Source organism: Variovorax sp. V35, assembly GCF_041154465.1.
In the GTDB taxonomy this organism is placed as follows: domain Bacteria; phylum Pseudomonadota; class Gammaproteobacteria; order Burkholderiales; family Burkholderiaceae_C; genus Variovorax; species Variovorax boronicumulans.
The window spans coordinates 110,232-165,470 of the sequence record NZ_AP028666.1; the positions used below are offsets into that span (position 1 = coordinate 110,232).

Annotated in this window: 55 protein-coding genes and 1 tRNA gene (2 of these 56 running past the window's edge); 22 read left to right on the top strand and 34 right to left on the bottom strand. The window is 69.2% G+C overall.

The genetic code is table 11. The features are described from left to right. The 5 genes in view from ACAM42_RS00530 to ACAM42_RS00550 are tightly spaced (at most 30 nt apart) and all read right to left on the bottom strand, a layout consistent with a single transcriptional unit that may run on beyond the window. Positions 1–177 carry the 5' portion of an ABC transporter substrate-binding protein gene (locus ACAM42_RS00530; protein ID WP_139703460.1) on the bottom strand. The gene continues 999 nt to the left of window position 1, outside the view, so 177 of the gene's 1,176 nt are visible here — the first part of the coding sequence; it begins with the start codon at positions 175–177; the stop codon falls past the left edge of the window. Then, positions 174–998, bottom strand: coding sequence for an alpha/beta fold hydrolase (locus ACAM42_RS00535; protein WP_369630803.1), 825 nt, complete (start codon positions 996–998; stop codon positions 174–176). The genes ACAM42_RS00530 and ACAM42_RS00535 overlap by 4 nt, the downstream gene beginning before the upstream one ends. Then, positions 995–2,548: a benzoate-CoA ligase family protein gene (locus ACAM42_RS00540; RefSeq protein WP_369630804.1), complete on the bottom strand. Its 1,554-nt coding sequence runs from the start codon at positions 2,546–2,548 to the stop codon at positions 995–997. The genes ACAM42_RS00535 and ACAM42_RS00540 overlap by 4 nt, the downstream gene beginning before the upstream one ends. 30 nt (positions 2,549–2,578) lie before the next feature. Beyond that, a complete protein-coding gene (locus ACAM42_RS00545) occupies positions 2,579–4,129 on the bottom strand; it encodes a 3,4-dehydroadipyl-CoA semialdehyde dehydrogenase (protein ID WP_369630805.1) in 1,551 nt (516 codons plus the stop codon). Further along, positions 4,126–4,620 carry a DUF4863 family protein gene (locus tag ACAM42_RS00550; protein WP_369630806.1) on the bottom strand — a complete coding sequence of 165 codons (495 nt, stop codon included), beginning with the start codon at positions 4,618–4,620 and terminating at the stop codon, positions 4,126–4,128. Before ACAM42_RS00550 ends, ACAM42_RS00545 begins: the two co-directional genes overlap by 4 nt. A gap of 168 nt (positions 4,621–4,788) precedes the next feature. Between ACAM42_RS00550 and ACAM42_RS00555 the strand changes: the two genes are divergently transcribed. From ACAM42_RS00555 to ACAM42_RS00575, 5 genes are all read left to right on the top strand, one after another. Continuing rightward, positions 4,789–5,736 carry a helix-turn-helix transcriptional regulator gene (locus ACAM42_RS00555; RefSeq protein WP_070061393.1) on the top strand — a complete coding sequence of 316 codons (948 nt, stop codon included), beginning with the start codon at positions 4,789–4,791 and terminating at the stop codon, positions 5,734–5,736. Positions 5,737–6,172: 436 nt separating this feature from the next. After that, the gene (gene boxC / locus ACAM42_RS00560) at positions 6,173–7,846 is read left to right on the top strand and encodes a 2,3-epoxybenzoyl-CoA dihydrolase (protein ID WP_369630807.1); all 1,674 of its coding nucleotides are present in this window, start codon (positions 6,173–6,175) and stop codon (positions 7,844–7,846) included. A 34-nt stretch (positions 7,847–7,880) separates the two neighbouring features. Continuing rightward, positions 7,881–9,308 (top strand): benzoyl-CoA 2,3-epoxidase subunit BoxB, encoded by a 1,428-nt coding sequence (gene boxB / locus ACAM42_RS00565; protein WP_062470322.1) that lies wholly within the window; start codon positions 7,881–7,883, stop codon positions 9,306–9,308. Positions 9,309–9,358: 50 nt separating this feature from the next. Beyond that, complete coding sequence (gene boxA, locus ACAM42_RS00570; RefSeq protein WP_070061454.1) at positions 9,359–10,639, top strand: benzoyl-CoA 2,3-epoxidase subunit BoxA; 1,281 nt, start codon at positions 9,359–9,361, stop codon at positions 10,637–10,639. 10 nt (positions 10,640–10,649) lie between these two features. Further along, entirely contained in the window at positions 10,650–11,096 is a 447-nt protein-coding gene (locus ACAM42_RS00575; protein ID WP_062470325.1) for a MaoC family dehydratase, read from the top strand. A 105-nt stretch (positions 11,097–11,201) separates the two neighbouring features. Here ACAM42_RS00575 and ACAM42_RS00580 read toward each other — a convergent pair whose 3' ends face one another. Further along, positions 11,202–11,678, bottom strand: a complete 477-nt coding sequence (locus ACAM42_RS00580) for an adhesin (protein ID WP_369630808.1) — start codon at positions 11,676–11,678, stop codon at positions 11,202–11,204. Between the two features lie 249 nt (positions 11,679–11,927). On the opposite strand from ACAM42_RS00580, the gene ACAM42_RS00585 reads away from it, so the two are divergent. From ACAM42_RS00585 to ACAM42_RS00595, 3 genes are all read left to right on the top strand, one after another. Further along, entirely contained in the window at positions 11,928–12,389 is a 462-nt protein-coding gene (locus ACAM42_RS00585) for an Rrf2 family transcriptional regulator (protein WP_369630809.1), read from the top strand. Then, positions 12,379–13,281 carry an NAD(P)/FAD-dependent oxidoreductase gene (locus ACAM42_RS00590; RefSeq protein WP_369630810.1) on the top strand — a complete coding sequence of 301 codons (903 nt, stop codon included), beginning with the start codon at positions 12,379–12,381 and terminating at the stop codon, positions 13,279–13,281. The genes ACAM42_RS00585 and ACAM42_RS00590 overlap by 11 nt, the downstream gene beginning before the upstream one ends. 63 nt (positions 13,282–13,344) lie before the next feature. After that, positions 13,345–13,420 (top strand) — tRNA-Gly (locus ACAM42_RS00595). 55 nt (positions 13,421–13,475) lie between these two features. Here ACAM42_RS00595 and fahA read toward each other — a convergent pair. Genes fahA through ACAM42_RS00630 form a run of 7 tightly spaced genes read right to left on the bottom strand, consistent with a single transcriptional unit; the run spans position 13,476 to position 19,704 of the window. After that, complete coding sequence (gene fahA / locus ACAM42_RS00600; RefSeq protein WP_369630811.1) at positions 13,476–14,798, bottom strand: fumarylacetoacetase; 1,323 nt, start codon at positions 14,796–14,798, stop codon at positions 13,476–13,478. A gap of 2 nt (positions 14,799–14,800) precedes the next feature. Next, entirely contained in the window at positions 14,801–15,607 is an 807-nt protein-coding gene (locus ACAM42_RS00605; RefSeq protein ID WP_159274290.1) for a cyclase family protein, read from the bottom strand. 40 nt (positions 15,608–15,647) lie between these two features. Continuing rightward, positions 15,648–16,439 carry an ABC transporter permease gene (locus tag ACAM42_RS00610; protein ID WP_369630812.1) on the bottom strand — a complete coding sequence of 264 codons (792 nt, stop codon included), beginning with the start codon at positions 16,437–16,439 and terminating at the stop codon, positions 15,648–15,650. Continuing rightward, the gene (locus tag ACAM42_RS00615; RefSeq protein WP_070061386.1) at positions 16,436–17,206 is read right to left on the bottom strand and encodes an ABC transporter permease; all 771 of its coding nucleotides are present in this window, start codon (positions 17,204–17,206) and stop codon (positions 16,436–16,438) included. The genes ACAM42_RS00610 and ACAM42_RS00615 overlap by 4 nt, the downstream gene beginning before the upstream one ends. Next, on the bottom strand, positions 17,199–17,984 hold the full coding sequence (locus ACAM42_RS00620; protein WP_139703481.1) for an ABC transporter ATP-binding protein: 786 nt from the start codon (positions 17,982–17,984) through the stop codon (positions 17,199–17,201). Before ACAM42_RS00620 ends, ACAM42_RS00615 begins: the two co-directional genes overlap by 8 nt. Then, a complete protein-coding gene (locus ACAM42_RS00625; RefSeq protein ID WP_062470352.1) occupies positions 17,981–18,928 on the bottom strand; it encodes an ABC transporter substrate-binding protein in 948 nt (315 codons plus the stop codon). The genes ACAM42_RS00620 and ACAM42_RS00625 overlap by 4 nt, the downstream gene beginning before the upstream one ends. Continuing rightward, complete coding sequence (locus tag ACAM42_RS00630) at positions 18,925–19,704, bottom strand: TetR/AcrR family transcriptional regulator (RefSeq protein WP_307582607.1); 780 nt, start codon at positions 19,702–19,704, stop codon at positions 18,925–18,927. Before ACAM42_RS00630 ends, ACAM42_RS00625 begins: the two co-directional genes overlap by 4 nt. Positions 19,705–19,804: 100 nt before the next feature. On the opposite strand from ACAM42_RS00630, the gene ACAM42_RS00635 reads away from it, so the two are divergent. Further along, positions 19,805–21,799 carry an acetoacetate--CoA ligase gene (locus tag ACAM42_RS00635; RefSeq protein ID WP_369630813.1) on the top strand — a complete coding sequence of 665 codons (1,995 nt, stop codon included), beginning with the start codon at positions 19,805–19,807 and terminating at the stop codon, positions 21,797–21,799. A 31-nt stretch (positions 21,800–21,830) separates the two neighbouring features. Next, the gene (locus ACAM42_RS00640; protein ID WP_082817958.1) at positions 21,831–22,274 is read left to right on the top strand and encodes a YbaY family lipoprotein; all 444 of its coding nucleotides are present in this window, start codon (positions 21,831–21,833) and stop codon (positions 22,272–22,274) included. Positions 22,275–22,307: 33 nt separating this feature from the next. Here the strand turns inward: ACAM42_RS00640 and ACAM42_RS00645 are convergent, their stop codons facing one another. Both ACAM42_RS00645 and ACAM42_RS00650 read right to left on the bottom strand, forming a co-directional pair. After that, a complete protein-coding gene (locus ACAM42_RS00645; protein ID WP_369630814.1) occupies positions 22,308–24,272 on the bottom strand; it encodes an adenylate/guanylate cyclase domain-containing protein in 1,965 nt (654 codons plus the stop codon). A 226-nt stretch (positions 24,273–24,498) separates the two neighbouring features. Further along, on the bottom strand, positions 24,499–25,212 hold the full coding sequence (locus ACAM42_RS00650) for a 2OG-Fe(II) oxygenase (RefSeq protein ID WP_369630815.1): 714 nt from the start codon (positions 25,210–25,212) through the stop codon (positions 24,499–24,501). Positions 25,213–25,332: 120 nt separating this feature from the next. Between ACAM42_RS00650 and ACAM42_RS00655 the strand changes: the two genes are divergently transcribed. Then, entirely contained in the window at positions 25,333–25,839 is a 507-nt protein-coding gene (locus ACAM42_RS00655; protein WP_369630816.1) for a GFA family protein, read from the top strand. Positions 25,840–25,874: 35 nt separating this feature from the next. Here the strand turns inward: ACAM42_RS00655 and ACAM42_RS00660 are convergent, their stop codons facing one another. Next, positions 25,875–26,804: a GyrI-like domain-containing protein gene (locus ACAM42_RS00660; RefSeq protein ID WP_369630817.1), complete on the bottom strand. Its 930-nt coding sequence runs from the start codon at positions 26,802–26,804 to the stop codon at positions 25,875–25,877. Positions 26,805–26,815: 11 nt separating this feature from the next. Next, on the bottom strand, positions 26,816–27,718 hold the full coding sequence (locus tag ACAM42_RS00665) for a LysR substrate-binding domain-containing protein (RefSeq protein WP_369630818.1): 903 nt from the start codon (positions 27,716–27,718) through the stop codon (positions 26,816–26,818). A 184-nt stretch (positions 27,719–27,902) separates the two neighbouring features. Between ACAM42_RS00665 and ACAM42_RS00670 the strand changes: the two genes are divergently transcribed. Genes ACAM42_RS00670 through ACAM42_RS00680 form a run of 3 tightly spaced genes read left to right on the top strand, consistent with a single transcriptional unit; the run spans position 27,903 to position 30,821 of the window. Beyond that, complete coding sequence (locus ACAM42_RS00670) at positions 27,903–29,102, top strand: acyl-CoA dehydrogenase (protein ID WP_062470370.1); 1,200 nt, start codon at positions 27,903–27,905, stop codon at positions 29,100–29,102. An 8-nt stretch (positions 29,103–29,110) separates the two neighbouring features. Then, positions 29,111–30,349: a CaiB/BaiF CoA transferase family protein gene (locus tag ACAM42_RS00675; RefSeq protein WP_369630819.1), complete on the top strand. Its 1,239-nt coding sequence runs from the start codon at positions 29,111–29,113 to the stop codon at positions 30,347–30,349. A gap of 49 nt (positions 30,350–30,398) precedes the next feature. After that, positions 30,399–30,821 carry a VOC family protein gene (locus tag ACAM42_RS00680; RefSeq protein WP_369632834.1) on the top strand — a complete coding sequence of 141 codons (423 nt, stop codon included), beginning with the start codon at positions 30,399–30,401 and terminating at the stop codon, positions 30,819–30,821. Here ACAM42_RS00680 and ACAM42_RS00685 read toward each other — a convergent pair. Both ACAM42_RS00685 and ACAM42_RS00690 read right to left on the bottom strand, forming a co-directional pair. Beyond that, the gene (locus tag ACAM42_RS00685) at positions 30,818–31,276 is read right to left on the bottom strand and encodes a CopD family protein (RefSeq protein ID WP_369630820.1); all 459 of its coding nucleotides are present in this window, start codon (positions 31,274–31,276) and stop codon (positions 30,818–30,820) included. The two genes, ACAM42_RS00680 and ACAM42_RS00685, sit on opposite strands and share 4 nt — an antisense overlap. Before the next feature lie 56 nt (positions 31,277–31,332). Next, a complete protein-coding gene (locus tag ACAM42_RS00690) occupies positions 31,333–32,310 on the bottom strand; it encodes a LysR family transcriptional regulator (RefSeq protein ID WP_369630821.1) in 978 nt (325 codons plus the stop codon). Positions 32,311–32,433: 123 nt separating this feature from the next. On the opposite strand from ACAM42_RS00690, the gene ACAM42_RS00695 reads away from it, so the two are divergent. The 6 genes from ACAM42_RS00695 (at position 32,434) to ACAM42_RS00720 (ending at position 39,044) form a co-directional block, all read left to right on the top strand. Beyond that, positions 32,434–33,783: a DUF3100 domain-containing protein gene (locus tag ACAM42_RS00695; protein WP_369630822.1), complete on the top strand. Its 1,350-nt coding sequence runs from the start codon at positions 32,434–32,436 to the stop codon at positions 33,781–33,783. A 25-nt stretch (positions 33,784–33,808) separates the two neighbouring features. Continuing rightward, entirely contained in the window at positions 33,809–34,978 is a 1,170-nt protein-coding gene (locus ACAM42_RS00700; RefSeq protein ID WP_139703503.1) for a M20 aminoacylase family protein, read from the top strand. 4 nt (positions 34,979–34,982) lie between these two features. After that, on the top strand, positions 34,983–36,368 hold the full coding sequence (locus ACAM42_RS00705; protein ID WP_369632835.1) for an L-serine ammonia-lyase: 1,386 nt from the start codon (positions 34,983–34,985) through the stop codon (positions 36,366–36,368). A gap of 115 nt (positions 36,369–36,483) precedes the next feature. Next, on the top strand, positions 36,484–37,593 hold the full coding sequence (locus tag ACAM42_RS00710) for a serine hydrolase domain-containing protein (RefSeq protein ID WP_369630823.1): 1,110 nt from the start codon (positions 36,484–36,486) through the stop codon (positions 37,591–37,593). Positions 37,594–37,618: 25 nt separating this feature from the next. Further along, a complete protein-coding gene (locus ACAM42_RS00715) occupies positions 37,619–38,449 on the top strand; it encodes an oxaloacetate decarboxylase (RefSeq protein WP_369630824.1) in 831 nt (276 codons plus the stop codon). A 10-nt stretch (positions 38,450–38,459) separates the two neighbouring features. Then, complete coding sequence (locus tag ACAM42_RS00720) at positions 38,460–39,044, top strand: uracil-DNA glycosylase family protein (protein WP_369630825.1); 585 nt, start codon at positions 38,460–38,462, stop codon at positions 39,042–39,044. Here ACAM42_RS00720 and ACAM42_RS00725 read toward each other — a convergent pair. Together ACAM42_RS00725 and ACAM42_RS00730 are read right to left on the bottom strand one after the other, a co-directional pair. After that, positions 39,025–40,689: a hypothetical protein gene (locus ACAM42_RS00725; RefSeq protein WP_369630826.1), complete on the bottom strand. Its 1,665-nt coding sequence runs from the start codon at positions 40,687–40,689 to the stop codon at positions 39,025–39,027. The genes ACAM42_RS00720 and ACAM42_RS00725 overlap by 20 nt on opposite strands. Positions 40,690–40,753: 64 nt before the next feature. Next, a complete protein-coding gene (locus ACAM42_RS00730; RefSeq protein WP_070061368.1) occupies positions 40,754–40,948 on the bottom strand; it encodes a DUF1127 domain-containing protein in 195 nt (64 codons plus the stop codon). Positions 40,949–41,038: 90 nt separating this feature from the next. Between ACAM42_RS00730 and ACAM42_RS00735 the strand changes: the two genes are divergently transcribed. After that, positions 41,039–41,929, top strand: a complete 891-nt coding sequence (locus tag ACAM42_RS00735; RefSeq protein WP_095948497.1) for a LysR family transcriptional regulator — start codon at positions 41,039–41,041, stop codon at positions 41,927–41,929. Between the two features lie 6 nt (positions 41,930–41,935). Here ACAM42_RS00735 and ACAM42_RS00740 read toward each other — a convergent pair whose 3' ends face one another. From ACAM42_RS00740 to ACAM42_RS00800, 13 genes are all read right to left on the bottom strand, one after another. Then, on the bottom strand, positions 41,936–42,589 hold the full coding sequence (locus tag ACAM42_RS00740) for an ANTAR domain-containing response regulator (protein WP_095743105.1): 654 nt from the start codon (positions 42,587–42,589) through the stop codon (positions 41,936–41,938). A gap of 69 nt (positions 42,590–42,658) precedes the next feature. Beyond that, positions 42,659–43,813, bottom strand: a complete 1,155-nt coding sequence (locus tag ACAM42_RS00745; protein WP_062470403.1) for a transporter substrate-binding domain-containing protein — start codon at positions 43,811–43,813, stop codon at positions 42,659–42,661. A gap of 66 nt (positions 43,814–43,879) precedes the next feature. Further along, positions 43,880–45,517, bottom strand: coding sequence for a nitric oxide reductase activation protein NorD (locus tag ACAM42_RS00750; RefSeq protein WP_369630827.1), 1,638 nt, complete (start codon positions 45,515–45,517; stop codon positions 43,880–43,882). Next, the gene (locus tag ACAM42_RS00755) at positions 45,514–46,332 is read right to left on the bottom strand and encodes a CbbQ/NirQ/NorQ/GpvN family protein (RefSeq protein WP_369630828.1); all 819 of its coding nucleotides are present in this window, start codon (positions 46,330–46,332) and stop codon (positions 45,514–45,516) included. The genes ACAM42_RS00750 and ACAM42_RS00755 overlap by 4 nt, the downstream gene beginning before the upstream one ends. After that, positions 46,329–47,339: an alpha/beta fold hydrolase gene (locus tag ACAM42_RS00760; RefSeq protein ID WP_369630829.1), complete on the bottom strand. Its 1,011-nt coding sequence runs from the start codon at positions 47,337–47,339 to the stop codon at positions 46,329–46,331. The genes ACAM42_RS00755 and ACAM42_RS00760 overlap by 4 nt, the downstream gene beginning before the upstream one ends. A gap of 11 nt (positions 47,340–47,350) precedes the next feature. Further along, positions 47,351–48,388: an aliphatic amidase gene (locus tag ACAM42_RS00765; RefSeq protein WP_307582648.1), complete on the bottom strand. Its 1,038-nt coding sequence runs from the start codon at positions 48,386–48,388 to the stop codon at positions 47,351–47,353. 43 nt (positions 48,389–48,431) lie between these two features. Beyond that, positions 48,432–49,121: an urea ABC transporter ATP-binding subunit UrtE gene (gene urtE, locus ACAM42_RS00770; RefSeq protein WP_369630830.1), complete on the bottom strand. Its 690-nt coding sequence runs from the start codon at positions 49,119–49,121 to the stop codon at positions 48,432–48,434. An 18-nt stretch (positions 49,122–49,139) separates the two neighbouring features. After that, positions 49,140–49,922, bottom strand: coding sequence for an urea ABC transporter ATP-binding protein UrtD (gene urtD / locus ACAM42_RS00775; RefSeq protein ID WP_369632836.1), 783 nt, complete (start codon positions 49,920–49,922; stop codon positions 49,140–49,142). A gap of 14 nt (positions 49,923–49,936) precedes the next feature. Continuing rightward, complete coding sequence (gene urtC, locus ACAM42_RS00780) at positions 49,937–50,989, bottom strand: urea ABC transporter permease subunit UrtC (RefSeq protein WP_369630831.1); 1,053 nt, start codon at positions 50,987–50,989, stop codon at positions 49,937–49,939. 3 nt (positions 50,990–50,992) lie between these two features. After that, the gene (gene urtB, locus ACAM42_RS00785; protein WP_062470432.1) at positions 50,993–51,895 is read right to left on the bottom strand and encodes an urea ABC transporter permease subunit UrtB; all 903 of its coding nucleotides are present in this window, start codon (positions 51,893–51,895) and stop codon (positions 50,993–50,995) included. 5 nt (positions 51,896–51,900) lie between these two features. Continuing rightward, complete coding sequence (gene urtA / locus ACAM42_RS00790) at positions 51,901–53,094, bottom strand: urea ABC transporter substrate-binding protein (protein WP_369630832.1); 1,194 nt, start codon at positions 53,092–53,094, stop codon at positions 51,901–51,903. A 400-nt stretch (positions 53,095–53,494) separates the two neighbouring features. After that, positions 53,495–53,992: a hypothetical protein gene (locus ACAM42_RS00795; protein WP_062470438.1), complete on the bottom strand. Its 498-nt coding sequence runs from the start codon at positions 53,990–53,992 to the stop codon at positions 53,495–53,497. Continuing rightward, complete coding sequence (locus ACAM42_RS00800) at positions 53,993–54,949, bottom strand: LysR family transcriptional regulator (RefSeq protein ID WP_369630833.1); 957 nt, start codon at positions 54,947–54,949, stop codon at positions 53,993–53,995. 95 nt (positions 54,950–55,044) lie between these two features. On the opposite strand from ACAM42_RS00800, the gene ACAM42_RS00805 reads away from it, so the two are divergent. Then, a protein-coding gene (locus tag ACAM42_RS00805) for an NAD-dependent epimerase/dehydratase family protein (RefSeq protein WP_369630834.1) crosses the window boundary here: on the top strand, positions 55,045–55,239 show its 5' portion. Its footprint extends 795 nt past the window's final position; 195 of the gene's 990 nt are visible here — the first part of the coding sequence; its start codon is at positions 55,045–55,047; its stop codon lies beyond the right edge, outside the window.

Below are 55,239 nucleotides of genomic sequence, written 5' to 3' on the forward strand. Positions count from 1 at the left end.
TTCCACGTAGAGCTTGAAGCCGTTTTCAATGGCCACGCCCAGGGCGGTGTAGGTACCGCTGTAGGGCAGCATGAGGCCGACCTTGAGCTTTGCCGTGCCCTGTGCGCCGGCCGCGGAGGCCAGGGCGGCGAGGGCGATGGCCGTGAGCGCCAGGCGCGCGGTGCGAAGGTTCGTCATGGTGTCTGTCTCCTGTTGTTGGTGATGAAAGAAGCGGTCGCGACGATGACACGATCCGGCTGATCGCGATGCGGGGAATGCCCGCATTCAGGGATTTCGAGCAGCTCGCAAATCCCACCGACGCGCGGTGCGATGTCGCGGATCTGCGCGAGCGTGCCGTACGCGTCGTCGATGCCCTGCACCGCAAGCACGGGGCAGCGGATGGTGGCCAGCTCGGCCTCGATGTTCCAGTCGCGAAAGGGCGGGTGCAGCCAGATGCGGTTCCAGCCCCAGAAGGCCGAGTCGGCGCTGTCGTGGTAGCGGCCGAGCTTGGCGGGCAGGTCGCTCGTGCGGTAGGCGGTGCGCGCAATCTCGATGTTCGCGACGGTCTTGTCTTCCACGAAGATGTGCGGCGCGAGCACCACGAGGCCCGCGACCTTGTCGGAAAAGCGCGAGGCGTACAGCAGCGAGATCGAGCCGCCGTCGCTGTGGCCGAAGAGCCACGGCTTCTCGTCGCCGAGCTTCAGCGCGGCGAACAGCGCGGGCAGCACCTCGTGCGCCTGGCGGTGCATGAAGTCGACGTCCCAGATCTCGTCTTCGGCGCGCGGCGTGGAGCGCCCGTAACCGGGACGCGAGAACACGAGTCCGCGCGCGCCGGCGGCTTCGCAGACCTGGGCGGGGAAGTCCTTCCACATCGCGACGGAGCCCAGGCCCTCGTGCAGGAAGACGATGAGCGGGGTGTCGGCGCCGCGTTCGGGGGCGATCCACCGGCACTCGATGCGCACGGTGCGCCCGCGCCAGTCGATGGTGGCGAAGTCGGTGGCAACCGTCGGCGTGCTCATGCCTGCTTCTCGCGTTCGCGCAGCCGGAAGCGCTGGATCTTGCCGGTGGCCGTCTTCGGCAGCTCGCTCACGAACTCCAGAAAGCGCGGGTACTTGTAGGGCGCCAGGCGTTCCTTCACGAAGGCCTTGAGCTCGTCCTCGGTGGCGGCGGCGCCGTCCTTCAGCACGACGAAGGCCTTGGTCTTCGTGAGCCCGTCGGCGTCGTCCTTGCCGATGACCGCGGCCTCGAGCACGGCCGGGTGCTGCATCAGCGTGGCCTCGACCTCGAAGGGCGAGACGTAGATGCCGCTGACCTTGAGCATGTCGTCGCTGCGCCCGGCGTACGTGAAGTAGCCGTCGGCGTCGCGCGTGTACTTGTCGCCGCTCTTGGTCCAGCCGCCCTGGAAGGTGTCGCGCGATTTCTCGCGGTTGCACCAGTACATCAGTGCCGAGCTCGGGCCGCGGATGTACAGGTCGCCCACCTCGCCGTCGGGCACGGGGCGGCCGTCCTCGCCGCGCAGCTCGACCTCGTAGCCGTCCACCGGCTTGCCCGTGGTGCCGTAGCGCACGTCGCCGGGGCGGTTGGAGATGAAGATGTGCAGCATCTCGGTCGAGCCGATGCCGTCGATGATCTCGCAGCCGAAGTGCGCCTTGAAACGCTGCGCGATCTCGCCGGGCAGCGCCTCGCCGGCCGACGAGCACATGCGCAGCGCCACGGCCTCGCGCGCCGGCAGCTTCGGCGAGGCGAGCATGCCCGCGAAGCCCGTGGGCGCGCCGAAGAACACGGTCGGCTTGTGCTCGGTCCAGCGACGGAAGGTGGCGTCGGGCGTGGGCCGCTCGGCCATCAGCACGACGGTGGCGCCCACCGACAGCGGGAAGGTCAGCGCATTGCCCAGGCCGTACGCGAAGTACATCTTGGCGGCCGAGAAGCACACGTCGCCTTCGGTGAGGCCGAGCACGGGCTTGCCGTAGAGCTCGGCGGTCCACCACAGGTTGGCGTGCGTGTGCACCGTGCCCTTGGGCTTGCCGGTGGAGCCGGAGGAATAGAGCCAGAAGCCCGGGTCGTCCGACGCGGTGGGCGCGGGGGCGGGCAGGGGCTTGGCGGCGGCGAGCGCAGCCTCGAACTCTTGCGCGCCTTCGGGCAGCGGGCCCGTCGGTTGCGACACGAACAGCGTCTGCACTTCATGGCCGCCGCGCGCCATCGCATCCTGCAGGGTCGGCAGCAGCGCACCCGACACCAGCACCGCCTGCGCGCGGCTGTGGTCGAGCATGTAGGCGTAGTCGTCGGGCGTGAGCAGCGTGTTCACGGCCACCGGCACGATGCCCGCGTAGAGGCAGCCCAGGAAGCTCACGGGCCAGTCGTTGCCGTCGAGCATGAGCAGCAGCACGCGCTCTTCGCGGCGGATGCCCGCGGCCTTCAGCGCGGCGGCCAGGCGGCGCGCGCGGTCTTCGAGCTGGCCGTAGCCCAGCGTGCCGCGGTCGTCGATGTAGGCGGTGCGTGCGGCGCGGCCGCGGTTGAGGGCGAACAGGTGTTCGGCAAAGTTGAATCGTGCGGGCAGGCTGCTGTTCATCGTGTGTCTCCTTGGGGCCTGTGCGTGGCGCTAGAGGCCGAGGGCGGCGAGCACGCCGGGGCTCGCCTGCACCGCGCTCCTGCGGTGATAGAAATCGAGCGCGCGCAGGCCGCCCAGCTCGGCGCCGCCACCCGCGCGGCCGGGGCCGCCGTGCAGCGACATCGGCATCACGTTGCCGTGGCCGGTGTGGGCCTGCGCCACCTCGGGCGTGATGACGTGCACGCGGCCATGGCTCGGCGCGACCGACAGCGCAGCCTGGGCGAGCGCGGCATCGTCGCTGCCATACAGCGAGGTGACGAGCGAACCCTGGCCACGGTGCGCGAGCGCGATGCCGTGTGCCAGGTCGTTGTAGGGCAGCAGCGTGGCGACGGGGCCGAACACTTCGACGTCGTGCACGCGCTGCGCCGCGTCGGCGTCGCGCGCGCCCAGCAGCACGGGGCCGATGCAGGCGGCCACGGCGGGGTCGGCGTCGATGAGGGGCTTGTTGCTGCTGTCGTGCAGCACGGTGGTCTGCGCGGCCAGCGCGTCGAGGCCGTCGCGCACCGCGTTCAGCTGAGCGCGGCTCACGAGCGAGCCCATGCGCACGCCCTCGTTGCGCGGGTTGCCGACCGTGACGCCCGCGAGCTTCGCGCCGATGGCTTCGGCGGCGGCGTCGTACACCTCGGCCGGCACGAGGATGCGGCGGATGGCGGTGCACTTCTGGCCCGACTTCACCGTCATCTCGCGCACCACTTCGCGCACGAGCAGGTTGAAGGCCTCGCTGCCGGGCGCGGCGCCGGGCAGCAGCAGGGCGCTGTTGAGGCTGTCGGCCTCGATGTTCACGCGCACCGAGCGCGCGGCCACGGCCGGGTGCGAACGGATCACGGCGGCCGTCTCGGCCGAGCCGGTGAACGAGACCACGTCGAAGGGCTGCAGCTGGTCCATCAGGCCGGCCGAGCTGCCGCAGATGACCGACAGCGCGCCGGCCGGCAGCACGCCCGCATCGACCACGTCTTTCACCATGCGCTGCGTGAGCCAGGCGGTGGCCGTGGCGGGCTTGACGATCACGGGCACGCCCGACAGCAGCGCGGGCGCGGCCTTTTCCCACAGGCCCCACGAGGGGAAGTTGAAGGCGTTGATGAACAGCGCCACGCCGTGCGTCGGCACCTGCAGGTGCTGCGACTGGAACACGGGCTCCTTGCCGAGCTTCACGGCCTCGCCGTCGCGCAGCGCGCGCACGTCGCCGAGCGCATCGCCCCACTTGGCGTACTGGCCGAGCGTGAAGATCGCGCCGTCGATGTCGACGGCCGAGTCGTTCTTCACCGTGCCGCAGTTCGCGGTGGCGATCTCGTAGTACGCGTCGCGGTTCGCCTGCAGCACCTTCACGAGCGCGGCGAGCAGGCCGGCGCGCTGGCGGTAGGTGAGGGCGCGCAGCGCGCGGCCGCCTTGTTCGCGTGCAAAGGCAAAGGCCTCGGGCAGGTCGAGGCCGGTGGCGTCGACGCGCGCGAGTTCGGTGCCGAGCACCGGGTCGAACAGGGGCGTGCCGGCGCCCGTGCCGCTTTGCCAGCGGCCGGCGACGTGGTTGGCGAGAAGGTCGGTCATGAAGTGAACTTGATCTGCCCTTCGGGCAGGAGGTACAGGACGAGCGCGCGGCCTTGGGCCACGGTCGGGCGGTGTGCGGTGCCGGGCCCGTAGACGCACCAGCCCGCGGGCCGCCCGTCGAAGGTGGCGGCGGGGGTGCCGTCCAGCGGCATGATCAGGTCGATCTCGCCGTTCGGATGCGTGTGGTGCGGGCCGGCGAGGTCCTGCATGTCGACCACGTCGACCGAGAAGCGATGCAGCGCGTCCTCGGCCTTGAAGACGCGGCCGTACTTGATGCCGCCGCCTTCGCGGTCGCACAGCCAGCCCTCGGCGACGCCGCCGATGCAGGCCTGGCGCAGTTGCGCAAAACGGGCGCTGCCGGCGCCGTGGGTGGCGTTGAGCCACTGGTCGAGCGCGGCGTCCAGCGGCTGGCCGGCGATCTCGGCGGTCAGGTCGGCGATCAGCTGGTGAAATGCCGCCTTGCCGGTGGCGGGCGTGGGGGTGTCGGACATCGTGGGCCTCGAACGGATGAACTATCGACTTCTTGCAGGAAGTCTGCGTGTGCAGTATCTTGCGTGTGATCGAACAATAAGCAGCGAGACAACAGGTGTCAAGCAATATAGTGCATATATGGTGTTTACCCTGAGCGCGCACAATCCCGGCGAAGAACGAGGAATGGCATGAACGAGCATGTAGACGCGGTGCTGGCCACCGCGCCCGAGGGCGGCACCGGCAACAACCACGGCGCCGCCGTGGCCGGGGAGGCCAAGAACCCGCTGCTGGTGGCACTGGGCGACCGCGTGCGCAACCTGCGCGCGCAGCGGGGCCTCACGCGCAAGGCGGTGGCCCTGGCGGCCGACGTGTCGGAGCGCCACCTGGCGAACCTGGAATACGGCATCGGCAACGCATCGATCCTGGTGCTGCAGCAGGTGGCCGGGGCGCTGCATTGTTCGCTGGCCGAGCTGGTGGGCGATGTGACGACCAGCTCGCCCGAGTGGCTGCTGATCCGCGAACTGCTGGAGCACCGCAGCGAGGCCGACCTGCGCCGCGTGCGCGTGGCGCTCGGCGAGATGCTGGGCACGGCCTCGGTCGACCCGGCGCGGCACCGGCGCATCGCGCTGGTGGGGCTGCGCGGCGCGGGCAAGTCGACGCTGGGCCAGATGCTGGCCGAAGACCTCGAAATTCCGTTCATCGAGCTGAGCCGCGAGATCGAGAAGCTGGCGGGCTGCAGCGTGCGCGAAATCCACGACCTGTACGGCACCAACGCCTACCGCCGCTACGAGCGCCGCGCGCTGGAAGAGGCGGTGCAGATCTACAGCGAGGTGGTCATTGCCACGCCCGGCGGCATCGTGTCCGACCCGGCCACCTTCAACGAGCTGCTCGCGCACTGCACCACCGTGTGGCTGCAGGCCGCGCCCGAGGAGCACATGGGCCGCGTGGCCGCGCAGGGCGACACCCGCCCGATGGCGGCCAGCAAGGAGGCCATGGAAGACCTGCGGCGCATCCTGAACGGGCGCGCTGCCTTCTATTCGAAGGCCGATCTGTCGGTCGATACCAGTGGGAAGACGTTGCCGCAGAGCTTCCAGGCGCTGCGTGCGGTCGCCCGGCAGTCGATGGGGTTGGCCTGAGTTTCCGCTTGCTGGCGTTGGGGCGTTCGCTGTTCAGGGCGACGCTCCCGCCGACGGGGTACCTTGCTCCGCGAATGTCCCCCGGCCTGCGGCCTCCTCCTTGATTTCGCTGCGCAAGGCACCCCATCGGCGTGAGCGTTTCAGAGCGGTGGTTGATCGGCCGTGACCCGACCGCGTGCCCCGTGCGCAGGGCACTGGGTGCTTCCCGCAGCGAAATCAAGGAGGAGGGCGAAGCCCGGGGGACATTCGCGGAGGGAAGTACCCGGTGTCCTCCGCACGTACCCCTGATCCCTCGTCTGCCTGAAAGCTGAAAAAAAGCACAACAGGCATTGACTTGCCTGTTTGCATGCAGCATGATGCATGTCATCGGAACAAGGAAGTGCATTATTATTCCTGTTCACGGTTTTCTGAACACAGCCCCACAGGAGACTTCCGCATGACCGACACCACGCTCCAGGCGCCCCAGCGCGTCGACTACCGCATCGAACCCGCCCAGTACCGCCACTGGTCGCTGAGCTTCGACGGCGCCATTGCGCGCCTCACGCTCGACATCGCGGAAGACGGCGGCATCCGCCCCGGCTACAAGCTCAAGCTCAACAGCTACGACCTGGGCGTGGACATCGAGCTGAACGACGCGCTCAACCGCATCCGCTTCGAGCACCCCGAAGTGCGCAGCGTGATCGTCACCAGCGGCAAGGACCGCATCTTCTGCTCCGGCGCCAACATCTTCATGCTCGGCGTTTCCAGCCACGCCTGGAAGGTGAACTTCTGCAAGTTCACCAACGAGACGCGCAACGGCATGGAAGACACCTCCAAGCACTCGGGCCTGAAGTTCCTCGCGGCCGTGAACGGCGCCTGCGCCGGCGGCGGCTACGAACTGGCACTGGCCTGCGACGAGATCCTGCTGGTCGACGACCGCTCCTCGTCGGTCTCGCTGCCCGAAGTGCCGCTGCTCGGCGTGCTGCCCGGCACCGGCGGCCTCACCCGCGTGACCGACAAGCGCCACGTGCGCCACGACCTCGCCGACATCTTCTGCACCAGCGTCGAAGGCGTGCGCGGCCAGCGCGCGGTCGACTGGCGCCTGGTCGATGCCGTCGCCAAGCCCGCGCAGTTCCCCGCCGCCGTGCAGGAACGCGCCACGCAACTCGCCGCCGGCAGCGACCGCCCCGCCGGCGCCAAGGGCGTGGCCCTGACCCGCGTCGAGCGCACCGACAGCGCCGACGGCATCGCGTACGCCAACGTCAACGTGCAGATCGACCGCAGCAAGCGCACCGCGACGATCACCGTGAAGGCACCCACCGGCGCGCAGCCGGCCGACATCGGTGCCATCGAAGCCGCCGGCGCCGCCTGGTGGCCGCTGGCCGTGTGCCGCGAACTCGACGACGCCATCCTCAACCTGCGCACCAACGAACTCGACGTCGGCACCTGGCTGCTCAAGACCGAAGGCGACGCCGCCGCCGTGCTCGCATCGGATGCCGTGATGTTCGCGAACAAGGACCACTGGCTGGTGCGCGAAACCATTGGCGCGCTGCGCCGCACGCTGGCGCGCCTCGATGTGTCGTCGCGCAGCCTGTTCGCGCTGGTCGAGGCCGGCTCGTGCTTCGCCGGCACGCTGGCCGAGCTGGCCTTCGCGGCCGACCGCACCTACATGCTCGCGCTGCCCGACGACGCCACGCGCGCGCCGAAGCTCACGCTCAACGAATTCAACTTCGGCTTCTTCCCGATGGTGAACGACCAGAGCCGCCTGCAGCGCCGCTTCTACGAAGAGGCCGCGCCGCTCGAAGCTGCGCGCGCCGCCGCCGGCCAGGCGCTCGACGCCGACGAAGCCGTGAAGCTCGGCCTCGTCACCGCCGCGCCCGACGACATCGACTGGGACGACGAGATCCGCATCGCCATCGAAGAGCGCGCCGCCATGTCGCCCGACGCACTCACCGGCCTCGAAGCCAACCTGCGCTTCGCGAGCAAGGAGAACATGGCCACCCGCATCTTCGGCCGCCTCACGGCCTGGCAGAACTGGATCTTCAACCGCCCCAACGCCGTCGGCGAAAAGGGCGCGCTGAAGGTCTACGGCACCGGCCAGAAAGCCGGCTTCGACCTGAACCGCGTTTGAGCACAGAGCAGTCCGCACAACCCAAGGAACAACGATGAGCACGATCAACTACAGCGAGAAGATCCCCAACAACGTCAACCTCGGCGAAGACCGCACGCTGCAGCGCGCGCTCGAAGGCTGGCAGCCCAACTTCATCAACTGGTGGGACGACGTGGGCCCCGAAGGCTCGACCAACCACGAGGTGTACCTGCGCACGGCCGTGAGCGTCGACCCGCAGGGCTGGGCGCAGTTCGGCCACGTGAAGATGCGCGACTACCGCTGGGGCATCTTCCTGAACCCGGGCGACGCCAACCGCGAAGTGCACTTCGGCGACCACAAGGGCGAGAAGGTCTGGCAGGACGTGCCCGGCGAACACCGCGCCAACCTGCGCCGCATCATCGTCACGCAGGGCGACACCGAGCCCGCGTCGGTCGAGCAGCAGCGCCACCTGGGCCTCACGGCGCCGTCGATGTACGACCTGCGCAACCTGTTCCAGATCAACGTCGAAGAAGGCCGCCACCTGTGGGCCATGGTCTACCTGCTGCAGAAGCACTTCGGCCGCGACGGCCGCGAGGAGGCCGACGCGCTGCTGCAGCGCACCTCGGGCGACGCCAACAACCCGCGCATCCTGGGCGCCTTCAACGAGAAGACGCCCGACTGGCTCGCGTTCTTCATGTTCACCTACTTCACCGACCGCGACGGCAAGTTCCAGCTGGCCGCGCTGGCCGAGAGCGCGTTCGACCCGCTGGCGCGCACCACGAAGTTCATGCTGACCGAAGAGGCGCACCACATGTTCGTGGGCGAGAGCGGCGTGTCGCGCGTCATCGCGCGCACCGCGCAGGTGATGAACGAGCTCAAGACCGACGACGCGCAGAAGATCCGCGCCGCCGGCTGCATCGACCTGGGCACCATCCAGCGCTACCTGAACTTCCACTACTCGGTGACCATCGACCTGTTCGGTGCCGACCAGTCGAGCAACGCCGCCATCTTCTACAGCTCGGGCCTGAAGGGCCGCTACGAAGAAGGCAAGCGCGACGACGACCACGTGCTCAAGGGCCAGACCTACAAGGTGCTCGAGGTGAAGGACGGCCAGCTCGTCGAGAAGGACGTGCCGATGCTCAACGCCCTGAACGAAGTGCTGCGCGACGACTTCATCAAGGACTCGGTGGCCGGCGTCGGCCGCTGGAACAAGGTGCTCGAGAAGGCCGGCATTCCCACCCGTCTGGTCGTGCCGCACAAGGCCTTCAACCGCCAGATCGGCGCACTCGCCGGCATCAAGATGTCGCCCGAGGGCCGTGTGGTGAACGACATCGAATGGGCCGCCAAGCGCGACGAATGGCTGCCGAGTTCCGAAGACTTCGCTTTCGTGGCATCGTTGATGGGCCGCGTGATCGAGCCGGGCAAGTTCGCAGGCTGGATCTCGCCGCCGGTGATGGGCATCAACCGCCAGCCGGTGGACTTTGAATACGTGCGTTTCGGCTGAGCGTCTGGATATGAAGCCCTCGTCCCCACGGCGAGGGCATGGAGAACAACATGGACATGGTCGTTGAAGCCGGGGTCATCAAGCAGCACCTGATCGACCCCGAGATCTGCATCCGCTGCAACACCTGCGAGGCGACCTGCCCCGTGAACGCGATCACGCACGACGACAACAACTATGTCGTTCGCGCGGACGTCTGCAATGGCTGCATGGCCTGCATCTCGCCGTGCCCCACGGGCTCGATCGACAACTGGCGCACCATGCCGCTGGTGCGCGCGTACACCATCGAAGAGCAGCTCACGTGGGAAGAACTCCCCGCCGAGCTCTCGCCCGAGGAACTCGAGGCGGCGGGCGTGTCCGGCGCCGCCGCCGAGGCCGCGGAAGTGCCTGCCCAGACGCAGGCCCAGGCCGCCGTGCAGGGCACCGAGCCCGCCTTCAATTCCGCGCAGTACGGCGCCAGCGTGCCGCCCTGGTCGGCCGCGCACGCCTACACCAACCTCTTTCCGCCGAAGACGCCGACCACCGCCACCGTGGTGGGCAACTTCAACTGCACCGAGGCCGGCTTCGACAGCGAGACCCACCACATCGTGCTCGACTTCGGCGTGGTGCCGTTCCCCGTGCTCGAAGGCCAGTCGATCGGCATCGTGCCGCCGGGCGTCGATGCCATCGGCAAGCGCCACCATGCGCGCCAGTACTCGGTGGCCAGCCCGCGCAACGGCGAACGGCCCGGCTACAACAACGTCTCGCTCACCGTGAAGCGCGTCACCGAGGACCACGAGGGCGACCCCGTGCGCGGCGTGTGCTCCAACTACGTGTGCGACCTCAAGGTGGGCGACACCGTGCAGGTGGTGGGGCCCTTCGGTGCGTCGTTCCTGATGCCGAACCACCCCAAGTCGCACATCGTGATGATCTGCACCGGCACCGGCAGCGCGCCCATGCGCGCCATGACCGAATGGCGCCGGCGCCTGCGCAAGAGCGGCAAGTTCGAAGGCGGCAAGCTCATGCTGTTCTTCGGCGCGCGCACGCAGCAGGAGCTGCCGTACTTCGGCCCGCTGCAGTCACTGCCCAAAGACTTCATCGACATCAACTTCGCGTTCTCGCGCACGCCGGGCCAACCCAAGCGCTACGTGCAGGACCTGATGCGCGAACGCGCCGCTGACCTGGCCGCGCTGCTGAAAGACGGCGCCAGCCACTTCTACGTGTGCGGCCTGAAGAGCATGGAAGAGGGCGTGGTGCTTGCGCTGCGCGACGTGGCGAAAGAAGCAGGGCTCGATTGGGACACCGTCGGCGCTGCATTGAAGCGTGAAGGCCGTCTGCACCTCGAAACGTACTAAGCTGCGGCGGATGCAGTTCGCCGACTTCCACGCAGGCCAGGTCATCGAGGCCGGGCCGTATGTGCTCACCGAAGCCGAACTCGTGCAGTTCGCGCGGGCCTACGACCCGCAGTGGTTCCACACCGACGCCGAGGCGGCGGCAGGCAGCCCCTTCGGCGGGCTCATCGCGAGCGGCTGGCACACCTGCTCGATCGCGATGCGGCTGGTGGTCGAGGCGGCGCTGGCCGGTTCTGAATCGTTCGCGTCGCCCGGGCTCGAACACGTGCGCTGGCCAAACCCCGTGCGCCCCGGCGATGCGCTGCGGCTAGTGGCCGACGTGATCGAGGTGCGCCGCTCCGAGAAGCGCCCCACGCTCGGCATCCTGCGTTGGCGCTGGCGGCTGTTCAACCAGCGCGCGCTGGTGGTGCTCGACACCGAAGTCACCAGCCTCTTCAAGCTGCCCGCACCCGACCTTTGAACGACACAAGCCCGCAACGCTTTAGCGCTGCGGGCTTGATTTCTTCTTGCGGAGCGATGCGCTGCAGCCGCCGCGTCCGGCCGCTGCAGCGATGCGGGGTGCGACTTACTTCTTGTGCAGGTCGACCGCGCCCGAGCCTTGGGCCTTGCCGCTCGCCTTGGCGCCGGCCGTAGCCGGTTTCACGGCGCCGCCCACGGCGCCCGCGGCACCGGTCGCGCTGTTCACGGTGCTGCCTACGGTGTTGGTCACACCGCCGACAGCCTGCGTCGCGCCGCCCACGGCGCCGGTGGCACCGCCGACCGCACCCGTGGCCGTGCCGAGCACGCCACCGACGGCATTGCCCACGCCGCCGGTCGCGCGGGAGGTGGAGGTGTCCGCGTTGGCATCGGCCGACGCACCGGTCTGCGCGCGAGCGCCTGCTGCGCCGCCTTGTGGCGTCGCGCCGGTGCTGCCCGAGGCCTTCACATCGGCGTTGACCCCCACGCCGACCCCGACGCCTTGCGCCTGGGCCGTCCCGCCGAGGGCCAGCAGGCCCGCCAGCATGGCGCCGATGAAGATGCGGTTGGTTGCATGTGTAGTCATGAGTGACAGTTCCTTTCGTTGCTGAGTCACGGTTTGCAGAACCGACCGGGGTTCGATCGATTCGGGGGCAACCATGACGGGCCGGCAGGTTGTCGCCATGTGCGGCGCGTTCGCTCGACGCTGTGGGAATCGGCCGTCGGCGGAATCGGGGGCTCGTGCGTTAGGGCGGCGTTTGCAAATCCCCGCCCGATCCGGGGTTTCTTGGCGCGATGCGCCGTGTCATCGAAAACATGCAACTCATAATGTTGCATGAAACGAGACAGCAAGCTTTCCGGCGTGCTCCACGTGCTGCTGCACATGGCCGAGTTGAACGCCCCCATCACCTCCGAGGCGCTCGCCGCGGCGATGCAGACCAACCCCGTGGTCGTGCGCCGGCTCATGGCGGGCCTGCGGCAGGCCGGCTTCGTCAGCTCGGCCAAGGGGCATGGCGGCGGGTGGGTGCTGTCGTGTTCGTTGAGTTCGGTGACGCTGGGCGACATCCACAACGCCGTCGGGGCGCCCGCGCTGCTGGCCATGGGCAACCGCACCGAGAGCCCGGGCTGCATCGTCGAGCAGGCGGTGAACGCGGCGCTCGACGGCGCCTGCCAGGAGGCCGAGGCGCTGCTGCTGCGGCGGCTCAACAGGATCACGCTGGCCGATCTTTCCAGGGACTTTCATCGCCGCATGACGGGTGGCGGCTTCACCGCGAAGGACATCGCACATGCGCTATGACGCACTCATCGTGGGCGGCAGCTTTGCCGGCCTCTCCGCTGCCATGCAACTGGCGCGCGCACGCAGGAAGGTCTGCGTGGTCGACGCGGGCGCGCCGCGCAACCGCTTCGCCGCAGCCTCGCACGGCTTCTTCGGGCAGGACGGCATGCCGCCGCTGCAGATGATTGCCGACGCACGCGACAAGCTGCTCGCCTATCCGTCCGTCACCTTCGTCGAAGGCACGGTGACTGCGGCAATGGCCGATGGCGCGGAGGGCTTCACAGTCTTGTTGAACAGCGGGGAACAGTTGTCGACGCGCAAGCTGCTGCTGGCCTTCGGCGTGCAGGACGGCCTGCCGGACATCGCGGGCCTCGGCGAGCGTTGGGGGAAGAGCGTGCTGCACTGTCCTTATTGCCACGGCTACGAGTTCGGCGACCGTCCGCTGGGCGTGCTCTTTCACAGCGCGCACCCGCCGGACCACGCGCTGCTGATCGCCGAGTGGGGCCCGACCACGCTCTTCCTGAATGGTGAGGAAGGGCCAGATGCCGAGGCACGCGCCCGGCTGCAATCACGCGGCGTGACTCTCGAGCCCGGACGCATCGCCGGCGTCGAAGGGCAGGGGACGGACCTGGCGGCCGTGCGCCTGGACGACGGCCGGCGCGTGCCGATCGAGGCGCTGTTCGTGGCGCCACACACGCGGCCGACCAGTCCGCTGGCCGAGCAGCTGGGCTGCGCGTTCGACGACGGCCCCACGGGCCCGGTGCTGCGCGTCGATGCGATGAAGACGACCACGGTGCCCGGCGTGTACGCGGCGGGCGACGTGGCGATGGCTTTTTCCAACGCCACGCTGGCCTCGGCCGACGGGCTGTTCGCCGGGGTGTCGATGCACCGCGCGCTGGTGTTCGGGGCCTGATTTCAAATTTTTTCGGGGGAGGATGGCAAACCGCCTCAAACCACCCTATAATCTGAGGCTCACGCGGGAATAGCTCAGTTGGTAGAGCGCAACCTTGCCAAGGTTGAGGTCGAGAGTTCGAGACTCTTTTCCCGCTCCAAATCGCATGAAAAAGGCCACCTCACCAGGTGGCCTTTTTCATTGGCGCGTCGCTTTCAACCTCGCGCCGGCAGCACGGTCCCCCGGCTCTCGCCGAAACCGATGCGCGCATGGCCGGGCTTCTCGCACCAGCCGCGCAGCAGCACCGCATCCCCGTCTTCCAGGAAACCGCGCGTCTCGCCGTTGGCCAGCGTCACCGGGGTTTGCGCCGCGCGCGTCAGCTCGATGATCGCGCCGGCCTCGCCCTCGCCGGGGCCCGAGATGGTGCCGCTGCCGAACAGGTCGCCCGGGTTCAGGCTGCAGCCGCCCACCGTGTGGTGCGCCACCATCTGCGCAATGCTCCAGTACTGGTGCTTGAAGCTCGTGGCCGACAGGCGCGATGGCCCGGTCTTCTGCGCGCGCGCCTTTTCGCTTTCGAGCCAGACCTCGAGCCGGATGTCGAGCGCGCCGCCTTCGCGGTTCGCGCTGCCCTCCAGGTAGGCCAGCGGTTGCGGCTCGTTCGCGGGCCGCGTCCACGCCTGGCGGTAGGGCGCCAGCGCTTCCATCGTCACGATCCACGGCGAGATCGTGGTGGCGAAATTCTTTGCAAGGAAGGGCCCGAGCGGCGCCATCTCCCAGAACTGGATGTCGCGCGCCGACCAGTCGTTGAGCAGGCAGAGGCCGAAGATGTGGTCTTCCGCGCGCGCGAGCGGAATCGCCTCGCCCTGCGCATTGCCTTGGCCGATCCACACGCCCAGCTCCAGCTCGTAGTCGAGCCGCGCGCAGGCCTGATACGTCGGCGCCTTCGCACCGGGCGCCATGGCCTGGCCCATCGGCCGGTGAAAGCGCTGGCCGCTCACGCCGATGGTGGACACGCGCCCGTGGTACGCCGTCGGCACCCAGCGGAAGTTGGGCGTGACGTCGCCGTCGGGGTTCATTAGGCGGCTGATGTTCAGCGCGTGGTCGATCGAGGTGTAGAAGTCGGTGTAGTCGCCGATGCGCGCGGGCACGGTGTATTCGACCTCGGCCTGCGGCACGAGGCAGCCGCGCAGGTCGTCCGCCGTCGCGGCCGGCGCATCGCTGTGCAGCAACGCGAAGACCGCATGGCGCAGCGCCTGCCAGGCGGGCGGGCCGAGCGCGAAGAAATCGTTCAGCGCGGGCAGGGCGGCGGCGCGCGCCGCATCGAGCGCCAGGCCGTCGACGTGCGAGCCCGCGGCCAGCGCCGCGAGGTCGAGCACCTGGTCGCCGATGGCCACGCCGCCGCGAAACGGCTCGGGGCTGCCGGTGCGACGGAACATCGCGTACGGCAGGTTCTGGATCGGAAAGTCGCTGCCCGCGACGTTGGCCGAAGCGACCCAGCTGCGGGCGCCAACGTCGTGCGTGTGGTTGAGTTCGATCATGTTCACACCGACGCCATCAGCGCGTCGTCGAAGATCGCCACCGCGCGCGTCCAGCCCGCCGAGGCGCCGCGGATCTTGTGCGGGAAGCAGCTGATGAAAAAGCCCGTGGGCGGCAGCACCTCGAGGTTGTGCAGCTTCTCGATGTGGCAGTAGCCGATGTCGCGCCCGGCCTTGTGGCCTTCCCAGATCAGCGAGGCGTCCTGCGTCTCGCCGTACTTCTTCGCGGTGTGCACGAAGGGCGCGTCCCAGCTCCACGCGTCGGTGCCCGTGAGGCGCACGCCGCGTTCCAGCAGGTACATGGTGGCTTCGTAGCCCATGCCCGCGCCGGCCGACACGTAGTCGGGGTTGCCGTAGCGCGAGCCGGCGCGCGTGTTGACCACCACGATCTCCAGCGGGCTCAGCGTGTGGTTGATGCGCTTGAGCTCGGCCTCGACATCGGCGGCCGTCACCACATAGCCGTCGGCGAAGTGGCGAAAGTCGAGCTTCACGCCGGGCTGGAAGCACCATTCGAGCGGCACGTCGTGGATGGCGATGGCGGGCTTCTTCTCGCCCAGCGCCTTGTCCATCGTCGAGTGAAAGTGATAGGGCGCGTCGAGGTGCGTGCCGTTGTGCGTGGACAGCTGCACCAGCTCCACGGCCCAGCCTTCGCCGTCGGGCAGGTCTTCCTTCTTCAGGCCGGGAAAGAAGGGCTCGATCTGCTCGAAGGTGTGCTCGTGCGTGAAGTACTGGATCTTCGGCGCGAAGGCCGGCGGATCGGACAGCACGTCGTTTTCGAGAAAGATCGACAGGTCGACGAACTTGCGTGGCATGGCGAGGCTCCTTGTGGGGTGTTGGGTTTGATGGAATTGGTCAGGGCTGCTGCCAGCGCAGCAGGCGCTTTTCGGCAAAGGCCAGCAGCGCGTTGCTCACGAAGCCGATGAGCCCGAGCAGCACGATGCCGGCGAACAGGTCGCTGGCGCGGAAGGCGCGCGCCGCCAGCAGGATGGCTTGGCCCAGGCCGCTTTGCGAGGCGATCATTTCGCCCACCACTGCGACGATCAGCGCGATGGTCAGCGCCAGCCGCATGCCGGCCAGGATGTCGGGCATGGCGTTGGGCAGGCCCATCTTCCAGATGTACGCGGTGCGCGACATCTGCAGGCAGCGCGCCACCTCCGACAGGCGCGGCTCCACCGCCGCGAAGCCGTGCACCGTGGCCAGCAGCACCGGCCACATCGCGCCGAAGGCGACCACGAACAGCACCATGCCGGGGTTCAGCCCGAAGATCGAAATGGCCAGCGGCAGCAGCGCCGAGGCGGGCAGCGGACGGATGAATTCCAGCGTCGGCTGCACCCATGCGCGCACTGCGGGCGACACGCCGATGGCCGCGCCCAGCAGCACGCCGAAGAGCGATGCGAGCAGCCAGCCTTCGACCATGCGGCCCACCGTGGCCTGCGTGAAGGCGAGCAGTTCGCCGTTGCCGTCGTTGCCCGCAGAGAGGTTGAGCCCTTCGAGCAGGCTCGCGAAGGTGGCCTGCGGCGTCGGCAAGAACACGCGGCTGACCCAGCCTGCGTTGCTTGCCACCCACCACAGCGCGACCAGTGCGAGCAGCACGCCCACCGAGCCCAGCCACCCCAGGCCGAACCGGCCGTTGCGGTTGTTCATGGCTGCACCCCCATGCGGCGCGCGACCCAGGCCTGCAGGCGCACCATGCCCGCATTGACCGCGAAGCCCACCACGCCGATCCAGCCCAGCCACGCGAGCATCAACGCGGGGTCGAAGCTCTGCTGCGCGATCATCATCGCGTAACCCATGCCGTGCGGATTGGCGGCGATCTCGACCGTCACCGCCACCACCAGCGCCACGGCCACGCCCAGGCGCAGCGCGACGAACAGGCGAGGCACGATGGCCGGCAGCACGATCTTGAAGGCACGTTCGCGCGCCGACAGCCCGAGCACGCGGCTCACCTCGAGCAGCCGGGGCTCGATCTGCTGCACCGCCGACTGCACCAGCACCAGCAGCGGCCAGAAGGTGGCGAAGGCGACGATCGCCACTTCCATGCGCACGCCGAAACCGAAGCCCAGCATCGCGAGCGGGATCAGCGCGACGGAAGGCACGGGGCGCAGCACCTCGATGGAGACGGCGCCCAGTTGCGCCGCGCGGCGCGAGAGCCCGAGCACCAGCCCGAATGCAATGCCGAGCACTGCACCCAGCAGCAGGCCCAGCGCCGCCGTGCCGAGCGTGAAGCCCGTGGCCTGCCAGAGCGAGCCGTCCATCGCCGCGCCGACGAAGGCCTTGGCCGCCGCGCTCGGCGGTGCGAGCGCATCGCTGCCCAACGCCGCCGCACGCCGTGCGTACCACTCGAAGGCACCGACCAGCAGCGCGGGAAACACCCACGGCCGCAACCAGCGAAAGAGACGGCCTTCAGTCATGGCCCTGCTCGATGAAGGCGAACAGCTCACGCCGCAACTGCAGGTATTCCGGATGCTCCTTGGTCGTCAGCTGGTCGCGCGGGCGCGGGATCTTCACGTCGATCATCCGCGCCAGGCTCGGCCGCCCCGGTCCGGGGTTGGCCTGCAGCGCGATCACGCGGTCGCCGAGGTAGATGGCTTCTTCGAGGTCGTGCGTGACGAACAGCACCGTGAGCCCGTCGTCGCGCACCAGCCGCGCGAGCTCGTCCTGCAGGCTCTGGCGCGTGAGCGCGTCCAGCGCGCCGAAGGGCTCGTCCATCATCATCAGCTCGGGCTTCTGCGCGAGACAGCGCGCAATCTGCGCGCGCTGCTGCATGCCGCCCGACAGCTGCACCGGAAACTTGTGCGCGTGTTTCGCGAGCCCGACCTTGCCGAGCACGTCGGCAATGCGCGGCGCGCGCTCGGCCGCGGGCACGCCGGCCGCTTCGAGCGCCAGGCTCACGTTGCCTTCCACCGTGCGCCACGGCAGCAGCGCGCGGCCGTAGTCCTGGAACACGAAGGCCACTTCGCGCGAGGGCGCCGTCATCGGCACGCCTTTGCGTCGCACTTCGCCGGCACTCGCGGTGACGAGGCCGCTGGCTGCGCGCAGCAGCGTGGTCTTGCCGCAGCCGCTCGGGCCGACGATGCAGACGAACTCGCCGCGCGCCACGTCGAACGAGGTGGGCGACAGGATCTCGCGCCCGCCGAGGCGGATGGTGACGCCATCGAAGCGCAGGAAGGAATCGGCGGCCGCGCTCACTTGGCGATCAGCTTCGCAACGTCGATGTTCGTCTTGAGCATGTCCTGCTCCTTCATGAGCCCGGTCCAGTAGCCCAGCTGCTTGTCGGTGACGACGGGGCCGGGCGGAGAGACCTGCACCTTGGCCAGCACCTCGGGCGGCAGCTTGATGTACTTGCCGATGGCCGTGCGCACCTTCGCGTCGTTCTTCGCCTGCTGGATGAAGGCGCCGGCCTCGACCAGTGCCTCGCGGAAGGCGCGCGCGGTGGCGGGGTTCTTCGCCACCCACTCGCGCTTGGCCGCGTGCACGATGGTCTGGTTGTTCTCGGGCAGGAAGGTCGAGTAGTACGAGGCCACGTAGCCCGCGCCGCTCTCGGTGATGCGGCTCATGAACGGGTCGGCCGACACCACCGCGTCGACCGAGCCGCCGCGCAGCAGGTCGGCATGCTGCGGGAACGCGGCCTCGATGAAGTTGACCTTGCGGTAGTCGACGCCGCTGTCCTTCAGCCACGCGCGGAAGGTCACGTGCAGGAAGGCACCGAGCCCCGGCACGCCGATCTTCTTGCCCACGCAGTCCTGCGCGCTCTTGATGCCCGAGCCCGCGCGCGCCACCAGGCCGAAGCCCGTGATCGTCTTCGAGGTGAGGCCGCCGCCGGCCACCAGCACGAGGTCGAGCCCGCCGTCCACCGCCTGCAAAAACACCGAGGGCGTGGGCCCGCCGATCTGCAGCGAGTCGGACTGCAGCGCGGCCGGGATGGTGGAGTTCAACGGAATGAACTTCAGCTCCACGTCGAGACTGCGCTTCTTGAAGTAGCCCTCTTCGGCCGCCACGAAGACCGAAGCGAAGTCGGTCACCGCCGTGTAGCCGAACACGATCTTCGGGTGCGCCTGCTGGGCGCGCGAAGGCAACGAGGCGGTGGCCGATGCGGCCGCGAGCGCCGACAGCAGGGTGCGTCTTTTCATCATGGCTGGGGTCTCCTGGGGATGGTCTTTTTCGTGCGTGAGGGCTTGGCGGCGGCGGCCTTGGCGGCCGCTTTCGGTTTCGGCAGCGCGGCGCGCAGGCCGCCGGCGATGAAGTTCACGAGCATCGGCGCCACGGCCGGGTCGGCGCGTGTGTTCTCGCCGCGCGAGAGCCGTTCGATGCGGCTGTCGGTCAAGTGGTGCAGCAGCGCGCCCAGCGCGAACTGGTAGCCCCATGCGACCTGGCTGCGCGTGGCATGCGGCAGTGCCACATGCAGTGCGTCGATGTAGGCCTCGGCCAGCGGGTCGAAGTAGCCGCGCAGCACGCGGTCGGCTTCCTCGGTGGCGTGGTACAGCTCGCGCGCCACCAGCAGCGCGTAGTACTCGCCCTCGGTGCTCGCGCGCAGCGCCAGCACGGGCGCGGTGAAGGCTTCGATGATGCGCGGCAGCGTGCGCGCGTCGTCGGGGTCGATGGTCACGGCCGCGAGGCGCGCCAGCCGCTCCTCGATGCTGTGGCTCCAGTGTTCGAAGATCGCGTGGAACAGCTCGTGCTTCGGGCCGAAGTAGTAGCCCACCAGCGCGAGCGGCACGCCGGCTTCTTCGGCGATCTGGCGGATCGTCACGGCGTGGTAGCCGTGCTGCGCGAAGAGCTTCTCGGCCGCCAGCAGGATCGCCTGGCGGCGGTCGGGTCGCGCGGGCTCGGGCGCGACGGTCGGGGCGCCTGAGGTGCCTGAGCCTCGAGAGGCGCTGCGTTTGCGGGCCGGCGGTGTGCGAGCGTTCATGGGGGCGTATTGAACGGCTGTACAAAAATGTTGAACACACGTACAAACCCTGAGGTCAACCCTCATTGAGCACGGCCGTTCGCGGCGCTACGCTCGTGGCATGCCCGCTCCCAACATCCCCCAGATCCGCCTTTATCAGAACTGGCTGCGCGACACGCGCGGCCTGGCCTTCGACAGCTACGACGCGCTGTGGCGCTGGTCCGTCACCGACCTCGATGCCTTCTGGCAGAGCATCTGGGACTACGCCGGCCTGCACTCGCCCACGCCGCACACCGCGGTGCTCGCCGAACGGCGCATGCCCGGCGCGCGCTGGTTTCCCGGTGCGCAGGTCAACTACACGCGCGAGGTGCTGCGCCACGCCGATGCGGCCCATGCGGCCGGCCTGCCCGCGATCGTGAGCGACAACGAACGCGGCGAGGTGCGCGAGCTGTCGTGGCCCGAGCTGCGCCGGCAGGTGGCCGCGGTGGCGCTCACGCTGAAGTCGCTCGGCGTGCGCCGCGGCGACCGCGTGGCCGCCTACATGCCGAACGTGCCCGAGACCATGGTGGCGTTCCTCGCGTGCTCCAGCATCGGCGCGGTGTGGAGCGTGTGCGCGCCCGACATGGGCACGGCCGCCGTGGCCGACCGCTTCCGCCAGATCGAACCCACGCTGCTGATCGCGGTCGACGGCGTGCACTACGGCGGCAAGCCGCTGGACCGCAGCACCGTGCTGCAGGAGCTGCGCGGCCAGCTGCCGAGCGTGCAGAAGCTGCTGCTCGTGCAGACGCCCTTTGCCGCGAACGCGGTGGCGCACGACGTCGAATGGCAGCAGGCCATTGCGCGCGACGACGCCGAAGTCGCAGCCTTCGAGCCCGAGTGGCTGCCCTTCGACCACCCGATCTGGATCGTCTATTCGAGCGGCACCACCGGCCTGCCCAAGCCCATCGTGCACGGGCAGGGCGGCATCCTGCTGACCATGCACGCCTGCGGCCTGCACAACGACGTGGGCGCGAGCTACGGTGCCAACAACTTCGGCGAGCGCTACCACTGGTACAGCTCCACGGGCTGGGTGATGTGGAATTCGCAGCTCTCGGGCCTGGCCTTCGGCGCCACCATCTGCATCTACGACGGCAACCCGGCGGGCAGCAAGGAGAAGCCCGACTGGGGCGTGCTGTGGCGCTTCGTTGCGAAGCACCGCGTCACCTTCTTCGGCGCGGGCGCGGCCTACTTCACCAACTGCATGAAGGCGGGGCTCGTCGCAAAAGACTGCGGCGACCTGTCGCGCGTGCGCGCGCTCGGCAGCACCGGCTCGCCGCTGCCCGACGAGGTGCAGCGCTGGGGCTCGCAGCAGATCCTCGACGCGGGCTCGAAGGGGGTGTGGTGGTGCAACATCTCGGGCGGCACCGACTTCTGCGGCGCCTTCGTCGGCGGCAACCGCGAGCTGCCCGAAGTGCCGGGCCAGATGCAGTGCCGCGAACTCGGCCACGCGGTCGAGGCCTGGAACGAGCAGGGCCAGCCGGTCATCGGCGAGGTCGGCGAGCTGGTGTGCACGCAGCCCATTCCGTCGATGCCGCTGTACTTCTGGGGCGACGAGGGCAACGCGCGCTATGTGTCGAGCTACTTCGACACCTACCCCGGCGTGTGGCGTCACGGCGACTGGATCAAGGTCGGCAGCGACGGCGGCTGCATCATCTACGGCCGCAGCGACGCCACCATCAACCGCCAAGGCCTGCGCATGGGCACCAGCGAAATCTACAGCGCGGTCGAAGGCCTGCCCGAGGTGCTCGACTCGATGGTGGTCGACCTCGAATACCTGGGCCGCGACAGCTACATGCCGCTGTTCGTGGTGCTGCGTCCCGGCGTGGCGCTCGACGACGCCATGCGCACGCGCATCAACAGTGCGATCAAGACCTCGCTGTCGCCGCGCTTCGTGCCCAACGACATCTTCCAGGTGGCCGAGATTCCGCGCACGCTGTCGGGCAAGAAGCAGGAGCTGCCGATCAAGAAGTTGCTGCTGGGCCAGCCCATCGAGAAGGTCGTGAACCGCGAGGCGATGGCAAACCCCGGCAGCCTGGATTGGTATGTGGCTTTCGCCGCGCAGCGGGCCTCCGCATAATGGGGCGATGAAAAGACGCACCAGCCTCCTCATGCTCTCCGCCGTTGCCGGCGCTTCCGTCCTGAGCGCTTGCGCGGGCGGCTCGCCGGGCACGCCGGCCCAACCCGCCGCCGCACCGCTGCGCGTGACGGGCACCGTGGCCTACCGCGAGCGCATCGCGCTCGACCCCGCAGCCGAAGTGCGCGTGCAACTGCTCGACGTGTCGCGCATGGACGCGCCCTCGGTCGTGCTCGCCGAGCAGCGCATTCCCGCCAACGGCAAGCAGCCGCCCTTCGCCTTCGAACTCAGCGTCGATGCCGCGCGCATCGACCCGCGCATGCGCTACGCCGTGGCGGCGCGCATCACGCGCGGCGAGCAGCTGCTGTTCATCAACGACACGCAGTATTCGGTGCTCACGCAGGGCAACGGCACCACCGCCAACCTGATGCTGGTGCGCGTGGCCACGCCACCACCGCCGCCGCGCCCCTCGCGCTGATCGATGCCGACCCGCGCGACAGGCTCGCGCGGATCAGGTCAGCAGTTCGTGCAGCACCATGCGCGTCTGCCGGCCGCGCAGCTCCACCAGCTCTTCGATGCGCCGCGTGGCCAGCCGGCCGTTCAGGGCCGCGTAGGTGACCTCCGAGATCAGCATGCGCGTGCCCAGCTGGCGGTTCGCGCCTTCGATGCGGCTCGCCACGTTCACCACGTCGCCGAACGCCGTGTACGACAGCCGGTCGTTCGAGCCCAGCACCCCCGCCACCACCACGCCCGTGTGAATGCCGATGTGCGTGCGGAACTCGGGCAGGCCCTGTTCGGCCCACTGCCGGTTGAGCTGGTGCATCTCGGCGTGCAGCTCGAGCGCGGCGCGGCAGGCCTTGTACTCGGCGTCTTCCAGGTCGGCCGGCGCGCCCCACAGCACCATGATGCCGTCGCCGATGAACTTGTCGATCACGCCGCCGTGGCGCGCGAACACCGCGGCCGCGAGGTTGAAGTAGTCGGTCAGCTGGCGCACCAGCACGTCGGCTGCGATCGATTCGGAGATCGAAGTGAAGCCTTCCACGTCGGTGAACATCACTGTCACCTGGCGCGGCGAGCCGTTGGGTGCGAGCGCGTGGCCCTGCGCCACCAGCTGGTTGATCACATCCACCGGCACGAACTTGCTGAAGGCCTTGAGGCTGCGCGCCGAATCGTCGAGCGCCTGGTCCAGGTGCTGGATCTCGAGCACGCGGCTGGGCTCGCGCGGCAGGTCGTCGAGCTCGAGGCGGCCGATGCGGTGCGCGATGCGCGAGAGGTTCTCGACCGGCGCCGTCACCAGCTTCGAGAGCTTCAGCGACATGTACAGCGCCAGCCCCAGGAACACCAGCGCCAGCAGCAGCGACCACGCCACCGCGCGGCGCAGGCCGCCCAGCAGCACGTCTTCGGGCACCCAGCTGACCAGCTGCCAGCCGGTGGCGGGAATGCGCGAGGCCTGCACCAGGTAGCGCCGCCCTTCGTGGCTGAAGGCGAAGGCCTTGTCGCTGCCGCTGCCGGCGATGCCGTCGGCCACCATCTGCGCGTTCAGTGCGCCGAGTGCGCCCGTGGGCGCCTCCAGCGTGTGCAGCACGCCCGGCATGTCGCTGCGCGCGAGCACCTTGTGGTCCGCGCTCAGTAGGGCGCTGTTGCCGTTGCCGTTGCGGCTGAACAGGCGCACGAACTCCGACAGCCGGCCCAGCGACACGTCGCCCGCCACCACCATCGCCTGCGGGCTGCCCTCGGCCTGGCGGCGCTGGCTGGGCAGCGCGTAGGTCACGCCCAGCTCCTGCGCGGCGGCGAACACGTAGGGGACGGTCCAGACCGGACCCTGCGTCTTGCGCGCCTGCACGAACCAGCTGCGCTGCGTCGGGTTGTAGTTGCTGCGGTAGGCCTCCACGCGCTGCGTGGCAAAGCGCTGCTGCACGTCGGCCTCGGAACCCAGCGGCAGCTTGTACTGCCAGGTCTCGGTGGTGAAGTCGGCGCCGCGCGCGATGTGGCGGATCGCCGGCACCGGGTAGCGCAGCGCCATCAGCATCTTGCCCTCGACGTTCGCCACGTACACGCTGTCGAGTTCGGGCGACTGCTGCAGCAGCGTCCACAGGAGCTCGGCCGTGCGGTCCACGTTCTCGCCCGCGGGCGTGAGGCTGGGCGAGCTGCCGATTGCGCCGACCGCCGACTCGGCCTTGGCCAGGAAGGCCAGCACCTTGTCTTCAGTGCGGTCGTGGTTCGACTTGTGCGCCGAGGTGCCGATCGTCGTCACCAGCCGCTGCGAGCCCCAGTAGCCCAGCGTGACCAGCAGCAGCGACTGCGCGAGCGCCACGGCACTGACGATGGAGCCGACATCGACCCGGAAGCGACGCGGGCGTCGGGGCGGCGGACTCTCGGCGGTGGAAGGGGACGGGGATGGTGGCACCGGCGTGGTGACGTGCGCGAAAGACGGGCGACCCGTCCCATCCGGAGGCCCGGACGATTCCTTGTACATACAGCTCCCTGACGACAACTCGGAACGGACCCCGGCTCCTCCTCACGAGGTCGTGGTCCGGCGTCCGGAGGGTGTTGCGGGGCCGATCGTGTGCGCCGGCCATCCTGGCAATCCCCCGGATGCGCGCGGGATTTTCGCCTGTATTTGGTACATGTGTGCAACTTTGCACGCTTGGTGCGATGTTGCTGCGCCCGAGGGCTTGCTTGCGAACGGACGTTCGTTCTATTCAGCGCGCGTCGTGAAAGATCAGGCCCAGCGTGTGGCGCTGTCCGCTGCGCACGCGGCTCACGCCGTGGCGCATCGTCACGCGGTAGCTGCCGCGCGTGCCCGCCACGGGCCGCTGGTTCACCGCGAAGATCACCGCCTCGCCCTGCGCGAGCGACACCACCTCGGCGCGCGACTGCATGCGCGGGCGCTGCTCGGTCAGCACGAACTCGCCGCCCGTGAAGTCTTCGCCGGGCCGGCTCAACAGCACCGTGAGCTGCAGTGGAAATTGCAGGTCGCCGTACAGGTCCTGGTGCAGGCAGTTGTAGTCGCCCTCGCCGTAGCGCAGCAGCAGCGGGGTGGGGCGCAGCTGGCCCGCCGCATGGCAGCGCGCGAGGTAGGCCGCATGGTCCGGCGGGTAGTCGGCCGGCTGGCCCATGGCCGCGGCCCAGGCATTGGCCAGCGGCGCGAGGCGTTCGTACAGCGCGCTGCGAAACGCCACGAGTTTGGAAGGCAGCGGGTTCGCGAAGTACTGGTACTCGCCCTGGCCGAAGCCGTGGCGCTGCATGACCACGCGGCTGCGAAAGCGCGCGCCCTCGTCGTACATGGCTGTGAGCGCGGCGCATTCCGCGGGCGTGAACAACGCCCCGGTGACGGCACAGCCGCGCGCGGCGAGGTCGGCATCGATGCGGGGCCAGTCGAGGGCGTGGATGCGGGCGGCGACGGAAGAACTCATGCGGGCAGTGTCGCGCGGCCGCCGGATGCGGGCTCGCCGTTTTCGGACGCGGGTTTCGGTGGGGCAGGGCCCGGCTTGAGCGATCATCCTGAAGACCCAGCCTGAAAGCATTCACATTCAATGAGCACCCAGAACCACACCCCCCAAGACACCGCCAACGACTGGCAACTCCCCTGGACCGGCGGCTGCCGCTGCGGCCAGGTGCGCCTGCGCATCACCGCACCGCCGCTGCTGGCCATGGCCTGCCACTGCACCGGCTGCCAGCGCATGAGCGCCAGTGCGTTCTCGCTGTCATTGGCGATCCCCGCGCCGGGCTTCGAAGTGGTGTCGGGCGAACCCGTCATCGGCGGGCTGCACGGCGAGGAGTCGCACCACTTCTTCTGCCCGCATTGCAAGAGCTGGATGTTCACGCGCACCGAAGGCATGGACTATTTCGTCAACCTGCGCGCCACCATGCTCGACCGGCACGAATGGGTCGCGCCCTTTGCGGAAACCTGGACCGACGAGAAGCTGCCGTGGGCCACGACGCCCGCGAAGCACAGCTTCGGCACCTTGCCTGCGATGGACGCCTTTCCGGCGATGATCGAAGCTTATGCGCGGGAAGGCGCCCGGCCCGCGAAGGGCTGATCGCGCCGCGCTGGCCAGTTGCCGTCCCGCGCCTTTCAGAGCGGCGCGATCGGAATGCAGATGTCGCATTCGAACGCGTTCGTCTTCTCGTCGAAGGCCATGTCGGGGGCGTAGTACTCGAACGCGGGCCGGCTGTCGAACTGGAAGCCGCTCGCGGGCAGCCAGTCGCGCATGAGGCGCGTCCATGCGTCGTTGATCTCTTCGGGCAGGCCCTGGAACCTCAGCGCGGCATAGCGTCCGCCCGGCAGCACCGTCTTCTGGAAGCCGCCATCGGGCACGAAATCGTCGGGCACTTCCACGCAAGCGTCGTAGCGCGAGTGCTCGGGCGCGGTGATGCTCGGGTCGTCGTGGCTGATGCCGTAGCGCGCATGCGACCACAGCTTGTGCGCGCCGATCCAGGGCGCGGCCTTCTCGGCCCAGAACGCGCCCACCGGCGCGCCGAACGGACCGGTGTAGCGCAGGTAGGCGATGGTGACGGGAGAGCGGGTGATCAGCTGGACATTCACAGGTGGCTCCTCGTGCGCAGGATTGCGCGTTGGAGATCCATTCTTCGTGAAGCCGTGCAGGGCGATCTGATCAGGATTGCTCTTGCGTGCGGGATCGTCGCAGGGCAGCGCCCAGTCGTGCGATGCACGCCACGCGCTGGGCGCGCTGCCGAAATGCGCGCGGAACGCGCGGGTGAACGCCTCACCCGAACCGAAGCCCACCGACACCGCCGCCTCGAGCACCGACAGGCGCGGCTGCGTCGCGAGCCGCAGCGCGCCCACCTCCACGCGGCGGCGCCGGATGTAGTCGCCCAGCGTCTCGCCGGCCCAGGCTGCGAAGAGGCGATGGAAGTGGTACGCCGAGAAATGCGCCACGTCGGCCAGCGCCGCGAGATCGAGTGCTTCGTCCAAGTGGTCGTCGATGTGCGTCAGCACCTTGTGCATGCGCCATTCGTACTCGGAGCGGCTGTCGCGCGGCATGGCGCGCATTCTCAACCTTGGCGGGCCTGCGCGAGCAACCAATCACTGAACAACTTCAGCAACGGCCGCTGATCCGCCCGCTCCGGCGTCACGAGGTAATAACTGCGCTCCGCCGACAGCGCCCGCGGGCAGGCCACCACCAGCTCGCCGCGCGTCAGTTCGTCGGCCACCAGCATGGTCGGCATCAGCGCCACGCCCAGGCCGTGTGAGGCCGCCGCAGCGAGGATCGAGAACAGCTCGTAGCGCGGGCCGCCACGCGCGGTGGGCGCGTCGACCTGCTGCGCGTCGAACCACTGGCGCCAGCCGTCGGGGCGTGTGCTCTGCTGCAGCAGCGGCATCTGCGCGATGGCGTCGGGCGACACGGCCTTGCCGTCGGGCAAGAGAGAAGGGCTGCACACGGGCACCACGTCTTCATGCATGAGCAGCAGCGCGCGCGTGCCGGCCCAGTTCTCGACCTGCGCGGGCGTGCCCGCGTACAGCGCGGCGTCGAACTCCGCGTCGGCGAAGAGGAAGGGGCGGGTGCGCGTCTCGATGTGCACCACCACGTCGGGCTGCAGCGCCGCAAAACCGCGCAGGCGCGGCACCAGCCAGCGCGTGGCGAAGGTGGGCACCGCCGCCAGCGACAGCGACCCGCCTTCGCCCTGGTGCGCCATGGCGTCGAGCGTGTCGCGCTCCATGGCCTCCAGGCGGCGGGCGATCTGGCGCGCGTAGGCGGTGCCGCTGGCCGTGAGTGCCACGCCGTGCCGCGTGCGGCGGAACAGCGCCACGCCCAGGAAGGCCTCGAGCGCGCCGACCTGGCGCGACACCGCGCTCTGCGTGAGCGCCAGTTCCTGCGCGGCGCGCGTGTAGCTCTCGTGGCGCGCGGCGGCGTCGAAGCACACGAGGGTCTGCAGGGGCGGGATCTTGCGGCGCATGTATGCCGGGAGTGTATGACTGGCGGATTGGTTTCACCAGTAAATCAACAGGATGTATCTCTCAAGATGTGCGTCAGACGCATATCTGGGTGAGGATTCATCGTTTGCGCCGGGCCTCCTGCGTGGCTACGATCGACCGCATTCCCCTTCTTTTGTTTCTTCTTCCTTTTCCGGAGACATCCACATGGCCGCCAAAGCGCAATTCCACTGGGACGACCCCCTTCTTCTCGACCAGCAACTGACCGACGAAGAACGCATGATCCGCGACGCGGCCAACGCCTACTGCCAGGAGCGCCTGGCGCCCCGCGTCATCGAAGGCTTCCGCACCGGCGAGACCGACCCCGCGATCTTTCGCGAAATGGGTGCGCTCGGCCTGCTCGGCCCGACGATCCCCGAGCAGTACGGCGGCCCCGGCCTGAACTACGTGGCCTACGGCCTGATCGCCCGCGAAGTCGAGCGCGTCGACTCGGGCTACCGCTCGATGGCCAGCGTGCAGAGCTCGCTGGTGATGGTGCCGATCTTCGAATTCGGCACCGAAGCGCAAAAGCAGAAGTTCCTGCCCAAGCTCGCCACCGGCGAATGGATCGGCTGCTTCGGCCTGACCGAACCCGACCACGGCTCCGACCCCGGCAGCATGGCCACGCGCGCCAAGAAGGTGCCGGGCGGCTACTCGCTCAGCGGCTCGAAGATGTGGATCAGCAACTCGCCCATCGCCGACGTGTTCGTGGTGTGGGCCAAGGAAGTCAGCGAAAGCGGCACCGTCGGCCCGATCCGCGGCTTCGTGCTCGAAAAGGGCATGAAGGGCCTGACCGCCCCGGCCATCCACGGCAAGGTCGGCCTGCGCGCCAGCATCACCGGCGAAATCGTCATGGACGGCGTGTTCTGCCCTGAAGAAAACGCCTTCCCCGAAGTGCAAGGCCTCAAGGGCCCGTTCACCTGCCTGAACAGCGCCCGCTACGGCATCTCGTGGGGCGCCATCGGTGCCGCCGAAGACTGCTGGCACCGCGCCCGCCAGTACACGCTGGACCGCAAGCAGTTCGGCCGCCCGCTCGCCGCCAACCAGCTCATTCAAAAGAAGCTGGCCGACATGCAGACCGAGATCACGCTGGGCCTGCAAGGCAGCCTGCGCCTGGGCCGCATGAAGGACGAGGGCATCGCCGCGGTCGAGATCACCTCGATCATGAAGCGCAACAACTGCGGCAAGTCGCTGGACATCGCCCGCATGGCGCGCGACATGATGGGCGGCAACGGCATCAGCGACGAGTTCGGCGTGGCACGCCACCTGGTGAACCTCGAAGTGGTCAACACCTACGAAGGCACGCACGACATCCACGCCCTGATCCTGGGCCGCGCCATCACCGGCATCGCCGCTTTCGCGAACTGATCGGACGCATGACCACCAAGCCCGCAGCACTCGACGGCATCAAGGTCCTCGATCTGTCCCGCGTGCTCGCGGGCCCGTGGTGCACGCAGATCCTCGCGGACCTGGGCGCCGACGTCGTCAAGATCGAACGCCCCGGCGTCGGCGACGACACGCGCACCTGGGGCCCGCCCTTCGTGAAGGACGCGAACGGCCACGACACCGACCAGGCCAGCTACTTCACGTCCTGCAACCGCAACAAACGCTCGGTCACCATCGACATGGCCACGCCCGAAGGGCAGGCGCTGCTGCAGCAGATGGCGGCGCAGGCCGACATCGTGGTCGAGAACTTCAAGACCGGCGGCCTCAAGCAGTACGGCCTCGACCAGGAAAGCCTGCGCGCGGCCAACCCGCGCCTCATCTACTGCAGCGTGACCGGCTTCGGCCACGACGGCCCCTACGCCGAGCGCGCGGGCTACGACCTGATGATCCAGGCCATGACCGGAATGATGAGCATCACCGGCCGCCCCGACGGCGAACCCGGCGGCGGTCCGCTGCGCGTGGGCGTGGCGCTCACCGATCTCTTCACCGGCGTCTACGCCAGCACCGCCATCCTCGCGGCGCTGCAGGTGCGCGACCGCACGGGCGAAGGCCAGCACATCGACATGGCGCTGCTCGACGTGGGCATGGCCATCCTCGCCAACCAGGCGAGCGCTTTCCTCAACACCGGCAAGGCGCCGGGCCGCCAGGGCAACACGCACCCGAGCCTCGCGCCTTATCAAGACTTTCCGACGCAAGACGGTTCGATGCTGCTGGCCATCGGCAACAACGGCCAGTTCGCGCGCTTCTGCGAAGCCGCCGGCCACGCCGAATGGGCCGCCGACGAACGCTTTGCGACCAACACACTGCGCGTGAAACACCGCGGCGTGCTGATCCCGATGATGGAAGAGCTCACACGCACCCGCACCACCGCCGACTGGGTCGCGCTGCTCGAAGACAAGGCCGTGCCCTGCGGCCCCATCAACGACATCGCGCAGGCCTTCGACGACGCGCAGGTCAAGTCGCGCGGCCTGGCCGTCACGCTGCCGCGCGATGCCGGCGACGGCATCGCCAGCATCACCGGCGTGGCGAGCCCGCTGCGCCTCACGGCCACGCCGCCGGTGCTGCGCCGCGCACCGCCCGCGCTCGGGCAGCACACGCAGGAGGTGCTGGCCGAGATGGGCGTCGACGCCTCGCGCTTCGAGGCATTGCGCGCGGCCGGGGTGGTCTGACACACTGGCGGGCATGACGCGCCCGCCTGCTTCGTCTCCAGCTTCTTCCATGGCCGATGCGCCGCCGTTCGCGGTGCTGCGCATCGACCACGTCGTGCTGCGCGTGCGCGACGCCGTGCGGTCCATGGCGTTCTACTGCGACGTGCTCGGCTGCACGCTCGAGAAGCGCCGCGACGACCTCGGCCTCGTGCACCTGCGCGCCGGCAGCAGCCTCATCGACCTCGTCACGCACGACGGCAAGCTGGGCCGCCAGGGCGGCGCGCTGGCCGGGCGCGAGGGGCGCAACGTCGATCACCTGTGCCTGCGCATCGAGCCTTTCGATGAAGCCGCGATCCGCGCGCGCATGGCGCGGCACGGCGTGCCGGTGCAGGGCGAGGTGCAGAACAACTTCGGGGCCGAGGGCAGTGGTCCTTCGATCTACATCGAGGATCCCGATGGCAACGGCGTTGAGCTGAAGGGCCCTGCGGCCTAGCCGCCGCGCCCGATCACCGCCACCGCGAACACCACCACGCCCAGCGCGAGGTTCAGCGTCACCAGCTGGCGCACGGTGTTCAGCCGCGCCGCCGCCACGGGCCAGGCGCTGTCGTCCACCGCGCGGCGCAGCGCGCGGAACACTGAGGCGCGGATGTAGACGTAGACCGCCGCCATCACGAGCGCGATGCCCATCATGGCCTCGACGCGCCAGTGCACCGCGCGAAAGCCGCCGGTCGCGAGGATCATCGCGAAGCCGCTCACGAACAGCAGCGTGACGGACGCGTCCACCCCGATGAAGAAGCGCCGCAGCGTCGCGGCCATCATGCGCAGGCGCAGCGGCGGCTCCAGCGTGGCGACGGCGGCGGGGCGCACCGCAAAGTGCATGACGGCCATGCCGCCGACCCAGAAGGCAGCGCACAGCAGGTGAATGAAGAGGGGAGCGAGGTAGGACATGGGGTCCGATCAGAACACCGAACCGTGCGCGCACGCAACGCAAGCCCCCATGCCCTTCAACCCGTCGCGCCGCGCCCGCGCGTGCTCGCACGGGGCTTGCCGATGCCCGTGCCCGCGATCGAATCGGCATAGCGCTTCATGTCCGCCACCACCTGGCGCAGCAGCGTCGCCGCGGCCGGCGGCAGCAGGCGGCCGTGGCGCGACACGATGTGCGAGCGCCCCTGCGACAGCAGCGGGTTCTTCATCGGCAGCTCGACCAGCGACGGGTGGTCGGCATTGGGCGTGAGCGAGATGCGCGTGCCCAGCGTGTAGCCCAGGCCCGCCGACACGAAATGGCCCAGCGCGCTGAACGAGGTGGTGGTCAGCAGCGCGGGCAGCCGCACGCCCTCGCTGATCTCGGCCGCCTCGATGTGCTGGCGCACGCCGAAGTTGCGGTGCAGCGTGGCGCCGGGGTAGGGCAGCAGGTCGGCCAGCTTCAGCGGGCGCTCCAGCTGCGCGAGCGGGTGCGAGGCCAGCACCATGGCCTGGATCGGCTGCGCGTGCGACTGGTGCGAGGTGAGCCGCTCGTCCTTCGGCGGCTGGAACAGCATGCCGATGTGGGCACGTTCCTCGATCACGCGGCGCACGATCTCGTCGGTGCTGGCCACATCGAGGTTCACCGTGATCTTCGGGTGGCTGGCCATGAAGATGCGCAGGCTGTGCCGCATGAGCCAGTCGACATAGCCTTCGCCGGCCACGATGTCGATGTGGCCGCTCTCGATCTTGCGGATGCTGTCCATCTGCGCCAGCAGGTGCTGCTTCTGCCCCTGCTGCCTTCGCACGTAGCCGGCCAGCAGCTGGCCCGCGTCGGTGGGCACCACGCCGCGTCCGTGGCGCTCCAGCAGCGGCAGGCCGCACTCGGTCTCCAGGATGCCGATGGCGCGGCTCACGGCCGACGGGTCCATGTCGAGCACGTCGGCCGCACCGCGCACCGAGCCGCTGTCGAGCACCTGCATGAAGTAGCGCACCCGGCGGGTGTCGAGCTTGTCGTCCATGGCGGTCGTCTCCGAGTGTTGCATTCAATGCAACGAATATCCTTATTTGCGGTCATTGATGCAAGAGGCTCGCCGCCCGAAACTCGCCGGCACCCCTCGAAAACGCCCCATCCCGCCCCACCCATGACCTCCGCCGCCTCCACGATTGCAGCCGTCGCGCCGTCCACCGCCGCCGGCAAATTCAAGCTCCTCGTCGTCACCCTGGTCCTCGTGGCCGTGGCTGAACTCATCGGCCCGACGCAGTTCAGCGTCGGCCCCGGCAAGGTGGTGCTGCTGCCGATGCTGTGGGCGCTGCTCATGGCCGCCGCCTGGGGCATCGCGGACCGGCGCGTGCCGGGCGTGGTGCGCGTGGCCACGGCGCAGCAGTCGCTGGCCGGCGGCCTGCTCAACGCGGGCCTGCTGCTGTTCGTGGTGAAGCTGGGCCTCACGGTCGGCGCCGCGCTGCCGCAGGTGAAGCAGGCCGGCTGGGCGCTGCTGTTCCAGGAGTTCGGCCATGCGCTGGGCACCCTGGCGCTGGGCCTGCCGCTGGCGCTGCTGCTGGGCATCAAGCGCGAGGCCGTGGGCGCCACCTTCTCGGTGGGCCGCGAGGGCAACCTCGTGATCATCGGCGAGAAGTACGGCATGGCCTCGCCCGAAGGCCGCGGCGTGCTGGCCGAGTACATCACCGGCACTGTGCTGGGCGCGCTGTTCATCGCGGTGCTGGCGGGCTTCATTGCCAGCCTGCACATCTTCGACCCGCGCTCGCTGGCCATGGGCGCCGGCGTGGGCTCGGGCAGCCTGATGGCGGCGGCGCTGGGCGCCATCGCCGCGCAGAGCCCGCCCGAGATGCTGCCGCAGCTCACGGCGATTGCCGCTGCGTCGAACCTGCTGACCACCGTGGCCGGCTTCTACTTCACGCTGTTCCTGTCGCTGCCGCTGTGCTCGTGGCTCTACGGCAAGCTGGAGCCGGTGCTGGGCCGCTTCTCGAAGCATGGCGCACAACAAGGCGCCGCCGTGGACGCGGGCGCGAACGTCTCGAGCGCCGACGTGGCCCACGCCGCGCCGACCTCGCTGCGCGACACGCTGCTGGCCTGGCTGGTGGTGGGCGGCGGCGTGCTCATCGGCAATGCCGTGACCTACAAGGTGCCGGTGCTGGTGTCGCTCGAAGGCGTGCTCGCCGTGGTGGCGATTGCCGGCGCCGTCGAAGCCATCAAGCGCTTCGTGCCGCGCCTGCCGATGGTGCTGGTGCTCTCGGTGGTGGCCACCGTGGTCGGCATCCCGGGCCTGTTCCCCTTCTCCGACGCGCTGATCGCGATCACCGCCAAGCTCAACTTCCTGGCCTTCACCACGCCGGTGCTGGCGCTGGCCGGCTTCTCGGTCGCCAAGGACCTGCCCGTGTTCCGCCGCCTCGGCTGGCGCATCGTGGTGGTGTCGCTCACCGCGACGGCCGGCACCTTCCTCGGCGCCACGTTCATCGCCGAGTTCTTCCACTGATTTCATCCCACGAGAGATACACGCCATGTACCGCGACCCCGAGATTGCCGAAGACACCCGTGCCCGCATGCTCAGCTGGCGCCGCGACATCCACGCCAACCCCGAAACCGCCTTCGAGGAACACCGCACCGCCAACGTGGTGGCCAACGCGCTGATGCTCATGGGCCTGCCCGTGCACCGCGGCCTGGCCGGCACCGGCGTGGTCGGCACGCTGAAGAACGGCGAGGGCCCCAGCATCGCGCTGCGCGCCGACCTCGACGCGCTCAACATGCAGGAGCTCGGCACGCAGGCGCACGCCTCCAAATGCGCCGGCAAGATGCACGCCTGCGGCCACGACGGCCACACGGCCATGCTGCTGGGCGCGGCCGAGCACCTGTCGCGCCACAAGCCCTTCCAGGGCACGGTGCACTTCGTGTTCCAGCCCGCCGAGGAAAACGAAGGCGGCGGCCGCGTGATGGTGGAAGAAGGCCTGTTCGACCAGTTCCCGGCCGACGCCGTCTACGGCATGCACAACTTCCCGAGCCTGCCGCGCGGGCGCTTCGCGATCCGCAAGGGCACCATGACGGCCTTTCTCGACACCTTCGAGATCGTCATCACCGGCAAGGGCGCCCACGGCGCCATGCCCGAGACCGGCATCGACTCGGTGGTGATCTCGGCCCAGCTCATCAACGCGCTGCAGACCATCGTGAGCCGGCGCACCGGCGCCACCGACGCGGCCGTGGTCAGCGTCACGCAGATCCACGGCGGCGACACCTGGAACGTCATTCCCGAGACCGTGGTGCTGCGCGGCACCGTGCGCACGCTCGACGCCGCCATTCAGGACAAGACCCAGGCGGCGATGCAGCAGATCTGCGACGGCGTGGCCGCCACGCACGGCGCCAAGGTGGCGCTGGAGTACCGCCGCGGCTACCCCGGCGTGGTCAACACACCGGCCGAGACCGACGCGGCCATCGCGGCAGCGGCCAGCCTGGTCGACATCGAGCAGGTGCACACCGACATCCCGCCCGCCATGGGCTCGGAAGACTTCGCCTTCATGCTGCAAAAGCGCCCCGGCGCCTACATCGGCATCGGCGCGGGCGAGGGCCCGAACGACCCGAACGTGCACAACCCGTACTACGACTTCAACGACAACATCCTGCCGCTCGGTGCGGCCTACTGGGTGGCGCTGGTCAAACAGCAGCTTCCGGTCGCATGATGCGCTGATGCTCTCCGCCTTCGACATCTTCAAGATCGGCATCGGGCCGTCCAGTTCGCACACCGTCGGCCCGATGCGCGCCGCGCTGCTGTTCGCGCAATCGCTCGAACGGCGCGGCTTGCTCGCGCAGGTGGTGCGCCTGCACGTCGACCTGTTCGGCTCGCTCGGCGCCACCGGCCACGGCCACGCGACCGACCAGGGCGTGATCCTGGGCCTCTTCGGCGACGCGCCCGACACCGTGCGACCCGAGACCGTGCAGCCGCGCCTCGAGGCGCTGCGCCGCAGCGGCCAGCTGAGCCTGCTGGGCACCACGCCCATCGCCTTCGATCGCGTGCGCGACATCGCCTTTCGCGGCGAAGAGTCGCTGCCCGAGCACCCGAACGCGATGCGCTTCACCGCCTTCGCGGCCGACGGCGCCGTGCTCGCCGAAGGCACCTACTTCTCGGTCGGCGGCGGCTTCGTCGTCGAGGGCGGGCAGGCGGTGGCGCAAACGGCCGCCGCGGCGGCGGCCGTGCCGCATCCCTTCACGACCGGCGACGAACTCATGGCGCAGTGCCGCGCGCACGGCATCTCCGTGGCCACGCTGGTGCTGCGCAACGAATGCGTGTGGCGGCCCGAGGCCGAGGTGCGCGCGGGCCTGCTGCGCATCTGGGGCGTGATGCAGCAGTGCGTGCAGCGCGGCTTCGGCATCGACAACCCGCTGGCCGCGCAGGCGCTGCCCGGCCCGCTGCGCATGCGCCGCCGCGCGCCCGAGCTGCACCGCGAGCTGCTGGCGCAGGCCGGCGCCGCCGATCCGCTCGCGGCCATGGACTGGGTCAATGCCTTCGCGATGGCGGTGAACGAAGAGAACGCGGCCGGCGGCCGTGTCGTCACCGCGCCCACCAACGGCGCGGCCGGCGTGGTGCCCGCCGTGATGCATTACTACCAGCGCTTCGTGCCGCAGGCCAGCGACGAGGGCATCGTCGACTTCCTGCTCACCGCCGCGGCCATCGGCATGCTCTACAAGACCAACGCCTCCATCTCGGGCGCCGAGGTCGGCTGCCAGGGCGAGGTCGGCGTGGCCTGCTCGATGGCGGCCGGCGCGCTCGCCGCCGTGCTCGGCGCTACGCCCGCGCAGGTCGAGAACGCGGCCGAGATCGGCATGGAACACAACCTGGGCCTGACCTGCGACCCGGTCGGCGGCATGGTGCAGATTCCCTGCGTGGAGCGCAACGCGATGGGCGCCGTGAAGGCCATCAACGCCTCGCGCATGGCGCTGCGCGGCGACGGCAGCCACTACGTCTCGCTCGACGCCGTGATCCGCACCATGAAGCAGACCGGCGAGGACATGAAGTCCACGTACAAGGAGACCTCGCTGGGGGGGCTTGCGGTCAACGTGGTGGAGTGCTGAGGCAGCAAGGCTGGCGTCGCTGCGTCAGAATGCGAAGCTCGTCGCGCCGGGCCCCGCAGCCCCCAGGTTCCCACGTCGTTTCCAAGGCGCACGACTTTCAGGAGTCGAGATGCCCATGGCCGGTCTTCCGCGCAGTCTCTTGCCCGGCGTGTTGCGCACCGCGCTGTCTGCCGTGCTGCTGCTGTGCGCCGCGCACGCCGTGCCCGCGGCCGGCGTGTTCCCCGCCGCGCAGTGGGCCACCCCGAGCGCGGCTGAACCGAGCCACTGGTCCGAAGCGAAGCTCAAGGTGGCCGACGCGTTTGCCGCATCGATCAAGTCCGACGCCTACCTCGTGCTCGACAAGGGCGTGCTCGTGCATGCCTACGGCGACATCGACAAGCCGATGAACCTGGCCTCGGTGCGCAAGAGCGTGCAGAGCGTGCTCTACGGCATTCACGTCGGCCGCGGCGAGATCGACCTGGACCAGACGCTGGGCCAGCTCGGCATCAGCGACAAGGACGGGCTCAGCGACACCGAACGCATGGCCACCGTGCGGCAGCTGCTGCAGCTGCGCTCGGGTGTCTACCATCCGGCCGCCTACGAGACCGCCCAGGCCAAGGCCGAGCGACCGGCCCGGGGCAGCCATGCGCCGGGCGAGTTCTGGTACTACAACAACTGGGACGCCAACGTGCTGGGCACCATCTTCGAACGCCGCACCGGACGCAGCGTCTTCGAGGCGCTGAAGACCGACCTGGCCGAACCGCTGCAGTTCCAGGATTTCCGCTACCCGCAGGACACCGAGTCCCGGCTCGAACGCAGCTCCGAGCACCCGGCCCAAGTGATGCATCTGTCGGCGCGCGACCTGGCCCGCATCGGCCTGCTGATGGCGCGCGACGGCATGTGGCACGACAAGCGCATCGTCCCGGCCGGCTGGGTGACTGAAAGCACCACCTCGTACACGACCGTCGGACCCGGCTGGAGCGGCTATGGCTATCTGTGGTGGGTGCCGCTCAAGGGCTTCCCGTTCTGGCAGCGCGGGCCCAACCAGCTGCTCCTGGCCGTGGGCGCCGGCGGCCAGTTCATGATGGTCGATCGCAAGCGCGACCTCGTCGTGGTGCACCGTGTCGACAACAGCAAGGGCTGGCTGCGACGCAGCGAGGTCCGCACCGACCAGTTCGCCGTGCTCGCGGCACACATCCTCGCGGCTGCACCGGTGCCCGCACTTGCGGCCGCCACCCCTCCCTGAACCCTGAAGGAAAGATGAGGCTCTCATGACCCGCTCCATCGCGCAGAAGCGCGCAGACTTTCGCGCGCTCCACACCCAAGGCTGCTTCGTCATTCCCAACCCCTGGGACACCGGCAGCGCGCGCTACCTCGAAGGCCTGGGCTACCAGGCGCTGGCCACCACCAGCTCGGGCTTCGCGTGGTCGCGCGGCCATGCCGACGGCGCCATGTCGCGCGACCAGATCCTCGCGCACCTGCGTGAACTCGTGGCCGCCACCGACCTGCCGGTGAACGCCGATTTCGAGAACGGTTTCGCCGCCGACGCGCAGGGCGTGGCCGAGAGCGTGCGCCTCGCGGTCGAGACCGGCGTGGCGGGCCTGTCGATCGAGGACTCGACGGGCAACCCCGACGATCCGCTGTTCCCCATCGACGTCGCGGTCGAGCGCCTGCGCGCCGCGCGCCGGGCCATCGACGCCGCGGGCGGCGACACGCTGCTCGTGGGCCGCGCCGAGAACTTCTTTGCCAACCGCCCCGACCTGGACGACACCATCGCGCGCCTGCGTGCGTACGCCGAAGCCGGCGCCGACTGCCTCTACGCGCCCGGCATCAAGACGCGCGAGCAGATCGCCGCCGTGGTGGCCGCCGTCGCACCCAAGCCGGTCAACCTGCTGGTCGGCGCGACCAGCGAGCTCACGATGGCGGACATCGCCGCGCTCGGCGTGCGCCGCGTCAGCGTGGGCGGCGGCATGGCGCGCGCGGCCTGGGGCGGCTTCATCCGTGCCGCGCGCACGCTGGCCGAAGAGGGCCGCTTCGATGGCTTTGCCGATGCCACGCCGGGCACCGAGCTGAACGCCTTCTTCCGTCCGTTCGCTGACTAGCTCCAACGTCGTGGATGCGCTGCTCGCCGAGATCCGCGCCTGCCGCGCATGCGAGGCGCATCTGCCGCTGGGGCCGCGCCCGATCGTGCAGGCCAGCGCGAGCGCGCGGCTGCTGATCGTCGGCCAGGCGCCCAGCCTCACGGTGCACCAGACCGGCGTGCCGTGGAACGACAAGAGCGGCGACCAGCTGCGCCGCTGGCTCGGCATCGACCGCGAGCTGTTCTACGACGCGACGCGCATCGCGATCGTGCCCATGGGCTACTGCTACCCAGGACGCGGCACCAGCGGCGACCTGCCGCCGCGCAAGGAATGCGCGCCGCTGTGGCACGACCGCCTGCTGGCACAGATGCCGCACGTCGCGCTGACCTTGCTCATCGGCCAGTACGCGCAGCGCCACCTCCTCGGAAAGACCGCGCGCGGCGGCGTGACGGAAACCGTCGAAGCCTTTGTGGACTACGCGCCGCGCTTCGTCCCGCTGCCGCATCCGTCGCCGCGCAACACCGCGTGGTTCCAGCACCATCCGTGGTTCGAGCGCGACGTGCTGCCGGTGCTGCGCGAGCGCGTGCAGCAGGCGCTCAGCGCGCCTTCTTCCTAGGGGCCGACGGCCTCCTTGGCGGTTTGGCTTCGAGCACCAGCTCGGCCGGCAACGCATCGTTCCACGACTCGGTGAAGTAGGCGCGGTCGCTCGGCACCAGCTGCGGCAGCACCTCGCGCAGCAGGCCCAGTGAGCGCTCGGCCGCCTTCAGGTCGCCTGCATGCGCCGCGTACCACGCGTGCTCGAACAGCAGGCTGCCTTGCTGAAGCCCGGGGTAGCGGCGTCGCCCGGCCTGGTGGTCGGCCAGCCGCGCCTGCGCCACGTCGACCCAGCGCGCGGGCCAGTTCGCGGTGTCGAAGGCGTCGGCGAGTGGGCCCGCGAGCTTCGACATGGCGGCCGGGTCGAGCGGCTTCTGCGCGCGGAACTGCGCGAGCGTGGGTTGCGCGTCGGGCCGGCAGTGGCCGCGCGCGATGCGCATCAGGTAGATCGCGTTCCATGCCGAGCGGCCCTGGCCGTCGGTGTGGCCGCACAGCCATTCGCTGAAGGCGATCCACTGCACCGCGCGGCGCGTGGTGTCGGCCCGGTGGCCGTCGTGCGCGAGCGCCGGCAGGTCGCCCAGGCCCACGCGGTCGAACAGCCACGCGGCCATGCCCATGTTGGCCGCCACGTGCTGCGCGGCGTCGAAGGAGTGCGACTCGAAGGCCGCGGCCAGCGCTTCGCCGAAGCGCTGCAGCGACTCTTCGGCCAGCGCCGCCGCGGCCGGGCGGTCGTCGGCGGCCAGCGCGAGGGCGCGCGAACGGCAGGCCAGCGCCCACAGGTTGCACCACTCGAAGCGCACGTCGGGGTGGTGGCGCAGCACCAGTGCGCGCGCCGGGTCTTGCGCCATGCCGCCCAGCAGCGACTGCGCCAGCGGCAGGTCGCGCGCGGTGTAGGCGCACCAGGCCGAGACGATGCACTCCATCGCGCCGAGGTAGTCGTTGCCCGCCACGTGGTGCGCGAGCCGCTGCTTCTTGAGCGCCTGCAGCCGCCGGCGCGCCTGCTCGTTGTCGCCGAGCCGGCGCCACAGCATGGCCTCGTTGAGCGTGACCAGCGCGCGCTGGAAGTCGCTGGCAGCCAGCGTGCCGGCCAGGCGGATGGCTTCGAGCGCGCTGCCGCCGGTTCCGCCCGCCACCGGCGACATCAGCCGGCCCTGCCGCGCGGCCTGCTGCGAGGCGACCAGCTGCTTCCAGAAGGCGGCGTCCTGCAGGTGCACGGCGTCGGGCGGCGTGATCGTGCCGGCGGCCTGCGCCTTGCGCGAACGCAGGCCGAGGAACGACGCCACCTCGGCGGCGGTGGCCGGGCGGTTGTCCACGAGCAGGCGCAGGCGCTTCGCCTGCGCGGACGGCAGCCAGAACGGCCCCTGGCTGCGCCGCTCGGCGTTGAGAAAGCGCGGCTCGCGCTGCAGGTCTTCGCCCCAGCCGACCTCCAGGCCCCAGGCCTTGAAGTCGCGGAACGCGCGGCTCACGACCATGCGCAGCGTGCTGGCGTCGGACACCTCGCCGCGCAGGTCGGCCAGCCGCACGACACCGCTGCCGCCGCCGTGGGCATGGGCGTGTTGCATGCGCACCAGCAGCCACAGCGACTGGAAGGCCGCGCGCCGTCCGTCGACGGACTGCGGCGAGGTGAGTTCGATGGAAAGAAGGGCGGGGGAGGCGGTGGAGGGCACGCCCCGGATTGAACCTCAAATTGCCCGCGGCTTCCTGAAGAAACCGCAGGCGAGGTCCAGCGGGTCAGTAGCGGCTGCGGTCGACCAGCTCGGGCACTTCGCTGCGGCCGATGCCCAGGTCGCGCAGGTCGTGGTCGCTCATGCCGGCCAGCAGCAGCACGTCGTCGCGGGCGCGGCGGCGTGTCACGGCGCGGCGGCGCCAGTCGTGCAGGGCGTGCAGCAGGCGTTGATGAAAAGACGGTGGCTTCGGCGCGGTCACGGTGGGCTCCTGGTAGGGGAGCGCTCATCTTCCGGCGGCGCGTGCTATTGTGGAAGTTGAGATTTCTGACACCTTCAATCAGCATTCCTGATGCGACAGCTCAACCTCGACCAACTGCGCACCCTCATCGCCATCGCCGACCTGGGCACCTTCTCGGCGGCGGCGCAGGCGCTGCACCTGGCGCAGCCCACCGTGAGCCTGCACATCAGCGAGCTCGAATCGCGCCTGGGCGCGCAGCTGGTGGTGCGCGGCAACCGCCGCGTCACGCCCACCGCGGCCGGCGCGGCGCTGGTCGAGCGCGGGCGCAAGCTGCTGCGCGACACCGACGAGGCGGTCGAGGCCGTCAAGCGCCAGGCCGAGGGCCGCACGGGCCGCGTGCGGCTGGGCACCTCCACCGGCGTGGTGGTCGACCTGCTGCCGCAGGTGCTCGAGGCGCTGGGCGTGGGCCATGCGGGCATCGACGTCGAGGTGAGCATCCTCGGCTCGGCCGAGGCGATGGCGCGGCTGGCGGCGGGCACGCTCGACATCGGCCTGGTGGCGATGCCGCAGCCGCCGCAGCGCGAGCTGGTGGTCACGCCGTGGCGCACGCAGCCCATGATGGCCTTCGTGCCGCCGCGCTGGAAGGCGCCCAAGCGCGCCACGCCGGCCTGGCTGGCGACGCAGCCGCTGATCTTCAACGACGCGACCACGCACATGTACCGGCTGTCGATGGAGTGGTTTGCCGCGGCCGGCTTTGCGCCGCGCGCGCGCATCGAGCTCAACTACGACGCGGCGATCCGCAGCCTGGTGGCGGCGGGCTATGGCGCGGCGCTGTTGCCGCTGCAGCAGACCACCGACGCGGCGCTCAACGAGCGCATGCAGATCGTGCCGGTCACGCCGAAGCTCACGCGCCGCCTGGGCATCGCGCACCGCCCGCACGCCACGCTCGACGGCGCCACGCAGAGCGTGCTGAAGGTGCTGACGGCGTTCCGCCAGCTCTGAGTACGGTCAGCCTGGCCCGGGCTTGTTACTGCGGGTGCCCAGCGAGAGGATCTCGTTGGCGTTGACGATGGCCGCGGCGATGTCTTCCATGGTGGTGCGCTTGCTCATGGCCTGTTCGCGGATCAGGTCGTGGGCCTGGCCTTCGGACACGTCGTGCGTCTTCATGAGGATGCTCTTGGCCTCGGCCAGCTGGCGCACGCCGAGCAGCTTGGCTTCGGTCTTGCGCAGGCGCCGCGCGAGCGAGCGGCTTTCCTTGTGCGCTTCGCGCGCGACCACCAGCGCCGACAGCAGGCCGAACGAGCGCACCGGCGACGGCAGCACGGCCTTGGCGCGGATCTCGAGCACGGCCTCGACGATGGTCGGGTTCTCGTAGGTCACGACGGCGATGACGGCAGGGGCGTCCTCGCTCTGGGTCCATTCGAAGCGCAGATTGATGAAGTCGGGCTGCACGGCCATGAAGGCCACGTCGATGCCCTCGGGCAGGTGCTGCACGGGCGGCCAGAAGGCCTGCACCTGGCAGCCGATGCGCTGCAGTTGCTGGGTGAGCTGCCGGCCGTCTGCGTCGTCGGGGTGGATCACCGCGATCTTCAGCAGCCGCAGCTCCTTGAGCTGCGGTGGCGTCACCCGCAGGGTGTGTCGCTTGGGGGCTGTGCTGTCCACGGTCAGGTCTTTCGCGGGACGCGCCTTGAAGCCTCGCCGGCAACGGGAAGAAAGCAGCGCGACCTCATCCTAGAGCTCCAGCGCATCGAGCCGCGCCGTCCAGTCGCCCAGCGAGTGGGTGACGAGGTACGGGTCCGGGTACACCGGGCGCGTCGCCTGGCGCACGATGGTGAACTGCCCGTGCGCGTCGACGCGGCCGATGCGCGGGTACAGGCAGGTGTGGTGGTTGGTCGGATCGATCTTCACGCGGCCCTGCGGTGCATCGAACTCGCTGCCCAGGATGTGCGGCAGGATCTCCGCGATGCCATCGGTGCCCGCCTGCCGGAAGGCGTTGGCGAAGATGTGCATCTGGAAGTACGACGCCTCCCAGCACAGGTTGGGCACGCAGCCGTCGCCGAAGCGAGCGCGCAGCCGCGCCAGGCAGCGCTGGTTGGCGGGCGAATCGATCGACTGGAAATACGGCGCCGCCGTGAAATGGCCCGTGGCCACGCCGGGGCCCATCTGCGAAATCTCGGCCTCCGAGGTCGTGAGGCTCGAGATGGGCATCGTCTTCGGGTCGAAGCCGGCCTCGGCATAGGCGCGGTACAGGCTGGCGGTGGAATCGCCCACCACCGTCGAGAAGATGAAGTCGGGCCGCTTGTCGCGGATGTCGTCCATGATCGCGCGGTAGTCCTTCTCGGTGGCGTCGAGTGCCACGTAGCGCTCGCCGAGTTTTTCGCTGCCGGGGCGCTGCATCACCAGCTCGCCCATGATGCGGTTCGACTCGTAGGGGTAGATGTAGTCGGAGCCGATCAGGTACACGCGCGCGCCGAAGTTCGTGGTCATGAACTCGGCCAGCTGCACGCTGTTCTGGTTGGGCGCCGCGCCGGTGTAGATCACGTTGCCCGAGTACTCGAAGCCTTCGTACAGCGTGGGGTAGAACAGCAGCTTGTTCCACTTCTCGATCACCGGGATCACGGCCTTGCGGCTGCTCGACATGTAGCAGCCGAAGAGAACGTTGACGCGGTCCTGCACGATCAGCCGCTCGGCCAGCTGGGCGTAGCGCACGGGGTTCGATTGCGGGTCGTAGCGCACGGCCACGAGTTCGCGGCCGTCGACGCCGCCGGCCGCGTTGATCTCCTCGATGGCCAGCAGCGCGCCCTGCAGCTGCGACAGGCCGATGGTCGAGGTGACGCCGGTCTCGGAATACAGAATGCCGACGCGAAGAGGGTCCCTGTCAGCCACTGGGGTGTCTCCTGGATGTGTGGGCCCTCATTGTGTGCTCCTCCCTGGCTTTCTTCATTCGGTCGGTCAATGGGCGGCGGCCAGCCGCGTGCTCATGCGGGCCAGCCGCGCGGGCAGGCTGCGCGCGTCGTCGGCGATGCAATAGTTGCGCCAGCCGAAGATGCGCCGCACGTACGCGTCGGCCGCGCCGTCCACCGCGATGCAGGCGCTGCGCACGCCGGCGTCGCGCGCTTCGGCCACGGCCTGGCGGGCGTCTTCGATCAGGTACTTCGGGTCGTGCACGTCGATGTCCGAAGGCGCGCCGTCGGTCACCAGCAGGATCGCGCGCGGCCCGGCCGGCTCGGCCTGCAGGTGCGAGGCCGCATGGCGCAGCGCGGCGCCCATGCGCGTCGAGTAGCGCCCGCGCACCGCGCCGATCATCGCGCGCGAGGGCGCAGCCAGCGGTTGGCCGAACTCGAGCAGGCGGTAGTAGTACACCTCGGCGCGCGTGTTCGACGAGAAGCCGTGGATGGCGAGCCGGTCGATGCCGCGCGCGTTCGAGGCGGCGAGCAGCAGCGCAGCCTGCTTCTCCAGGTCGAGCAGCGACACGGCGCCATCGCCGTGGCCCGCGTCGTTGGCCGACTCCGACAGGTCGAGCAGCACCAGCACGCTCGAGGGGCGCGGTCCCTTGCCGGGGCGCATGAACAGCCGCGCATCGGGCCGCAGGCGCAGGCGGCGATCGACCAGCACCTCGATGGCCGCGTTGAGATCGATGTCGTCGCCTTCCCACTGCCGGCGCAGGCGGTGCGTGCGGTCGAGGTGGCGTGCGCGGGGCAGGGCGAGCGGCACGATGCGCTCGTTGCCCGCCGCTGTTGGAGTGCCCGCCGCACCCAGGCCCTGCCACGCGGGCAGCTTCTCGATCACCGTGCACCATTCGGGGCGCAGGCGCTCCTGCGTGCGGTCCCATTCGGGGTAGGTGAAGCGGCCGAGTTCCATGTCGGCGATGCCTTCGGGCGGGGCTTCGCTGCCTTCGTTCGGTGCATCGGACGAAGGTGGCGGTAGCCGCACGCCCGTCTGCTGCAGCGCGATGGCGTCGTCGGGCGGCGTCTCGGCCTCGCCGAAATCCCACAGGTAGCTGTTGTCGTCGCGCCAGGGCGCGGGCACGGCGTAGTCCTGCGGCTCGAAGCGCACGCGCATCTGGCCCAGGTCGTTGGCGAGGATCGAGGCGACGGCACGGAAGGCGTCGTAGTCCTCCAGCCCCGCGCGCGCGACGGTCTCGTCGAACAGGCGGCGCGCCTTGTTCACCCAGTGGTTGTCGTCCTGTGCCTCGGTGAGCAGCAGCACGCGGTCCATGCGCGCGACCAGCGCGGCAAAGCGCAGGTCGAGCGGATCGGGCGCGGGCGGCAGCGCGGCGGTGAACCAGCCGTGCAGGCCGGGAAAGTCGCGGCACAGCAGCCGCTCGACGCGCGCATCTTCCAGGGCCGAGACCACCGCGATGCCCATCGGCTTGAGCGTGCGCGCCGGCCGCGCGGGCGTCGAGTGGCGCAGGTGCGCGACCGCATGCGCGACCATCGCGCGGTGCAGGCGGACGGCCTCATCGCCCTCGGGCAGCAGCAGCCGGCGCCCCGCGAGGACCGCACGCGCGCCGGCCAGCGGCTGCACGTCGACATCGACGCCGGCCAGCCCGCGCGCCAGCAGCGAGAGGGCGCCGTGCCCGTCGTTCATCCGAACTGCGCCTCGACAAAGCCCTGCAGCGCGCTCGCCATGTCGGGGTCGTCGGTGAGGGCGCGCGTCATCGTCATGTCGCAGCTGTCGCGCGGCGACACGCCGTCGCGGATCAGCACGCCCGCGTAGATCAGCATGCGCGTCGACACACCCTCGTCGAGCCCGCGGTGCTTGAGCTCGCGCGAGCAGTGCGCAATGGCCACCAGCTTCGTGGCGAGCTCGATGCCGACGCCGGCCTCGTGCGCGACGATCTCCGCTTCGAGCGCGCCGTCGGGGTAGTCGAACTCCAGCGCGGCGAAGCGCTGGCGCGTCGAGGGCTTCATGTCCTTGGCGCTGCTCTGGTAGCCGGGGTTGTACGACACCACCAGCTGGAAGTCGGGGTGCGCGTGCACCAGCTCGCCCTTCTTGTCCAGCGGCAGGATGCGGCGCGCGTCGGTCAGCGGGTGGATCACCACGGTGGTGTCCTGCCGCGCCTCCACCACCTCGTCGAGGTAGCAGATGCCGCCATGGCGCACCGCGAGCGTCAGCGGCCCGTCGTGCCAGGCCGTGCCGTTCGCGTCGAGCAGGTAGCGCCCCACGAGGTCCGACGCCGTCATGTCCTCGTTGCACGCGAGCGTGACCAGCGGCCGCCCGAGCGACCACGCCATGTGCTCCACGAAGCGCGTCTTGCCGCAACCGGTCGGCCCTTTCAGGATCAGCGGCATGCGGTGGCGATAGGCGTGTTCATAGAGCGCCACTTCGTTTCCAGCGGGTCGGTAGAAGGGCTCGGTCTCGATGCGGTAGCTGGCGAGCGGATCGTGGACGGGGGCGTTCATGGCGTGGCGAGCAGTTCCTTGAGGGCGTTGTCGATGAAGCGGGTGTCGACCGGGCTGCTGCCGCCGCCGGCAAAGTGGCCCCACACGCCCGGGATCGGGCGGCACTCGGCGTTCGGCATGTGCGACACCTCCCATTCGTTGTCGGCCACGGGAAAGTACAGGTCGCGCTCGGCCGGCATCACGAGCGCGCGCGCCTGGATGGCGCCCAGTGCTTTCTTGATGTCGCCCTTGAACACCGGGTTGTCGCTGATGTCGCCGTGCTGCCACGACCACAGCATCGCGAGCAGGTTGTTCGCGTCCTTCTGCAAAAAGAAGCCTTCCCAGTAGCCGACCAGGAAGTCTTCGAGCGAGCTGAAGCCCAGCTCACGCCACAGCTGCTGCATGTAGAAGGGCTGCGACAAACCCCAGCCCGCGTACACGCGGCCCACCGCGCGCAGGCCCTTGCTCGGCTGCGTGGTGTACCAGCCGCCGTTCCATGCCACGTCGGCCGTGAGCGCGGCCTTCACGCCTTCGAGGAACACGATGTTGTGCGGTGCTGTCTTCGCCGAGCCGCAGAAGGGCGCGATGCGCTTCACCATGTCGGGGTACAGGCAGCCCCACTGGTTGGTCTGCTGCGCGCCCATCGACCAGCCGACCACCAGTGCGATGCGTTCGATGCCGAATTTCTCTGTCACCAGCCGGTGCTGCAGCGTGACGTTGTCGTAGAGCGTGATGTCCGGAAAGCGCGACAGGTTGTACGGCTCGGGCGTGTTGCTCGGCGACGAAGAGAGGCCGTTGCCCAGCATGTTCGGCACGATGATGAAGTACTTCTCGGGGTCCAGCGCCATGCCCGGGCCGATCAGCCATTCGTTGTCGTAGTGCTGGCCCGAGTACCAGGTCGGGTAGACGATGGCGTTGCTCTTGTCGGCGTTGAGCGTGCCGTAGGTCTTGTAGGCGAGCTTCGCGCCGCGCAGGGTGGCCCCCCGCTGCAGCGCGACATCGCCGAGTTCGAAGATGTCGTGGTCCATGGGGCGGTGCTTCAGCGGTGCTTGGCCGGTTCGTTCGGAATGCCCTCGATCGGGCACTCGGGCGTGCCGACCGTGCTGCGCGTGAACGACTCCACCCTCTCGCGCGTGCCCTCGGGGTCGTTGATCCACTGCGTGTAGAAGTTGTAGGGGCAGGCCGCCACGCCTTTGTCGCCGTCGCCCGAGTTGATGGTGCCGGTGTAGCCGCGGTGCACCAGCTTGAACAGGTGGTTCTGCGACTGGCCGTTCTTGCGCGCGTCGCGGATCAGGCCCATCGACAGCTCGGCGTAGTTGATGCCCATCTCTTCCTCGCCGCATTCGCCGAGCGTGCGGCCGTCGAAGCCGATGAGCGCGGAGTGGCCGAAGTACGAGTACACGCCGTCGAAGCCGGCCGCGTTGGCCACGGCCACGTAGGTGTTGTTCATGAAGGCCATGGCCTTGGAGACCATGATCTGCTGCTCCTTGGCCGGGTACATGTAGCCCTGGCAGCGGATGATGAGCTCGGCCCCGCGCATCGCGCAGTCGCGCCAGATCTCGGGGTAGTTGCCGTCGTCGCAGATGATCAGGCTCATCTTCATGCCCTTGGGGCCTTCGCTCACGTAGGTGCAGTCGCCCGGGTACCAGCCCTCGATGGGCACCCACGGCATGATCTTGCGGTACTTCTGGACGATCTCGCCCTGGTTGTTCATGAGGATCAGCGTGTTGTAGGGCGCCTTGTTCGGATGCTCCTCGTGGCGCTCGCCGGTGAGCGAGAACACGCCCCACACGTTGGCGCGCCGGCAGGCGTCCGCGAAGATCGCGGTCTCCTCGCCGGGGATGGCCGACGCGGTGTCGTACATCTCCTTGGCGTCGTACATGATCCCGTGCGTGGAGTACTCGGGAAAGATCACCAGGTCCATGCCCGGCAGGCCTTTCTTCATGCCAACCAGCATCTCGCCGATCTTGCGTGCGTTGTCCAGCACCTCGGCCTTGGTGTGCAGGCGGGGCATCTTGTAGTTGACGACCGCGACGCCGACGCAATCGTTGCTGCTCGAAATATCACCATGTCTCATGACGCTGCTCCTGAAGGGGTGGTTGAAGAAAAAGAGGAAGGGCTCACACGGTCAGGAAAGACCTGACCTTGTCCTGGTCGAGCGTGGCGCGCGCTTCGTCGTGCACGATGCGGCCGCGGTCGATGACGAGAAAGCGGTCGGCCAGGTCGAGCGCGAAGCTCAGCACCTGCTCCGACACCACGACGGCGAAGCCGCGCTCGGCGCGCAGCACGTTCAGCGTCTGCGCGATCTCCTTGATGATCGAAGGCTGGATGCCCTCGGTGGGTTCGTCGAGGATCAGCACCTTCGGCTCCGAGATGAGCGCGCGCGCAATCGCCAGCATCTGCTGCTGGCCGCCCGAGAGGTTGCCGGCCTTGCGCTGCTTCATGTTCTTGAGCACGGGGAAGAAGGTGTAGAGGTACTCGGGCACCGTGCGGTGGCCCGACCTGGCGGCGCCCGACAGGATGTTCTGCTCCACCGTGAGGAACGGGAACACCATGCGCCCCTGCGGCACGAAGGCCAGGCCCTGCGCCACGCGCTGGTAGCTGGGCAGCGTCGTGAGCTCGGTGCCGCCCAGGCGGATGTGGCCACCGCGCGCGGGCAAGAGGCCGATGAGCGACTTCAGCAAGGTGGTCTTGCCCATGCCGTTGCGGCCCATGATGGCGACCGCCTCGTCGGGCGCGACGCGCAGCGACACATCGCGGATGACGTGCGATTCGCCATATGCCACGTTGAGATCGGAGACTTCAAGCATCTGGGTTTCTCCTTCTTCTCAATGGCCGAGGTACACGTCGATCACGCGCGGGTCGGCCTGCACTTCGGCGGCCGTGCCTTCGCTCAGCAACTTGCCCTGGTGCAGCACCGTGACGCGGTGCGCGATGCGCTTGACGAAGTCCATGTCGTGCTCGATCACGACCACCGACTTGCCGGCCGAGATGCGCCGCAGCAGGTCGCCCGTCTGCTCGCGCTCGCGTGGGCTCATGCCGGCCACGGGTTCGTCGAGCAGCAGCAACTCGGGCTCCTGCATCAGTAGCATCCCGATCTCGAGCCACTGCTTTTGCCCGTGGCTGAGCTGCCCGGCGCGGTGGCCCAGGCGATCGGCCAGGAAGACCTGCTCGGCCATCGCGTCGATGCGCGCACGCACGGCCGGCGTGCGGCGGAAGGTCAGCGACTGCAGCAGGCCGTGCATGCGAGGCAGCGAGATCTCGAAGTTCTCCAGCACCGTGAGGTCTTCGTAGACCGAGGGCGTCTGGAACTTGCGGCCCACGCCGGCGCGCACGATCTCGTACTCGTTCAGCCGCCCGAGGTCCTGGCCGTTGAAGAGCACGCGGCCGGCGCTCGGCTTCGTCTTGCCGCAGATCATGTCCAGCAGCGTGGTCTTGCCCGCGCCGTTCGGGCCGATGATCACGCGCAGCTCGTTGCGCTCCACCGAGAGGCTCAGGCCGTCCACGGCCTTGAAGCCGTCGAAGGAGACGGTGAGGTCCTCCACGCGAAGGATCTGCTCGTTCGAGTGCGAGAACGCCGCGGCCGCTTGCGGCAGGCCGCCGTTGGGCATCGTCATCGTGGCATTCATGGCGTTGCCTCCGCGCTGCGGCGGCGCAGCAGCTTCTCGCCCAGGCCCGCGAGCCCGTTCGGCATGGCCCACACCACGAGGATGAACACCGCGCCCAGCACGTACAGCCAGCCTTCGGGGAAGGTCTCCGACAGGTACGACTTGAGGAAGCCGATGAGCAGCGCGCCGATCACCGCGCCCGGGATCGACAGCCGCCCGCCGACCGCTGCGTAGATCACCATCTCGACCGAGGCCACGACGCCGATCACGCCCGGCGCGATCAGCCCCACCTGCAGGCTGTAGAACGCACCGCCGATGGCTGACAAGACGGCGGCCACCGCGAACACGAAGGCCTTCATGTGCGCCGTGTTGTAGCCGCTGAAGCGCACACGGTCTTCCTTGTCGCGGATGGCGATCAGCAGCTTGCCGAAGCGGCTGCGCACGATGGCGAGCGACACCATCATCACGAGCGCAATGGCCGCCACCTCGACGAAGTACATCGTGCGCTTGGCTTCATCGCCCGCGATGTCCCAACCCAGCAGCGTGCGGAAATCGGTGATGCCGTTGGCACCGCCGGTGTCGCCCTGCTGGCCGACCACCACCACCGTGAGCGTGAGCGCCAGCGACAGCGTGACGATCGCGAAGTACACGCCGCTCACGCGCCGCTTGAAGATCGCGTACGAGAACACGTAGGCCAGCACGGCGGGCACGACGAGGATGCCCGTCACCGTCCAGCCCAGCGAGTGGAAGGGCTGCCACCACGCGGGCAGCTGCTCGACGCTGCTCCACACCATGAAGTCCGGCAGCTCGGGCGCCGAGGCTTCGAGCTTGAGGAACATCGCCATCATGTAGCCGCCCAGGCCGAAGAACATGCCCTGGCCCAGGCTCAGCACGCCGCCGTAGCCCCAGGTGAGCACCACGCCCACCGCGACGAACGCGAAGGCCAGGTACTTGCTCACGAGGTTCAGGCGGAACGGGTCGAGCGAGAGCGGCAGCACCACCGCCAGCAGCACCAGCACCGCGAGCAGCGCGCCGATGTCGCGCTTGCGTTGAGGAGAAAGACCGTGCATGCCTCAGCTCCTCGACCGCGTGGCGAACAGGCCGTTGGGCCGGAAGTACAGCACCGCGATCACCAGCAGCAGGATCGTGGCCTTGGCCATCGAGCCGCTCATGAGGTACTCGAGCCAGGTCTGCGACTGCGCGATGGCAAAGCCCGAGAGCGCGGTGCCGATGAGGCTCTGCACGCCGCCGAACACCACCACGATGAACGAGTCGACGATGTACAGCTGGCCCGTGCCGGGGTTGGTCGAGCCGATCATGGTGAACACCGCGCCCGCGATGCCCGCCAGGCCCGAGCCCAGCGCGAAGGTCATCGCGTCGACGCGGTGCGTGTCGATGCCCACCGCGCCGGCGATGGCGCGGTTCTGCGTCACCGCGCGCACCTTCAGCCCCCAGGGCGTGCGGTACAGCAGCAGGTACACGCCGACCGCCACCAGGGCCGTGAGCCCGACGATGAAGATGCGGTTCAGCGGCAGCTGGATGCCCGCCGTCGGCTCCCACGCCCCCGCCAGCCACGAGGCCAGCGGCACGCTCACTTCCTGCGCGCCGAAGATCGAGCGGTAGGCCTGCTGCAGCATGAGGCTCAGGCCCCAGGTGGCCAGCAGGGTGTCCAGCGGGCGGTCGTAGAAGAAGCGGATGAAGCCCCGCTCCAGCACATAGCCGAACGCGAAGGTCACGGCGAACGCGAACGGGATCGCGGCGAACAGGTACAGGTCCATGAAGCCCGGCGCGTAGTGCGCGAAGAAGCGCGCCGCCAGGTAGGTCATGTAGGCGCCCAGCGCCATCAGCTCGCCGTGCGCCATGTTGATGACGCCCATCAGGCCGAACACGATGGCCAGCCCGATGGCCATGAGCAGCAGGATGGTGAACAGGCTCACGCCGTTGAACACCTGCATCACCGCGATGTCGAAGTTCATCGCGTTCAGACCTTCGGGAAGGGGTTGGGCTCGACCAGCTGCGGCGATTCCCACACGATGTCGAACTGCCCGTCGGGCCGCGCGCGGCCCACGCGCACCTTCTTCCACACGTGGTGGTTGGTGGCGTGCACGCGCACCGTGCCCTCGGGCGCCTCGATCTCCACGCCCGCGGCGGCGGCCGTGACCTTGTCGACGTCGAAGGACTTGGCCTTTTCCACCGCCAGCTTCCACAGGTAGACGCTGTTGTAGGCCACCTCCATCGGGTCGCCGATCACGCGGTCCTGCCCGTACTTCGCCTTGAAGGCCTTCACGAACTTCTCGTTGGCCGGCGACTTGATGCTCTGGAAGTAGCCCATGCAGGCGTAGTAGCCGGCGGCGTTGTCGCGGCCGATGCCGTCGATCTCGTTCTCGGACACCACGGTCGACAGCAGCACCTGCTTGGCACCGTCCAGGCCCGCCGCGCGCAGCTGCTTGTAGAAGGCCACGTTGGAGCCGCCCACCACCGTGCTGTAGATGCAGTCGGGCTTGGCGGCCTTGATCTTGTTGATGATCGACGAGAACTCGGTGTGGCCCAGCGGCGCGTATTCCTCGCCGAGCACCTTGCCGCCGGCCTTCGCGATAGCGGGCTTGGCGATCTTGTTGCAGGTGCGCGGGTAGATGTAGTCGGAGCCGACGAGGAAGAAGTTCTTGCCCTTCTCGCGCGCCATCCATTCCACCGCCGCGATCACCGACTGCGTGGCTTCCTGCGAGGGGTAGAACACGCGCTTGTCCTGCTCCTGGCCTTCGTAGTAGGTCGGGTAGAACAGCAGGCCCTTGGCCTGGTTGAGCACCGGCAGCAGCGCCTTGCGCGAGGCCGAGGTGTAGCAGCCGATGATGGCCGCCACCTTGTCGCGCTCCAGCAGCTTGCGGGCCTTCTCGGCGAACACCGAGTTCTCGCTCGCGCCGTCTTCGACCACGGCCTCGATCTTCTTGCCCATCACGCCGCCGGCGGCGTTGATCTCCTCGATGGCCAGTTTTTCGGCATCGACCAGCGAGGCCTCGGCGATGGCGATGGTGCCCGAGAGCGAATGCAGCAGGCCGAGCTTCACGGTGGCGCCGTCCTGCGCGCGGGCCAGGCCGGCCACGCCGGAGGCGGCGCCCAGCACGATCATCGAGCCGCCGGTCTTCACGATCTGGCGGCGGTTGAAAGCGTTCGTCATGTCAAATTCCTTTGCTTTGGTTTTGTGCGAGTCATCAGGAACATCCGACCTTCGGAACCGCGTGGTGGGTGTCTCCTCCCGCCGCGCGGCCCCTGCAAACGAGCGCTGTGCTGCCAGTGCGTTTTCTTCGGGCAAAGCTGCGCCACCGGATGACGCGCATCCGTTTTGAAAAGGCGTTGTTGCGACCGAAAAAACAAAAAAGCCCGAACCGGTGGTGAAACCGATTCGGGCTTAATTGCCCGACACCTCGCTGGCAGCACTGGCAGCGGGCGTCGTATGACTGGGAACGATTGCTCGTTGGGGCGGATTCTTCTCAACTCACCCCGGCGTGAACATACGCTCTTTCGCTAATTGGCGAAAGTGCGGCGCGTGTGCTATTCGCGCGCAGCGCCTGAACACATCAGCTGCGCGGGCGTGCGTAGTCCGACTCGATCCACGCGGTGGCGCTCGAGGTCGTGAGCCGGAACGCGGGCGACACGTTCACGCTCGCCAGTTCCGAATCGTCGGCATCGTCATACGCCGTGAGCGTGGCCGAGGGGTTGTCTTCGTCGGGCACGATCGACAGCGCCACGCGAATGCGCTGGTCGTTGCGCGCGGTGACCGTCACGCTCTTGTTGAGCGTGGCGTGCAGCTGCTGCTCGTGGCGGCGGATCACCTCGGCGGCGGTCTTCACCAGCGTGTGGAAGGCGGGGGTGTCCAGCGGCTTGGGGTTCTTCTTGTCGCGGCCCATGGTCCAGGGGCCGACGAGCGCGGGCTCGGGGTCGCCGTGGCGGGTCATCTCGACGGCCCAGCCGTCGTCTTCCTCGTTCTTGATGATGCGGGCGGTCCAGAGGTCGTCGCGCCAGAGGCGGGGTTCCTGCAGGGGGAGGTGGTCGGGGGAATCGGTCGTCGTCGTCATTCAGGGAGAAGCGTTGGGTCTTGCGCGGGGCATTGTCGCCCGGGGCGCGGGGGCCGCCGCCGTGCCAACGTACTGTTGCAAGCCCTCGACCAGCGCATCGAAGGCCACGCGGCAGCGCGGGCTGTGGCGCAGGTCCTCGTGCATCGTGACCCAGGTGTCGAGCTTCAGCGAGAGCGCGCGCGGCAGCAGGCGCACCAGCGCGGCGTCGCGCTTGGCCAGGCCCACCTGGCACACGCCGATGCCCGCGCCCGCACGGATGAGGGCCAGCTGCGCGAGGTCGCTGTCGGTGCGCAGCGCAAAGGCGTCGCGCGTGAAGCCCGTGACCGACTTGAACGACTTGATCGCCTCGCGCACGAAGGCCGAGGGCTGGTCGTAGCCGATGAGCGCGTGCGCCGCCAGGTCGTCGGGTGTGCGCGGCGTGCCGTGGCGCGCGAGGTAGCTGGTATGCGCGTGGAAGCCCAGCTCGATGTTCCCGATGCGGCGCGCCACCAGCTGCGCCTGTCGGGGCCGCACCATGCGCACGGCGATGTCGGCCTCGCGGCGCAGCAGGTCTTGTACGCGGTTGGTCGACACCAGTTCGACCTTCAGCGCCGGGTGCGCCTCGCGCAGCCGCGCCACGACGGGCGGCAGCACCTCCACCGCGACCACCTCGCTGACCGACACCCGCACCACGCCGCGCACGCCGTCGCCCTGGCTGCTGGCCGCGCGCTGCAGCGAGGCGGCGGTGCTTTCCATGGCCTCGGCGTGCGTGCGCAGCGCCAGCGCCACCTCGGTGGGCAGCAGGCCCACCTGCGAGCGGGTGAAGAGCACCACGCCGAGCGCCTCTTCGAGCGCCGCCACGTGGCGACCGACGGTGGGTTGCGTGATGCCGAGTGCGCGCGCCGCACCTGAGAGCGAGCCTTCGCGCAGCACGCCGAGGAAGGAGCGGTACAGCTCCCAGCTGATGTTCCAGGTCATACGGAAATGTATGGTCGGTGGTGCATGTTCGGCAATTCCATTCGAACCCCATCCTGCCCAGAATTCGTCCATCGATCACTGTTCAGGAGCATTTCATGGCACGCAACGACAACACGGTTCTGGTGCTCGGCGCCACGGGCGGCATCGGCGGCGAGGTGGCCCGCCAGCTGTGCGATGCGGGCTGGGAGGTGCGCGCCCTGAAGCGCGGCGCGGTCGAAGGAAAGCGCGAGGGCATCACCTGGCTGGCCGGCGACGCGATGGACGCGCAGGCCGTGCGGCGGGCCGCGAAG

Bases quoted from the DNA above. Each gene is read 5' to 3' on its own strand.
- ACAM42_RS00690 (WP_369630821.1), bottom strand. From the start codon at position 32,310: ATGGACGACAAGCTCGACACCCGCCGGGTGCGCTACTTCATGCAGGTG.
- ACAM42_RS00795 (WP_062470438.1), bottom strand. From the start codon at position 53,992: ATGACGACGACGACCGATTCCCCCGACCACCTCCCCCTGCAGGAACCC.
- ACAM42_RS00800 (WP_369630833.1), bottom strand. From the start codon at position 54,949: ATGACCTGGAACATCAGCTGGGAGCTGTACCGCTCCTTCCTCGGCGTG.
- ACAM42_RS00765 (WP_307582648.1), bottom strand. From the start codon at position 48,388: ATGAGACATGGTGATATTTCGAGCAGCAACGATTGCGTCGGCGTCGCG.
- ACAM42_RS00675 (WP_369630819.1), top strand. From the start codon at position 29,111: ATGACCACCAAGCCCGCAGCACTCGACGGCATCAAGGTCCTCGATCTG.
- ACAM42_RS00760 (WP_369630829.1), bottom strand. From the start codon at position 47,339: ATGGACCACGACATCTTCGAACTCGGCGATGTCGCGCTGCAGCGGGGG.
- ACAM42_RS00685 (WP_369630820.1), bottom strand. From the start codon at position 31,276: ATGTCCTACCTCGCTCCCCTCTTCATTCACCTGCTGTGCGCTGCCTTC.
- ACAM42_RS00715 (WP_369630824.1), top strand. From the start codon at position 37,619: ATGACCCGCTCCATCGCGCAGAAGCGCGCAGACTTTCGCGCGCTCCAC.
- fahA (WP_369630811.1), bottom strand. From the start codon at position 14,798: ATGATCGAACTCAACCACACGCACGACGTTGGCGCCCGCAGCTGGGTC.
- ACAM42_RS00535 (WP_369630803.1), bottom strand. From the start codon at position 998: ATGAGCACGCCGACGGTTGCCACCGACTTCGCCACCATCGACTGGCGC.
- ACAM42_RS00625 (WP_062470352.1), bottom strand. From the start codon at position 18,928: ATGATGAAAAGACGCACCCTGCTGTCGGCGCTCGCGGCCGCATCGGCC.
- ACAM42_RS00635 (WP_369630813.1), top strand. From the start codon at position 19,805: ATGCCCGCTCCCAACATCCCCCAGATCCGCCTTTATCAGAACTGGCTG.
- ACAM42_RS00610 (WP_369630812.1), bottom strand. From the start codon at position 16,439: ATGAACAACCGCAACGGCCGGTTCGGCCTGGGGTGGCTGGGCTCGGTG.
- ACAM42_RS00735 (WP_095948497.1), top strand. From the start codon at position 41,039: ATGCGACAGCTCAACCTCGACCAACTGCGCACCCTCATCGCCATCGCC.
- ACAM42_RS00605 (WP_159274290.1), bottom strand. From the start codon at position 15,607: ATGCCACGCAAGTTCGTCGACCTGTCGATCTTTCTCGAAAACGACGTG.
- ACAM42_RS00655 (WP_369630816.1), top strand. From the start codon at position 25,333: ATGAGCACCCAGAACCACACCCCCCAAGACACCGCCAACGACTGGCAA.
- ACAM42_RS00710 (WP_369630823.1), top strand. From the start codon at position 36,484: ATGGCCGGTCTTCCGCGCAGTCTCTTGCCCGGCGTGTTGCGCACCGCG.
- ACAM42_RS00670 (WP_062470370.1), top strand. From the start codon at position 27,903: ATGGCCGCCAAAGCGCAATTCCACTGGGACGACCCCCTTCTTCTCGAC.
- boxA (WP_070061454.1), top strand. From the start codon at position 9,359: ATGGACATGGTCGTTGAAGCCGGGGTCATCAAGCAGCACCTGATCGAC.
- urtC (WP_369630831.1), bottom strand. From the start codon at position 50,989: ATGCACGGTCTTTCTCCTCAACGCAAGCGCGACATCGGCGCGCTGCTC.
- urtE (WP_369630830.1), bottom strand. From the start codon at position 49,121: ATGCTTGAAGTCTCCGATCTCAACGTGGCATATGGCGAATCGCACGTC.
- ACAM42_RS00580 (WP_369630808.1), bottom strand. From the start codon at position 11,678: ATGACTACACATGCAACCAACCGCATCTTCATCGGCGCCATGCTGGCG.
- ACAM42_RS00585 (WP_369630809.1), top strand. From the start codon at position 11,928: ATGAAACGAGACAGCAAGCTTTCCGGCGTGCTCCACGTGCTGCTGCAC.
- urtA (WP_369630832.1), bottom strand. From the start codon at position 53,094: ATGACGAACGCTTTCAACCGCCGCCAGATCGTGAAGACCGGCGGCTCG.
- boxB (WP_062470322.1), top strand. From the start codon at position 7,881: ATGAGCACGATCAACTACAGCGAGAAGATCCCCAACAACGTCAACCTC.
- ACAM42_RS00665 (WP_369630818.1), bottom strand. From the start codon at position 27,718: ATGCGCCGCAAGATCCCGCCCCTGCAGACCCTCGTGTGCTTCGACGCC.
- ACAM42_RS00555 (WP_070061393.1), top strand. From the start codon at position 4,789: ATGAACGAGCATGTAGACGCGGTGCTGGCCACCGCGCCCGAGGGCGGC.
- ACAM42_RS00630 (WP_307582607.1), bottom strand. From the start codon at position 19,704: ATGAACGCTCGCACACCGCCGGCCCGCAAACGCAGCGCCTCTCGAGGC.
- ACAM42_RS00695 (WP_369630822.1), top strand. From the start codon at position 32,434: ATGACCTCCGCCGCCTCCACGATTGCAGCCGTCGCGCCGTCCACCGCC.
- ACAM42_RS00755 (WP_369630828.1), bottom strand. From the start codon at position 46,332: ATGAACGCCCCCGTCCACGATCCGCTCGCCAGCTACCGCATCGAGACC.
- ACAM42_RS00650 (WP_369630815.1), bottom strand. From the start codon at position 25,212: ATGAGTTCTTCCGTCGCCGCCCGCATCCACGCCCTCGACTGGCCCCGC.
- ACAM42_RS00540 (WP_369630804.1), bottom strand. From the start codon at position 2,548: ATGAACAGCAGCCTGCCCGCACGATTCAACTTTGCCGAACACCTGTTC.
- ACAM42_RS00645 (WP_369630814.1), bottom strand. From the start codon at position 24,272: ATGTACAAGGAATCGTCCGGGCCTCCGGATGGGACGGGTCGCCCGTCT.
- urtD (WP_369632836.1), bottom strand. From the start codon at position 49,922: ATGCCCAACGGCGGCCTGCCGCAAGCGGCCGCGGCGTTCTCGCACTCG.
- ACAM42_RS00615 (WP_070061386.1), bottom strand. From the start codon at position 17,206: ATGACTGAAGGCCGTCTCTTTCGCTGGTTGCGGCCGTGGGTGTTTCCC.
- ACAM42_RS00575 (WP_062470325.1), top strand. From the start codon at position 10,650: ATGCAGTTCGCCGACTTCCACGCAGGCCAGGTCATCGAGGCCGGGCCG.
- ACAM42_RS00550 (WP_369630806.1), bottom strand. From the start codon at position 4,620: ATGTCCGACACCCCCACGCCCGCCACCGGCAAGGCGGCATTTCACCAG.
- ACAM42_RS00680 (WP_369632834.1), top strand. From the start codon at position 30,399: ATGGCCGATGCGCCGCCGTTCGCGGTGCTGCGCATCGACCACGTCGTG.
- ACAM42_RS00640 (WP_082817958.1), top strand. From the start codon at position 21,831: ATGCTCTCCGCCGTTGCCGGCGCTTCCGTCCTGAGCGCTTGCGCGGGC.
- boxC (WP_369630807.1), top strand. From the start codon at position 6,173: ATGACCGACACCACGCTCCAGGCGCCCCAGCGCGTCGACTACCGCATC.
- urtB (WP_062470432.1), bottom strand. From the start codon at position 51,895: ATGAACTTCGACATCGCGGTGATGCAGGTGTTCAACGGCGTGAGCCTG.
- ACAM42_RS00700 (WP_139703503.1), top strand. From the start codon at position 33,809: ATGTACCGCGACCCCGAGATTGCCGAAGACACCCGTGCCCGCATGCTC.
- ACAM42_RS00750 (WP_369630827.1), bottom strand. From the start codon at position 45,517: ATGAACGACGGGCACGGCGCCCTCTCGCTGCTGGCGCGCGGGCTGGCC.
- ACAM42_RS00590 (WP_369630810.1), top strand. From the start codon at position 12,379: ATGCGCTATGACGCACTCATCGTGGGCGGCAGCTTTGCCGGCCTCTCC.
- ACAM42_RS00545 (WP_369630805.1), bottom strand. From the start codon at position 4,129: ATGACCGACCTTCTCGCCAACCACGTCGCCGGCCGCTGGCAAAGCGGC.
- ACAM42_RS00660 (WP_369630817.1), bottom strand. From the start codon at position 26,804: ATGCCGCGCGACAGCCGCTCCGAGTACGAATGGCGCATGCACAAGGTG.